General features: G+C 51.3%; 51 protein-coding genes and 1 tRNA gene (2 of these 52 running past the window's edge). 26 read left to right on the forward strand and 26 right to left on the reverse strand.

Annotated elements, in window-relative coordinates:
• The 17 genes from TSP01S_RS05810 to TSP01S_RS05895 all read left to right on the forward strand — a co-directional run.
• Positions 1 to 162 carry the final stretch of a hypothetical protein gene (locus tag TSP01S_RS05810; protein ID WP_041077195.1) on the forward strand. It extends 711 nt beyond the left edge of the window, so only the last 162 of its 873 coding nucleotides appear in the window; the start codon falls outside the window, past its left edge; it ends in the stop codon at positions 160 to 162.
• 4 nt (positions 163 to 166) lie between these two features.
• A complete protein-coding gene (locus TSP01S_RS05815) occupies positions 167 to 997 on the forward strand; it encodes a PSP1 domain-containing protein (RefSeq protein ID WP_041077196.1) in 831 nt (276 codons plus the stop codon).
• A complete protein-coding gene (locus tag TSP01S_RS05820; RefSeq protein ID WP_041077197.1) occupies positions 981 to 1,202 on the forward strand; it encodes a DUF2905 domain-containing protein in 222 nt (73 codons plus the stop codon). Before TSP01S_RS05815 ends, TSP01S_RS05820 begins: the two co-directional genes overlap by 17 nt.
• An 18-nt stretch (positions 1,203 to 1,220) precedes the next feature.
• Positions 1,221 to 3,110, forward strand: coding sequence for a transketolase (locus TSP01S_RS05825; protein ID WP_041077198.1), 1,890 nt, complete (start codon positions 1,221 to 1,223; stop codon positions 3,108 to 3,110).
• Positions 3,107 to 3,829, forward strand: a complete 723-nt coding sequence (gene rnc, locus TSP01S_RS05830) for a ribonuclease III (protein WP_041077199.1) — start codon at positions 3,107 to 3,109, stop codon at positions 3,827 to 3,829. The genes TSP01S_RS05825 and rnc overlap by 4 nt, the downstream gene beginning before the upstream one ends.
• A 5-nt stretch (positions 3,830 to 3,834) precedes the next feature.
• Complete coding sequence (locus TSP01S_RS05835) at positions 3,835 to 4,815, forward strand: elongator complex protein 3 (RefSeq protein ID WP_269450326.1); 981 nt, start codon at positions 3,835 to 3,837, stop codon at positions 4,813 to 4,815.
• On the forward strand, positions 4,800 to 5,804 hold the full coding sequence (pheS, locus tag TSP01S_RS05840; protein ID WP_041077201.1) for a phenylalanine--tRNA ligase subunit alpha: 1,005 nt from the start codon (positions 4,800 to 4,802) through the stop codon (positions 5,802 to 5,804). Before TSP01S_RS05835 ends, pheS begins: the two co-directional genes overlap by 16 nt.
• A 13-nt stretch (positions 5,805 to 5,817) precedes the next feature.
• Positions 5,818 to 8,184 carry a phenylalanine--tRNA ligase subunit beta gene (pheT, locus tag TSP01S_RS05845; RefSeq protein ID WP_041077202.1) on the forward strand — a complete coding sequence of 789 codons (2,367 nt, stop codon included), beginning with the start codon at positions 5,818 to 5,820 and terminating at the stop codon, positions 8,182 to 8,184.
• Position 8,185: 1 nt separating this feature from the next.
• Positions 8,186 to 9,100 carry an alpha/beta hydrolase gene (locus tag TSP01S_RS05850; RefSeq protein ID WP_144380641.1) on the forward strand — a complete coding sequence of 305 codons (915 nt, stop codon included), beginning with the start codon at positions 8,186 to 8,188 and terminating at the stop codon, positions 9,098 to 9,100.
• Positions 9,101 to 9,106: 6 nt separating this feature from the next.
• Entirely contained in the window at positions 9,107 to 10,198 is a 1,092-nt protein-coding gene (gene thiI / locus TSP01S_RS05855; RefSeq protein ID WP_041077203.1) for a tRNA uracil 4-sulfurtransferase ThiI, read from the forward strand.
• Between the two features lie 562 nt (positions 10,199 to 10,760).
• Complete coding sequence (locus tag TSP01S_RS05865) at positions 10,761 to 14,468, forward strand: hypothetical protein (protein ID WP_041077205.1); 3,708 nt, start codon at positions 10,761 to 10,763, stop codon at positions 14,466 to 14,468.
• A 135-nt stretch (positions 14,469 to 14,603) separates the two neighbouring features.
• Positions 14,604 to 17,729: a glycosyltransferase gene (locus tag TSP01S_RS05870; RefSeq protein WP_041077206.1), complete on the forward strand. Its 3,126-nt coding sequence runs from the start codon at positions 14,604 to 14,606 to the stop codon at positions 17,727 to 17,729.
• Positions 17,730 to 17,951: 222 nt separating this feature from the next.
• On the forward strand, positions 17,952 to 19,115 hold the full coding sequence (locus TSP01S_RS05875) for a flagellin (protein ID WP_041077207.1): 1,164 nt from the start codon (positions 17,952 to 17,954) through the stop codon (positions 19,113 to 19,115).
• Between the two features lie 87 nt (positions 19,116 to 19,202).
• Complete coding sequence (locus tag TSP01S_RS05880; RefSeq protein WP_041077208.1) at positions 19,203 to 19,964, forward strand: oxygen-binding di-iron domain-containing protein; 762 nt, start codon at positions 19,203 to 19,205, stop codon at positions 19,962 to 19,964.
• A gap of 5 nt (positions 19,965 to 19,969) precedes the next feature.
• Positions 19,970 to 20,803, forward strand: coding sequence for a methyl-accepting chemotaxis protein (locus tag TSP01S_RS05885; protein ID WP_052463520.1), 834 nt, complete (start codon positions 19,970 to 19,972; stop codon positions 20,801 to 20,803).
• Between the two features lie 170 nt (positions 20,804 to 20,973).
• A complete protein-coding gene (locus TSP01S_RS05890; RefSeq protein WP_041077210.1) occupies positions 20,974 to 22,062 on the forward strand; it encodes an AAA family ATPase in 1,089 nt (362 codons plus the stop codon).
• Positions 22,063 to 22,121: 59 nt separating this feature from the next.
• Positions 22,122 to 23,276, forward strand: coding sequence for a MalY/PatB family protein (locus TSP01S_RS05895; RefSeq protein ID WP_041077211.1), 1,155 nt, complete (start codon positions 22,122 to 22,124; stop codon positions 23,274 to 23,276).
• A 74-nt stretch (positions 23,277 to 23,350) separates the two neighbouring features.
• Here TSP01S_RS05895 and TSP01S_RS05900 read toward each other — a convergent pair.
• Both TSP01S_RS05900 and TSP01S_RS05905 read right to left on the reverse strand, forming a co-directional pair.
• Positions 23,351 to 23,441: transfer RNA gene (locus TSP01S_RS05900), tRNA-Leu, on the reverse strand.
• A gap of 45 nt (positions 23,442 to 23,486) precedes the next feature.
• Positions 23,487 to 24,398 (reverse strand): AEC family transporter, encoded by a 912-nt coding sequence (locus TSP01S_RS05905; protein WP_041077212.1) that lies wholly within the window; start codon positions 24,396 to 24,398, stop codon positions 23,487 to 23,489.
• Positions 24,399 to 24,490: 92 nt separating this feature from the next.
• Between TSP01S_RS05905 and TSP01S_RS05910 the strand changes: the two genes are divergently transcribed.
• The 5 genes from TSP01S_RS05910 to TSP01S_RS05930 are packed head-to-tail and all read left to right on the forward strand — an operon-like array spanning position 24,491 to position 31,909.
• Positions 24,491 to 25,531: a DUF362 domain-containing protein gene (locus tag TSP01S_RS05910; RefSeq protein WP_082021656.1), complete on the forward strand. Its 1,041-nt coding sequence runs from the start codon at positions 24,491 to 24,493 to the stop codon at positions 25,529 to 25,531.
• A gap of 15 nt (positions 25,532 to 25,546) precedes the next feature.
• A complete protein-coding gene (locus TSP01S_RS05915) occupies positions 25,547 to 26,752 on the forward strand; it encodes an adenosylhomocysteinase (protein ID WP_041077213.1) in 1,206 nt (401 codons plus the stop codon).
• A gap of 1 nt (position 26,753) precedes the next feature.
• Positions 26,754 to 28,769 (forward strand): alpha-amylase family glycosyl hydrolase, encoded by a 2,016-nt coding sequence (locus TSP01S_RS05920; RefSeq protein ID WP_231848526.1) that lies wholly within the window; start codon positions 26,754 to 26,756, stop codon positions 28,767 to 28,769.
• Complete coding sequence (locus TSP01S_RS05925) at positions 28,766 to 29,389, forward strand: hypothetical protein (protein WP_041077214.1); 624 nt, start codon at positions 28,766 to 28,768, stop codon at positions 29,387 to 29,389. The genes TSP01S_RS05920 and TSP01S_RS05925 overlap by 4 nt, the downstream gene beginning before the upstream one ends.
• A gap of 9 nt (positions 29,390 to 29,398) precedes the next feature.
• Entirely contained in the window at positions 29,399 to 31,909 is a 2,511-nt protein-coding gene (locus TSP01S_RS05930; RefSeq protein WP_041077215.1) for an ATP-binding protein, read from the forward strand.
• Here TSP01S_RS05930 and TSP01S_RS05935 read toward each other — a convergent pair.
• The 8 genes from TSP01S_RS05935 to rsmH all read right to left on the reverse strand — a co-directional run bounded on the left by TSP01S_RS05935 (position 31,906) and on the right by rsmH (position 39,743).
• Positions 31,906 to 33,504, reverse strand: coding sequence for a sensor domain-containing diguanylate cyclase (locus tag TSP01S_RS05935; RefSeq protein ID WP_144380642.1), 1,599 nt, complete (start codon positions 33,502 to 33,504; stop codon positions 31,906 to 31,908). The genes TSP01S_RS05930 and TSP01S_RS05935 overlap by 4 nt on opposite strands.
• A complete protein-coding gene (locus TSP01S_RS05940; RefSeq protein WP_041077217.1) occupies positions 33,501 to 34,577 on the reverse strand; it encodes a Gfo/Idh/MocA family protein in 1,077 nt (358 codons plus the stop codon). The genes TSP01S_RS05935 and TSP01S_RS05940 overlap by 4 nt, the downstream gene beginning before the upstream one ends.
• Positions 34,574 to 35,653: a non-hydrolyzing UDP-N-acetylglucosamine 2-epimerase gene (wecB, locus tag TSP01S_RS05945; RefSeq protein WP_041077218.1), complete on the reverse strand. Its 1,080-nt coding sequence runs from the start codon at positions 35,651 to 35,653 to the stop codon at positions 34,574 to 34,576. Before wecB ends, TSP01S_RS05940 begins: the two co-directional genes overlap by 4 nt.
• Positions 35,650 to 36,141, reverse strand: a complete 492-nt coding sequence (locus TSP01S_RS05950; RefSeq protein WP_041077219.1) for a fumarate hydratase C-terminal domain-containing protein — start codon at positions 36,139 to 36,141, stop codon at positions 35,650 to 35,652. The genes wecB and TSP01S_RS05950 overlap by 4 nt, the downstream gene beginning before the upstream one ends.
• Positions 36,142 to 36,156: 15 nt before the next feature.
• Positions 36,157 to 36,765, reverse strand: coding sequence for a site-2 protease family protein (locus TSP01S_RS05955; RefSeq protein WP_041077220.1), 609 nt, complete (start codon positions 36,763 to 36,765; stop codon positions 36,157 to 36,159).
• A gap of 34 nt (positions 36,766 to 36,799) precedes the next feature.
• The gene (locus tag TSP01S_RS05960) at positions 36,800 to 38,503 is read right to left on the reverse strand and encodes a penicillin-binding protein (protein WP_171816806.1); all 1,704 of its coding nucleotides are present in this window, start codon (positions 38,501 to 38,503) and stop codon (positions 36,800 to 36,802) included.
• 64 nt (positions 38,504 to 38,567) lie between these two features.
• Positions 38,568 to 38,855 carry a DUF5408 family protein gene (locus TSP01S_RS05965; RefSeq protein WP_041077221.1) on the reverse strand — a complete coding sequence of 96 codons (288 nt, stop codon included), beginning with the start codon at positions 38,853 to 38,855 and terminating at the stop codon, positions 38,568 to 38,570.
• Between the two features lie 15 nt (positions 38,856 to 38,870).
• Positions 38,871 to 39,743 (reverse strand): 16S rRNA (cytosine(1402)-N(4))-methyltransferase RsmH, encoded by an 873-nt coding sequence (gene rsmH / locus TSP01S_RS05970; protein ID WP_041077222.1) that lies wholly within the window; start codon positions 39,741 to 39,743, stop codon positions 38,871 to 38,873.
• Between the two features lie 255 nt (positions 39,744 to 39,998).
• Here rsmH and TSP01S_RS05975 point away from each other — a divergent pair, with 255 nt between their 5' ends.
• Positions 39,999 to 40,664, forward strand: a complete 666-nt coding sequence (locus TSP01S_RS05975) for an HAD family hydrolase (RefSeq protein WP_231848527.1) — start codon at positions 39,999 to 40,001, stop codon at positions 40,662 to 40,664.
• Positions 40,665 to 40,742: 78 nt separating this feature from the next.
• Here the strand turns inward: TSP01S_RS05975 and TSP01S_RS05980 are convergent, their stop codons facing one another.
• From TSP01S_RS05980 to TSP01S_RS06010, 7 genes are all read right to left on the reverse strand, one after another.
• Positions 40,743 to 41,243, reverse strand: coding sequence for a hypothetical protein (locus TSP01S_RS05980; protein WP_041077223.1), 501 nt, complete (start codon positions 41,241 to 41,243; stop codon positions 40,743 to 40,745).
• A gap of 87 nt (positions 41,244 to 41,330) precedes the next feature.
• Positions 41,331 to 42,305 (reverse strand): phosphoglycerate dehydrogenase, encoded by a 975-nt coding sequence (locus TSP01S_RS05985; RefSeq protein ID WP_041077224.1) that lies wholly within the window; start codon positions 42,303 to 42,305, stop codon positions 41,331 to 41,333.
• A 15-nt stretch (positions 42,306 to 42,320) separates the two neighbouring features.
• On the reverse strand, positions 42,321 to 43,163 hold the full coding sequence (locus TSP01S_RS05990; RefSeq protein ID WP_041077225.1) for a MurR/RpiR family transcriptional regulator: 843 nt from the start codon (positions 43,161 to 43,163) through the stop codon (positions 42,321 to 42,323).
• 17 nt (positions 43,164 to 43,180) lie between these two features.
• The gene (locus TSP01S_RS05995) at positions 43,181 to 43,942 is read right to left on the reverse strand and encodes an SDR family NAD(P)-dependent oxidoreductase (protein ID WP_041077226.1); all 762 of its coding nucleotides are present in this window, start codon (positions 43,940 to 43,942) and stop codon (positions 43,181 to 43,183) included.
• A gap of 13 nt (positions 43,943 to 43,955) precedes the next feature.
• Entirely contained in the window at positions 43,956 to 45,239 is a 1,284-nt protein-coding gene (locus tag TSP01S_RS06000) for a TRAP transporter large permease (protein WP_041077227.1), read from the reverse strand.
• A 1-nt stretch (position 45,240) separates the two neighbouring features.
• Positions 45,241 to 45,723, reverse strand: coding sequence for a TRAP transporter small permease (locus TSP01S_RS06005; protein WP_041077228.1), 483 nt, complete (start codon positions 45,721 to 45,723; stop codon positions 45,241 to 45,243).
• Between the two features lie 66 nt (positions 45,724 to 45,789).
• The gene (locus TSP01S_RS06010; RefSeq protein ID WP_231848625.1) at positions 45,790 to 46,776 is read right to left on the reverse strand and encodes a C4-dicarboxylate TRAP transporter substrate-binding protein; all 987 of its coding nucleotides are present in this window, start codon (positions 46,774 to 46,776) and stop codon (positions 45,790 to 45,792) included.
• 338 nt (positions 46,777 to 47,114) lie between these two features.
• On the opposite strand from TSP01S_RS06010, the gene TSP01S_RS06015 reads away from it, so the two are divergent.
• Together TSP01S_RS06015 and TSP01S_RS06020 are read left to right on the forward strand one after the other, a co-directional pair.
• Entirely contained in the window at positions 47,115 to 48,455 is a 1,341-nt protein-coding gene (locus TSP01S_RS06015; protein WP_041077230.1) for an ArsB/NhaD family transporter, read from the forward strand.
• 54 nt (positions 48,456 to 48,509) lie between these two features.
• Positions 48,510 to 49,952 (forward strand): gluconokinase, encoded by a 1,443-nt coding sequence (locus tag TSP01S_RS06020; RefSeq protein ID WP_041077231.1) that lies wholly within the window; start codon positions 48,510 to 48,512, stop codon positions 49,950 to 49,952.
• A 4-nt stretch (positions 49,953 to 49,956) separates the two neighbouring features.
• On the opposite strand, the gene TSP01S_RS06025 is transcribed toward TSP01S_RS06020, so the two are convergent.
• Genes TSP01S_RS06025 through TSP01S_RS06050 form a run of 6 tightly spaced genes read right to left on the reverse strand, consistent with a single transcriptional unit; the run spans position 49,957 to position 54,523 of the window.
• Positions 49,957 to 51,693: an ABC transporter ATP-binding protein gene (locus TSP01S_RS06025; protein WP_041077232.1), complete on the reverse strand. Its 1,737-nt coding sequence runs from the start codon at positions 51,691 to 51,693 to the stop codon at positions 49,957 to 49,959.
• A gap of 29 nt (positions 51,694 to 51,722) precedes the next feature.
• Complete coding sequence (gene prmC / locus TSP01S_RS06030; protein ID WP_041077233.1) at positions 51,723 to 52,541, reverse strand: peptide chain release factor N(5)-glutamine methyltransferase; 819 nt, start codon at positions 52,539 to 52,541, stop codon at positions 51,723 to 51,725.
• Positions 52,538 to 52,837, reverse strand: coding sequence for a metal-sulfur cluster assembly factor (locus TSP01S_RS06035; protein WP_041077234.1), 300 nt, complete (start codon positions 52,835 to 52,837; stop codon positions 52,538 to 52,540). The genes prmC and TSP01S_RS06035 overlap by 4 nt, the downstream gene beginning before the upstream one ends.
• Positions 52,838 to 52,852: 15 nt before the next feature.
• Positions 52,853 to 53,338, reverse strand: a complete 486-nt coding sequence (locus TSP01S_RS06040; protein WP_041077235.1) for a ferritin family protein — start codon at positions 53,336 to 53,338, stop codon at positions 52,853 to 52,855.
• Positions 53,339 to 53,343: 5 nt separating this feature from the next.
• A complete protein-coding gene (locus TSP01S_RS06045) occupies positions 53,344 to 53,832 on the reverse strand; it encodes a ferritin (RefSeq protein WP_041077236.1) in 489 nt (162 codons plus the stop codon).
• A 58-nt stretch (positions 53,833 to 53,890) separates the two neighbouring features.
• On the reverse strand, positions 53,891 to 54,523 hold the full coding sequence (locus TSP01S_RS06050) for a peroxiredoxin (RefSeq protein WP_041077237.1): 633 nt from the start codon (positions 54,521 to 54,523) through the stop codon (positions 53,891 to 53,893).
• Between the two features lie 348 nt (positions 54,524 to 54,871).
• Here TSP01S_RS06050 and TSP01S_RS10080 point away from each other — a divergent pair, with 348 nt between their 5' ends.
• A complete protein-coding gene (locus TSP01S_RS10080) occupies positions 54,872 to 55,111 on the forward strand; it encodes a hypothetical protein (protein ID WP_052463522.1) in 240 nt (79 codons plus the stop codon).
• Positions 55,112 to 55,394: 283 nt separating this feature from the next.
• Here TSP01S_RS10080 and TSP01S_RS06060 read toward each other — a convergent pair whose 3' ends face one another.
• The 3 genes in view from TSP01S_RS06060 to TSP01S_RS06070 are tightly spaced (at most 52 nt apart) and all read right to left on the reverse strand, a layout consistent with a single transcriptional unit that may run on beyond the window.
• A complete protein-coding gene (locus tag TSP01S_RS06060; RefSeq protein WP_041077238.1) occupies positions 55,395 to 56,195 on the reverse strand; it encodes a hypothetical protein in 801 nt (266 codons plus the stop codon).
• A 52-nt stretch (positions 56,196 to 56,247) separates the two neighbouring features.
• Positions 56,248 to 57,384 carry an ROK family transcriptional regulator gene (locus TSP01S_RS06065; protein WP_041077239.1) on the reverse strand — a complete coding sequence of 379 codons (1,137 nt, stop codon included), beginning with the start codon at positions 57,382 to 57,384 and terminating at the stop codon, positions 56,248 to 56,250.
• Positions 57,385 to 57,388: 4 nt separating this feature from the next.
• Positions 57,389 to 57,671, reverse strand: the 3' portion of a protein-coding gene (locus TSP01S_RS06070; RefSeq protein WP_041077240.1) for a glycosyltransferase. 950 nt of this gene lie beyond the right edge of the window; the window shows 283 of its 1,233 coding nt (coding positions 951-1,233); its start codon lies beyond the right edge, outside the window; the stop codon is at positions 57,389 to 57,391.

The raw sequence follows: 57,671 nt of genomic DNA on the forward strand, positions 1-57,671 counted from the left end.
CTCGCGATGCTCTGCGAGATCGTCCTTGAACATCGTGGCGTCAACGATCTGTCTGTTTATAGATGGTTCGACTCGATCCTCAAAAACAGGCTTCTGAATTTCAACACGCAGCTCACCTTTGCGAACCTGCTCGTCAAAATCAGACGCACCGCAAGGAGGTGAAACCATGGACATGATCGCTGTAGTTTACGGGGTAGAGTTGCTGCCGAAAGGAAAGATTCATTACTATGCGGAAAACGGTGAGGACATAAAACCCAACGATCTGGTGCTCGTCATGAGTGAGTTCGGACTCGACGTGGGGCGTGTCCTGTTCGGGCCGAGAGAACTCAGCATAGAACAGATCGGTAGCGAACTGAAGCCCATAATCAGGAAACTCACCGAGGAGGATCTGAAACAGCACCAGGAAAATTTGAAAGATGCGGCCGAGGCGCACGAGATATGCAAGCAGAAGATAAAGGAACACAATTTACCCATGAAGCTTCTCCACACGCGTTACATGTTCGATAGATCGAGGCTGGTGTTCTATTTCAGTTCAGAAACGCGAGTCGATTTCAGAGAACTCGTGAAAGATCTGGCGCGCATATTCAAAACCAGGATCGAGCTCAGACAAGTCGGTGTTCGTGACGAGCTGAAGTTCATGGGAGGCATAGGTCTGTGTGGCCTTCCGGTCTGCTGCAGCAAATTCCTGCGTGAGTTCGACAGCGTCACGTTGAAACACGCGAAGGCGCAGCAGCTCATGATCAACACCGCGAAGATCTCCGGAGCGTGCAGGCGGCTCCTCTGCTGTCTCACGTACGAGTACAATTTCTACAAAGAGATGCTCGAAGGCATACCCGATGAGGGTGACACCTTCGTTTACGAAGGTAAAACCTGTGTCGTTCAGTCCATAGACGTGTTCAAACAGAGAGTGCTCGCCGTCTCACAGGCTGAAGATGCCATGTTCTACGTGCCCTTCTCCTACTTCAGGGGAGGCGGTGAGAATGGTAGCGCTGGCTAAGTTCCTGATCTTCATAGGCGTGGTGCTCTTGGTAACTGGGACGGTTCTCTATCTCATAGGCAGGTTCACACCGCTTGGAAGGCTCCCGGGAGACATCGTGATAAAACGTGAGAGGTTCGTCTTCTACTTTCCGATCATGACGAGCCTGCTTTTGAGTTTGGTTTTGACGGCTCTGTTCTTCATCATCTCGAGGTTTGGAAGATGAGAAACGGGAGGGATACGCGTGAGGAACTTCGACAAAGAAGCGGTGAAAAGGCTCAAAGAGCTCGCTCGAATCTGTCGTGGTGATGTGCTCAAGATGACCTACGTCGCTGGTTCGGGGCATCCTGGAGGTTCCATGTCCTCCATCGAAATCTTTTTGAGCATCTACAGTTTTGCCAACATCGATCCGAAGAATCCTTTTGATCCGCTGAGAGATCGCGTTGTGATCAGTCACGGTCACACCTCTCCCGGCGTTTACGCCGTGCTCGGGAGACTGGGCTTCGTGGACATAGATCAGGTCATCGCAGGTTTCCGCCACCATTCGAGCATCTTCGAGGGTCATGTGACGCGCGGCATTCCGGGTATCGACTGGTCCACGGGAAACCTCGGTCAGGGTCTGGCGGCGGGAGTTGGGTTCGCGCTGGCCGCGAAGATGAAAGAACAGGATTACCACGTCTTCGTTGCCATGAGCGACGCTGAACAGGCCAAGGGACAGGTCGCCGAGGCTCGGAGAATCGCGAGGAAGTTCGGCTTGTCGAACATCACGGTCGTCATAGACTACAACGACGCCCAGATCTCCGGAAGGGCGCGCGACGTGATGCCTGTGAACATAAAAGAGAATTACCTTGCAGACGGCTGGAGAATCATCGAGGTCGACGGTCACGATATAGAACAGCTCCTGTTCGCACTGAAGGAAGCCGTTGAAGACAAGGTCAGTCCCGTTGCTATCCTGGCGCACACGGTGATGGGTAAGGGTGTCTCCTTCATGGAGAACGACGTGTCCTACCACGGAAAACCACTCACGAAAGAGCAACTTGAAAAAGCGCTCGCCGAGCTGGGCATCGAGAACGATGTTGAAAAATACTTGGAGATGAGAAAGAAACTGCCTCTTGCCAAACATGAGCCACTGAAAATTGAATACGAGGTCAAGTTGAACATCCCTGCGCCGAGGACGTACACGGACAAAACGGACAACAGGAGCGCCTTCGGCAGGGCCCTTCTGGACATCGTGAAGGCGAACAGAAACAGTGAAACGCCGGTGGCCGTCGTCGACTGCGACCTCGCATCCTCCGTCAGGACCGACATGGTGATGAAAGAAGTTCCAGAGAGGTTCGTTCAGATCGGTGTACAGGAGCACGCGGCCGCGACCGTTTCTGGCGCCATGTCTGCCGACGGGATCGTGACCTTCTTCGCCGACTTCGGCGTTTTCGGTGTGAGCGAGACTTACAACCAGCACAGGCTGAACGCGATAAACCACACGAACCTGAAGGTCGTCGTGACACACTGTGGCCTGAACGTTGGAGAAGACGGAAAGACTCACCACGGACTCGATTACGTTTCTGCGCCGGCGAACTGGCTGGGTTACAAGGTCATAGTGCCTGCCGATCCGAACCAGACGGACCGTGCTGTGAGGTACGTCGCCTCAGTCTACGGAAACTTTCTGATCGCCATGGGCAGAGCGAAGCAATCGATCATAAAGAGCGAAGATGGAAAACCCTTCTTCGGTGACGACTACGTTTTCGAGTACGGGAAAATCGACGTGCTCAGAGAAGGTGACGAAGTGACCCTCGTTGGTTGCGGTGCGATCGTGGAGAACCTGGTCGCGGCGGCGGACAGGTTCAAAGGCAGGGTCACCGTTCTCAACGTTTCGTGTCCGTTCGATCTGGACGAGGCCACGCTGAGAAGATACTGTGACAACAGAAAGGTGCTCGTCGTGGAAGACCACGCGGCTCCACTGGGTCTGGCAGCGTTGCTCGCGAAGTTCATGATGCAGCGAAAGATCTTCCCGTCCCACTTCGAACAGATCGCTGTTGAGGAGCACGCAGTTTCTGGTCCCTACGAGGCTCTGTACGAACTTTACGGTCTGAGCGCCGAGAGGATCGGCCAGAAGGTGGCCGCGCTTCTGTCATGAAAGAGGAAGAATTGAAAAGGCTGATCGAATTCATGGAAAAGTTGCAGTACCGTTTTCTCGAGCCGAAGTTGCTCTTCACCGCACTGTGCCACTCTTCGTACGCACACGAAGAGAGGCAGCGCGGCAGGAAGGACGTCGAATCTAACGAGAGGCTCGAATTTCTGGGAGACGCCGTCGTGGACTTTTTGATAGCGGAGCACCTATACACCAGTTATCCTGAAGCACCTGAAGGCACCATGTCCAAGATCAAGGCCGCGGCGGCGAGCGAGGATGCCCTCGCGCTGATCGCGAGAGATCTTGGTTTGAACGAATACATCTTTCTCGGACACGGAGAAGAGCTGAGCGGTGGACGCGAGAGAGAATCCATACTCTCGGGTGCTGTAGAGGCGCTGGCTGCGGCGCTGTATCTGGACGGGGGACTGAAGGTCACAAAATCGGTTCTGCTCTCTCACCTCGCACGTTACATCGAACAGATCGCCGAAGGAAGGATCGTCTTCGACCACAAGACCACGCTGCAGGAGATAGTTCAGGAAAGGTACAGAACGCTGCCCGAGTACGTCCTCGTTCGCGAGGAAGGCCCGGCACACATGAAAAAATTCTTCGTAGAAGTGAGGGTGAAGGGCCAGGCACTCGCGGTCGGCGAAGGCTCTTCGATAAAGGACGCCGAGAAGAACGCCGCGAAACTGGCCCTCGAAAGGCTGAGGGTGATGGACAGCTGAAGATCCTGCCCGTCTTTTTACCCCAGAGGGGCTGTAAGAACAGATGCATCTTCTGTTCCCAGCAGGCCATAACGGGCCTGGAAAAACCGTTGGGCTTTGAAGAGCTCGATGAGCTCGTGCAGAAGTACTCGAACACTGCGGGCAGGTTCGAGATCGCCTTCTACGGTGGAACCTTCACCGCGATGGACGAACATGAACAGGTGCGCTATCTCGAGTGGGCCAACCGGTACGTGAAGTCCGGCGTTTGTACCGGTATAAGATTGTCAACGAGGCCGGACGAGATCGACGAACCGAGGGTGAAGATTTTGAAAGAAAAGGGTGTGAGTTTCGTTGAACTCGGGGTGCAGTCCTTCGACGATGAAGTGTTGAAATTGAACCGACGTGGTTACACTTCCGCGGACGTGTACAGGGCGTGTGAAATCCTCAAAAAACACGGAATAGACTTCGGCGTTCATCTGATGGTAGGTCTGGTGGGAGACGAACCGTCCAAAGACGTATTCAGCGCCTGGCGAACGGTCGAGGTTGGCAGTGAAAGTTGTAGGATCCATCCGACGTTGGTGTTGAAGGATTCACCGCTCGAAGTTCTCTACAAGCTCGGTGAGTACACTCCCATGGATCTGGAAACGGCAATCGACGTGTGCAGTGACATGGTATCGATCCTCGAGGGCCACGGTGTTCGTGTCGTAAGGCTTGGACTCTACGTTCCGCCGGATCTGTTCAGAAACGTGGTTGCGGGACCATGCCATCCAAGGTTCGGGGAACTGGTCAGAACGAAGCTGGTTGAAAAAGTTTTCAACTTTCTGGACGCCAGCACCGTCGTTCACACACGCAGAGAATCGAGCTGGGTTTCGAGCCTGGACGTTCCAAAACTCGAAGGCGCAGAGTTTGGCTTCATCGTGAAAGAAAGTTTTGTTCCCTGGCAGTCATCGCTCAGGCTTTACGCTGAAAGCATCCTGCAAGGGGTGATTCAATGTTCGAAGAATTGAAGGAAAAGGCGCTCAGGGAGATCTCCGAGGCGCAGGACATCGCGCAACTGGAACGAATCAGGGTGAACTACCTTGGAAGAAAAGGGATTTTGACCGAACAGATGAGGAGCATCGGCAAGCTTCCACCACATGAGCGTCCCAGGGTGGGTCAGATGCTCAACGAGCTGAAACAGATCGTGGAACAGGCACTCGAAGAGAGAAAGAAGTTCCTCGAAGTCGAGGAAGAAAAGAGAAACCTTCAAAAGCTATGGATCGATGTCACCCTGCCCGGCGCGGTGAGGAAGGTCGGCCATCCGCATCCCATATCCAGGGTGCTCGAAGAGATAGAAACGATCTTCGTGTCCATGGGCTTCAAAGTCGTTGAGGGCCCGGAGATAGAAGACGCCTGGCACAACTTCGACGCTCTGAACACGCCCGAATGGCACCCCGCCAGAGACATGCACGATTCTTTCTACCTGGCGGACAAACTTTTGAGAACACATACTTCGCCGGTCCAGATAAGAACGATGCTTTCAGAGAAACCGCCCATCGCGATCGTTTCTCCCGGAAGAGTTTACAGGAGAGACTACGACGCGACGCATCTGCCCATGTTCACACAGGTGGAAGGATTGTACGTAGATGAAAACGTCAGCGTGGCGCATCTGAAGTACATGCTCGAAATCTTCGCCAAGCGGATGTTCGGTCCGGAAAGGAGGATCAGACTCAGACCCAGCTATTTTCCTTTCACCGAACCCAGCTTCGAGGTCGATGTTTCCTGCGGCATATGCAACGGCAAGGGCTGTCCGTCCTGCAAATACACGGGCTGGCTCGAAATCCTCGGAGCGGGGATGGTTCACCCGAACGTTTTCAGGAACGTTGGATACGATCCAGAGAAATACACAGGTTTTGCCTTCGGTATGGGTGTCGAACGCATCGCGATGTTGAAGTATCAGATCAAAGACATTCGCGACTTCGTGAGGAACGACGAAAGATTCCTCGAATGCTTCTGAAAGGGTGATCGAAGTGCAGGTGCCAGTGGAATGGCTCAAAGAGCTGGTCGACATCGATGTCTCTGTTGAAGAGCTTGCCCACAGACTCACGATGGCCGGTGTGAGTGTGGAGAGGATCTTCAATCCCTTCGCATCCGGAAAGATCGTCTCTGCTCGCGTCGTCGAGGTTCGTCCCCATCCGAACGCCGAAAAACTGAGAGTGTGCAGAGTCTTCGACGGATCGGGCTACCACACAACGATCACGTCGGACACGAACGTGAAAGAAAGCGACGTCGTGGTCATAGCGTTTCCAGGCTCCAGGTTCGCCGATGGCAGTGAAGTTCGACAGACGTCCATCAGGGGTGTGCTGTCAGAGGTGGTCATGTGCTCCCTCCAGGAGCTCGGTTTAGAGGAAAAATCGGACCACGTGTACATCGTGGAGGAAGACATCGATCCCGGTGTGGACATGATCAGGCACTGGCGGTTAGATGAGCCTGTGCTGGATCTGGACATCACGCCGAACAGGCCAGACTGTCTCGGGATCATCGGTCTTGCGAGGGAAGTGGCCGTTCTGCTCGGGAAAGAACTGAAACGACCCGAGCCAGAAACAGAGTGCTTCGATGAACCAGTGGAAAGATTCGTCTCGGTTCACATAGAGGACGTTGAAGGCTGTCCACGTTACTGCGCCGCCTACGTGCGGTCCGGCGGTGTGAAAGACAGTCCCGTGTGGATGAAGCGCCGTCTCATGGCCTGCGGTATCCGACCCATAAACAACGTTGTGGACGCGTCGAACTACGTGATGCTTTTGACGGGCCATCCGGTGCACGTGTTCGACTATTCGAAAGTGAAAGATGGGAAGATCGTGGTCAGGTGCGCGCGAAAGGGTGAGCGGGTCGTTCTCCTCGACGAAAGGCTCTACGAACTCACCGGCATAGAGACGCTCATAACCGATGGTGAGAACATCCTCGCGATCGGTGGCGTGATGGGTGGCCGCGATTCTGGCGTGACTTCAGAAACGAAAGAGCTGCTCCTCGAGGTCGCGTATTTCGATCCGGTCAGGATCAGGAGAACTTCGAGGGCGCTGAACGTAAGGAGCGACGCGTCTCACAGGTTCGAAAGAGGTGTGGATCCGAACGATGCCGAGTTCGTGATGAAGCTTTTGATACACACGATCCAGCAGGTCGCGGGTGGTTCGAGTGCGAGAGGTTTCGTCGATGTCTATCCACGCAGAATAGAGCGAAAGACTGTGAGACTGCGCAGAGAAAGGTTGAGAAGAGTTCTCGGCGCCGATGTTCCAGACGCCGAGGTTGTTCGCATTCTCGAATCGCTTGGCATGGAAGTGGGGAGCGATGGAGCCGGCTGGAACGTGCTCGTTCCGACCCACAGACCCGACATTTCCATCGAGGAAGACCTGATCGAAGAGGTCGGCAGGATCTTCGGTTACGAGAAGATCCAGGCGGAAGTGCCGCGGATACTCGCGCTCGCCGGAGGCTGGAACGATTATCAGAGGTTCAGGCGAAGGGTGAAACAGCTCGCACAGGCTTGCGGTTTCAACGAAGCCGTGAACCTGTCCTTCTGCAAGTCTGCCACGGTCAAGCAGTTGATCGGTCAGGAACCTTTGAAGTTGAACAATCCCATGATCGAGGACATGGACAGTCTCAGACCTTCGTTGCTCTTCGGTTTGATCGACTGTGTGGCGTACAACGTCAGGAGGCAGAACAGAGATCTCAAGTTCTTCGAAGTCGCGAAGATTTACGGCTTCGAGGACGGTTCCATGTTCGAACGCGAAAAACTCGGTTTGATCGCTTCCGGAAAGCTCGAGGAAGACGATTACACAGACACCAGGAACGTGTCCTTGCTCTGGCTCAAGGGCGTGATCGAGGAGATCGGAAGACATTTGAATCTGTTCTTCGAGTTCGAACCTGCCGACATCGACTGGCTCACGCCTGGCAGGCGCGCCGAGATCTACCTCAACGGTCAGAAGGTTGGTTACATGGGCATGCTGAGTCGGAAGTTCAACGAGCTGTACGACATCAAAACCGAGGTGTACTTCGCCGAACTGGACATGCAGACGATGTTTGAAAATTACAATCCTGTTCCTTCGATCCCGACGGTCGGTGCGTTCCCGTACGTTCGAAGAGACATTTCCCTGCTGCTTCCAGTCGGCAGCAGGGCGATCGAGATACTGAATTTTTTGAAGAATTCTCACAGCTTCGTCGAAAAAGTCGGTGTCAGTGACGTCTACACAGGCAAGGGTCTTCCTGAAAACACCGTCAGCGTCACGTTCTACGTCATCTACCGTGCTCCGGACAGATCGCTCACCGACGAAGAGGTCAACCAGCTGTTCGAAGAAACAATTCAAAAAGTCGAGCAGACCTTCAAAGTGAGGCGAAGGTTCTGATATGCTCCCGTTCGAGTACGATAAGAGCAAACCGTTCAACATCCAGAAGAAGTCTTTTCTGGACTTCAACCTCGTCTCTTTCGATGCCGTCTATGAACCCGATGTGGAGGAAAGCAGGCGCGTCTACGTGTACGAGTTCCTCGCGAACGAACCGAAGCTCGACCTCATCTTCGTGCACGGCATAGGCAACAGGAACATATCCTATCTGCTCTGGTTCGCCGAGAATTTCAAAAATCACGGGATCAACACTTACTTTCTCATTCTGCCGTACCACTGGTTCCGTGCCCCTTCATCCTGGCGGGGCGGGGAACCTTTCTTTTCAACCTCTCCGAAGCACTGTTCTGTCAAGTTCCACGAAGCCGTCAAGGACGTTCGAAGGACGCTCGATTACGTAGAGCAAAGCTCCAGCCTTCCCAAGACGATCATGGGCTTCAGCTTCGGTGGCATGATCGCCACCATGGCGCTCGCGATAGACGAGAGGTTCGAAAAAGGGATTTTATCGTTCACGGGTGGGGATTGGCGCTGGATCAACTGGTACGCGCCGCACACGGAACAGCTCAGAAAAGATTACATGCGCCTGAGCAACGAATACAACTGCCGGGACGAAGAAACCTGTGTTAAGAACCGTGCAGAGGCACTCAAAAAGCTGGACGGGCTTGAAAGCGTAGAGGATATATTCGACCTGCAGCCAGCCTGTTTCCACTACGATGCTATATCGTACGCGAAGTTCGTGCGAAAGCCGATCCTGTTCTTCAGAGGACTGTTCGACAGAGTCATCATCTCGAAGAGCTCGCGCGCCTTGATCGAGCGTCTCAAAGATGTCAGGCAAATCCTGCTTCCGTGTGGCCACAGATCGTCGTACTTCTTCAGAAGATTCATCCTGAAGCAGTCGTTGGAGTTCCTGCTTGAGGGGTGAACGTGATTGATCATCGTTCGATACGGTGAAATAGGATTGAAAGGAAAGAACAGAGGAATTTTCGAGAGAAAACTCGTTGAGAACATCAAAAAGGCCCTCGAGAGACACAACATTCACTGTCAGGTTCACACCACACAGGGCAGGCTCGTGGTGGACGCACCCCACGAGGCGGTGGACATCGTCAGGAAGGTTCCGGGCATCGTGTCCGTCTCACCTGCCTGGAAGATGGACTATGGAGATGTGCCCAGATTCCTTTCAGAGCATCTTGCCGGTATGAACCCATCCTCTTTCAGAGTTGAAGCGCGGAGGATCAACAAAGTCTTTCATAAAACCTCACAGCAGATAAACGAGGAAATCGGAGCCTTCGTCGTTCAGAACTTCGGCTGGAAGGTGGATTTGGAAAATCCAGAGCTGGTGATAGGCATCGAGATGATAGACAACGAAGCGTACGTGTTTTTTGAGACGAAGAAAGGAATCGGTGGCCTTCCATCGACAACGCAGGGAAAGCTCGTGCTGTTGTTGAGTCCCGGCATCGACTCGCCCGTTGCAGGTTTTCTGATGCTCAGAAGGGGTGCGAGCCTGGTCGCGCTCCACTTCGATCAGGGTCATTCCGAAACCGTCAAGCAGATGGTGAACGTTTTGAACGATTATTCTTCCGAACCCATAGAGTTGATCGTTGTCGATCATCATGAATTCTTTTCGCCTTACGTCATCGAGCTCGAAAGGATGCACAAAAGAGAATGGACCTGCGTCCTGTGCAAAGTTCTGATGCTCAAGAAGGCAGAACAGGTTGCGAAGCAGAAATCCGCCCTCGGCATCGTGACCGGTGACAATCTGGGCCAGGTCGCGTCGCAGACGCTCGAGAACCTTTTTCTTGAAAGCAGTGCGGTGAACGTTCCCATATACAGACCCCTCATAGGCATGGACAAAGATGAAACGGTGAAGATCGCGAAAGAGATCGGCACGTTCGACATCTTCCTGAAAGCTGCGAGACATTCCTGCCCGTTCAGACCTTTCTCCGTCGTGACGCGTGGTTCACCGTACGTGTTGAGAAGGATAATCGACACTTTCAAGGTCCAGGGCCTCTGGCAGGATTGAAGCCTTCGGGTTCCACATCGTTCCGTAACGGTGATGTTTCACATCCGCAATGGGCACCTCCCGTATCTAATTAATGGGAGCGCTCCAGAGAGAAACGTTCGAACGTACCGTTTCGTATCTGGCCCCATTCTAATTCGTTCAGACTGTGGGTATTTTCTGATCAAGAATGCTCTTTGAGAGCGCTCCTTTGAGGAAAAAACAATATGACGGTTTTTGATACCACGCTCAAAGAAACGATCAGAATTCTCTGAGGTGATGATCGAGGTTTCAGAAACACTTTTTCTGGATCGAAAGAAACTATAATCTCGATGTTGATCCAAAAGCCCCGAAAAGGGGCTTTTTTGTTTTTGCAGGTTCCCTCAACAACGATTTCTTGACTTCGATGTGTGTTCAAAAATCTATTCCACAGACTCAGAGATGCTCACCACTCTCAGTGCGATAAGTATGAAGCAACGTTGAGACCTGCCAAATTTCACCGCCTTTCCACTCAGTCAAAAGGGAAAACAGTGTTATACTAAGTCAACAAGGATTTCACCGGTGGTTCTTCCAAGGGGGGACCTGTGTGGGCAAGGAAAAACGCTTAATCCTGCTTGTAATGTGCATGCTGTTCTTCGTTGCTATCGCGCAGAGCGAAGAAGTCTTTCAGCAGTTCATACACCTTCGAAGCGCTACAGGCTCATTAGTGGACTTCGCAGTTTCTGATGATTTTGTAGTGTTGGTTCTGCAAGCACAGAACGGATACATCGTTCAGGCTTTCAAAGAACCTGAGGGTAACTTGCTCTGGCAAAAACCTTTTGATCAGGTGTACTCCAACATCAGCAGAGTAGCAGTCGTAGGTGGATGGTTGTGCCTCTACGGAAAAGAAAAACCTTCGGATTTTGAGAGGACATATGTGCTCAATTTGAACAGTGGCAAGGACGAGTTTTCGAACTTCAAAAGCGATTTTCTGCACAGGATGTATCCAATGGTAGGACATTTTGAGAACCGGCTCGTTTTGAGGAGGGCTTCTGACTTCTACATACTGGACGTGAAAGAGAAAAAATGGTTCAAAGACGATCTGACAAACGGCAAATCTTTCATAGCCATGGTCGGTGAAAGGGTTATATTCATGGATAAGAAAAACAGGCAACCTCTGTTTCTTTCTCTGAAAGATGGATCAGTTGGATGGACCAGCCGCAGGTTCACCGATAAAGAAATAGATTTTCTGTACAACGAACCACTCTACCTGAATGATTCTTTTACAGTCAAAAACTTCCCGGTTTTGCTCACTTCAAAAAAGGGATTGAAATCAACTCCAACGAGATTTTTCGTCCTGACCGAAACAGGACCTTGCAAGATCTACGAACCGCAGGATCTGATGATGACGGTTGAAAGATGGAAGATCGTCTATCAAGACACGGTAGGATCTGGCACGAACTCGGTGCTGGTGGCTGCGGTTCGTCCAGACACACCATCCATCGCTGACAGATTGATCTTACTCGCCTTCGATTCAAACGGCAATCTTTTAGCGCGTCGCGAGTTCGAATACGCCGATCTTCACTGCATAGGCTTGAATCAAACCAGCAGGTTGGTTCTGATCTACGGTGATTACCAGAGCGGCTTTCTTGTAAAAGGTTTTGATGTTCCTTCTTTGAATGTGTTCTTTGAAAAAGACTACGGTGAATCGCTACTGGCGAAAGGTTTCAGCTCACAGAAAGGTAAAGATCTTTACATCTGGACTTTTTGTAAGATGAGCGAAGACGATTCCGCGTTGCCTTCCATCGTTGGGCTTGATACGAACAATGGGCAGGTGACGGCCTTCTATCCGTTTTCAGAAACGCTCGGATTCATGCGTGAGGGTGCGGCGAATTCTTCGAGTCTCTTTGTTCCATTTGAAGGAGAATCTCAGCAGCTCACAATCTTGCGCATACCCTTCACAAACAGAGGCTGGTGGAACGCCACGTTGAAGGTCGCTGAACCGATCTATCCAAACTCGACGGTGCGTGTGGATCATTCGCCGATGATGGCTATCCTTTCAGCAAGTGCCGGTGTGATCTCACAGAACAATTTCTGGACAACTCCCGACAGACCAGGTAGATACACATTGACTCTCACCTTAGGAGAACTGAAGCAGGATTTCACCGTAACGGTTTCGGCGTACGAATTTTCATTGAATCTCCCAGAATTGGTTTACACAAACAGTACTGTTGAAATTTCCTACACACCAGCCGTTGCGAGCTTGACTGTGAGTGGAGGAAGCCTTGAGGGCAACATCTGGAAAACACCCCGTGAACCGGGTGTTTGCATACTGACGTTGACAACTGGAAGAGATGCTCGCCAGTTTCTGGTGAACGTTCTGCCAAAAGACACAGACAGAGATGGTGTGAGCGACTGGGACGAATATCTTCAGGGTACAGACATTGAGAATCCCTACACAGACTCAGACTCACTGCCTGACGGCGAAGACCTTTCACCGACCATAGATCCGTCGGAATCCATTTTTAAAGATCTTCAAGAACCAGGAATGGTGAGAATCGAGCAACCTGTCATCTTCTACGGACTGCACGGTTGGGTGGACGTCTACACGCTCGATGTCCCATCCTTCAATCTGGTCTTTCTGAGACGAACTGAATCGGACGGTGTCAGACACAGCAAGATGGATGAAACCAGCTACAAGAAAAATCTCGATCACGTGTTCAGTCAGGAAAAATTCACAGTGTACGATATGAAAAAGAGCGCAATTTATCAACCTTCGTGGTCGAACAAACCAGATTACGATTCCGAGTTCCAGTATTTCTTTCTCGCGGATAAACTCCATCCCAACGAGTACAGATTCTACTACGATTTTCTGCAAGATTTTCAAATTGTGTACATGAAGAACACTGAATCGATGAGATATCCAGACGTATTCAAATTCTATCGTTACATAATGTATCCGATCAGATTAGCCAGAGGGCACAGATCAAAAATCACCGTGCAGTTCACAGATGGTTCGATGTACAACGAGCTGAGCTACACCGACGACTCACACTACAAAATCCCAGGTTTTCTCTACTCTTTCTTCGCTTCGAATGACTTCAACGACGATAACAATCTACCTTACCACCAGGGTATAGCCGTGGCGTTCATCGAAAAAGCTGGGGTCTTTCGTTTCGTCATCGATGTGCCGAGCGATAAAGCCATCCGCGAACTGAGTTATCTGAAAGTCACACCGGTGTGGATAGAGAAGGATGGAGACTCAGTTTCGTACACTCCCATGACCGTGAGATGGGATGTAACGGCAATCGTACGCGAGACAATCTATTTGCAGGAAGACGTGGGAAACAGCAAAGTAGTCCGCGAAGAACTGAGCAGTTTCGATGCGTTGCGCAGTGCACCCATTTCAATTGTGAATTTCGCATCGTTCTCAGATGTCAAGAGCTCTTCAGATTGGTTCGGCATTCTGCAGAAAGATCAAGACTCTCGAGACATCACAGTCGTTGAAATGTCTCAGACTGTGCAAACTGTTGTCCTGGAAGGTCTTGAAATGGGTAAGAAGTTGTGCTCTCTGACAGAAGCGAGTGTCAAAACAGTTCGCAAGGTGGACGATCTTGATAAGTTACCCGATGGCCACTGGGCAAAGTCCGATGGCTTTTCGGGTGTAAAATCTGCTTTCGAGGTCGCTACCGGCATCGTGTCGATCGTCACGAACGGCCGTGAGGCGTGGCTCGCCTTCAAGCAGGGAGACTACGTGAATGTCAGCTATTACGCGCTCAAATCGGTTTCTTCAGTTGTGGCATCGGCTCCCGAGATGGTGAACCTCGCCAGGACGACGTTGGGTTACAGTGGTAAAGCGACCCAACTGGGAGTGATCGCTTCGAAAAAGGGACAGGTGGCGCTCGCCATAGCCACCGGCGTGATCGAGGTTGGCTACGATGTTTACAAGTACTCATCGACCGACGATCCCATACTCAAATCGGCCTACGGTGAAAAAATAGCGGCCGACACATTGGACACGGTGATTTCGGTGTTCAGCGAGCTCTATCCACCGGTGAAGGTCGTGCAGATAACCTGGGCCGTAGAGATGCAGATATATTCGTGGATCTTCGGGAAGGATCTGGCTTACAGGGTTTGTCAAAGCCCTGGGAGCGCGATAGTCTTCCTGTGGAAGTATTTCGTGACCGATATACCTTCGCAGTTCGCCGAGGAGGCGTACGATAACGCGGTGAGCAAATTGATGGAACTGATCAAGATCAGTAACGATGCGTTCAAAGGACAGTACATAGCAGTCTTTGTCGATCCACAGCTCTGACTGACAGCACTGATCGAGTAAGATGGATCGCCTTTTCACATTCTCCATGACTCGAACTTCGTAAGGTCTATCGCGAGGAATCTCCGCCTGGATGGAAGAACTAATTAACTGACAGATTCCAAAGAGGTGGGAAGCATGCTGGAGGAAATCGCCAAACTCATTCAGAAGGGCGAATTCGAAAAGGCGAAGCTGTACGCGGACAAGATCGAATCTGCTGTGGACAGACACAACGTGCTTGGAATCATCTTCTATCAGGAAGGCAAGCTGGACGAAGCGTTGAATCACTTCAAGAAAGCCTTAGACCTCGATCCGACTCACGACGATGTTCTGTTCAACTACGCGAAATTGCTCTACGAAAAACAAGACTACTTCGAGTCCTGGAGATATCTGACACGAATAAAACACAAAAGCTGGGAAGTGTTCGATCTTCTTGGAGACACCCAGCTCAGACAGAACAATCCAGCGATGGCACTGCATTACTACAAAAAGGCCTGCGGGTTCGATGCCCCCGAGCAGATGAAGCAGAAATTCGAAGAAGCCAGAAGATTGTTCAAAAGGAACGAAAGGATAGCCATCTTCTGTCTTCCCGGTCTGGACAATTTCATAAAGGATATAGCGCAGATTTTATCCAGCATCTACGATGTGAAACTCGTAGTCACCACCGAGGGCAGACAGATCCAGGAAGCCTACAGCTGGGCAGACATCGTCTGGCTCGAGTGGGCAAATGAAATGGCTGTGGAGATAACGAACAAACTGCCGAAGGCGGGAAAGAGAATTCTGTGCAGGTTGCACGGTTATGAATCACTTCGCACAGACTTCCTTAATAACATCAAGTGGGATAAGGTTGACCATGTTGTTTTCGTCGCAGAGAACGTTTTGAAAACCGCCCTTGAAAACTGTCCCAAGCTCAGATCTGTTCCCCGCTCTCTGGTCTGGAATGGCATAGACCTGACCAAGTTCACTTTCAAAATAAGAAAACCAGGTTTTAACATTGTTTTTGTAGGACACTTCAACTACAAGAAGAATCCTGTTCTTGCCGTTCAAATACTGAAGAAGCTGACAGATATCGATCCTAGATACAACTTGTCCTGGGCTGGCCAGATGCAGGATGAAAGGATGCAGAGGTACATCTGGTACATACTTGAAAGAATGGGAATACAAGATAAATTCGAGTTTGACGGGTTCATCACGAACGTCGAAGCCTATCTGGAAGACAAAAATGTTTTTCTCTCCACCAGCATACATGAAGGATACGGTGTGGCGATACTCGAAGCCATGAGCAAAGGAATAAAACCCGTGATTCACAACTTCTATGTGGCAGAAGAATTCTATCCTAAGGAGTACATCTTCCACACTGTCGACGAGGCGGTGGAGATGATAACATCACCTGACTACGACTCCGTGAAGTACCACGAGTTTGTAGAGCAAAGCTGCTCTCTTGAAAAGCAGATCGCCGCGATATCAGAAGTACTCCAAAACCATCGTAGAAACGATGCGCGAACTGAGGGACGCGTCAGTTCTAACGAAAAGCCACAAGTAGAGAATACCTTCGCGAAAATATGGCAGAAGTATCTTGAGCTCGATTCTTTCACGATTATGAATGACCTTTCTGGGAAGAGTCTGAGGTCGGAGTTTGTAAGTTTACTCGAGCGCTTTTTTGTGCTCAATCAATCACGCATTCTGGAAGTTGGAACTGGTACGGGAGCGTTTTCCATCGAACTTGCGTTGAGAGGAGCACACGTTGTTGGCATGGATATCGCTCCTTCGTCGGTTGAACTTGCATCCCGAATCAGTGCGGATTATCATATTGAAAACGTCAAGTTCACTGTTGGTGATGGTTTCCAGCTGCTCAAGATGTTCAAGCCGCAAGAATTTGATATTGCCTTCAATATAGGTGTGCTCGAGCATTTCGAAGATGAAGATATTGTCAGGATGCTGAAGCAAATGGGGGAAGTCGCAAAATTCGTAGTCGTGGGGGTGCCCTACAGCGGTTCACAGGCCTATAAACTGGCTAAAGACACTTCCCAGAAGCTTGGTACCTGGGAATACGGTTTCGAGAGAGACTTCTGGACCCTGGAGCCGTTGATCAAACGCGCGGGGTTGATACCGCTCTACGAAGAAGTCATTGGGGTGTTAGTGGAACCAAATTATCTGAGAAGAGTTAATCCATCAGAAGTACCTGTGAAGACAGCTGAAAACTTGCATCGATTCTTCCAGGGTGACAGGGTTGGATGCTGGTTAATTTGCATCGCAACAAAGTGGGAGAGCTGTGCGGATGATTTCGCAAAATTGGAGAATCGCGAAAGGATACGGTTTGAAGGAACTAAAACAAGCTTGGTAACTGTTCCGGAACCGCTGGTTTCGATTGTTATACCCGTTCTGAACGGGGCAGGTTACGTAAAGCGCACCGTAGAGAATCTAAAGGGAATCAAGTATGATAATCTTGAAATCGTGTTGGTTGACGATGGTTCAACGGATGGGACCGCGGAGTTTTTTGAAGGACTAATAAAAGCAGAACCTGCTTTGCGAGATAAGGTTTCGATAATCAAAAACGAGGAAAACATCGGAACTTTTCACTCGAGACTGGTCGGTACTCGTCATAGCAAAGGAGAATTCGTTTTCTTCCAAGACATTGACGATATCGTCCATCCTGAAGGGATAAGCAGACTGACTGTCGATTTCACTAACTTTCCGAAGAGTAAACCCCTTCTGACTGTCTCGTGCGCCTTGATGGAGAACGGGAGTTTTAACGGTGAAGTATGGGCTAGCAATTTTTACAGGACCATCGGGGAAATACTCGTTTCGGAAGTTGTGAGTCTTTCGGGTAAGGTATCGATAATAAACACGCTTATAGAGCGAGAGCGTCTTTTGAGTGTTTATCAAGAACTGGATAAAATTTTTAACAGTGTCGGTGTAAGGAGAATGACGATCGCTGAGGATTCTATTCTCTCTGATTATCTTTTGCTGAAAAGTGTTGTTAAGAGAAATATACCTGTGTTCTACACTTTTCTAGGGTACGAGCGCAGTAACGTGCATACCAGTTCCAAGAGAATATTGGGAAGGGTACAGCAGATTCCCATACACACAGCTTTCCTTATGATAATGATGGAAAGAGAAAGACTACTGGACAAAAACAGTCTCAACCAACTTGATGCCATCATCAAACAGAACGCCAGCAAAATCTATGGTCAGGAATTAGGTCGAAAGTTTTACGAGAACTATCTTGACTTCAAAGGCCGTTTCGCCGAGATTCTGCTGTGAATTCTGCTTTCCACATCCACGTTTGAACCCTCGTTTTAACCTTCCTACAGCCGCTGGTGCGGCTTTTTTATTGGATCGTTAACCTTTTTGTTTCGACGAGTCATGCTGAAACACCCTAAAGTGTTTCCTCCCTGTGCCGATATTGAAGATGAAGGCCCATGGGCCCGTGGGTGAAGAGAAACATCGCCAGGGAGGCGGTGTGAGGTACAGGGAGGTGCGTGTATGCGTATCAATCACAACATCAACGCACTGAACGCATGGAGGAGCATGAGCGAGACACAGTACGCGATGAGCAAAACGCTCGAGAAGCTCTCTTCAGGTTTGAGGATCAACAGGGCAGGAGACGACGCGGCAGGGCTTGCGATCAGCGAAAAGATGAGAGGTCAGATCAGGGGCTTGAACATGGCAGTGAAGAACGCACAGGACGCGATATCGCTGATACAGACGGCAGAAGGTGCACTGACAGAGGTACACTCGATCTTGCAGAGGATGAGAGAGCTTGCGGTACAGGCAGCATCCGACACGAACACGGACGTTGATAGGAACCAGATTCAGGCAGAGCTGGACCAGTTGAAGGAAGAGATAGACAGGATCGCAAGGACGACGGAGTTCAACACGATGAAACTTCTGGATGGAAAGATCGAAAGCTTCAGGGCATCTCCAGATGCGAAGGTGGTTACCGCTGGAAATATCAACTTGACGCTTGGAGAAGTTAGCTCTGCAGCAGTTGAAGGAACCTACGTTGTTGAAGTTGGGCAACTTGATGGTTCAGAGACAAGCGCGCTGGATGTTAAGATAACGCTCTTCACTGCGGGTGGTATGGACTCCACCATAGCGACACTTGGTGCAGGCAGTGCCGCGATTGGCAATATTACGTTCAAATGGGATTCAACTGTTTTCAAACTTGCCGATTTTGGCGGCGCTCTACCGCTGAATGAAGTTATCGACAGCGCCGTAGTCAGGGTGGAAGCACTTTACACGGCTGCAAAACAATTGATCTTCCAGATCGGTTCGAACGAAGGTCACAACATGATCGCGGGTATCGACGATATGAGAGCAGCCGCACTTGGGCTTACCACTGCATCACTGAAAGTCACCGATCAGAACAGTGCAGAAAGAACGATCATGGTTATAGACGCGGCGATACACAAGGTGAGCAGTGCGAGGGCAAGGCTTGGAGCAGTTCAGAACAGGCTGGAACACACGATAAGCAACCTTGGAGTTGCGGCGGAGAACCTGACAGCGGCGGAGTCTCGAATCAGGGATGCGGACATGGCGAAGGAGATGATGGAGTTCACGAAGCAGCAGATACTGATGCAGTCGAGCATGGCGATGCTGGCGCAGTCGAACGCGTTGCCGCAGACGGTGCTGCAGCTGTTGAGATGATCGATCGACTGAACACGAAGGCGGGCTTCACGCCCGCCTTTTATTTTTGTTTTCGTGGTTTAGAATAAAATCAAGGAGGTGCGGGGCTTGACACAGACTACCGTGCTTTTCGACAACGGCACTCACAAATTCTACTTCCTTGGATGGGAGGAGAAAGAGGAAGAGATCGTTCAGACGAACCAGTACCTGATCGTGGATGGGAACGAAGCGGTGCTGCTCGATCCAGGCGGAGCACACGTCTTTCCAAGGGTCTTGGCGAACGTGTCAGAGATAGTGGATCCATCGAAGATAACTCACATATTCTATACCCACCAGGATCCCGACGTGACCAGCGGAATAATCCTGTGGCTTTCCATAGCCGAAAACAGCAAGGTTTACATCTCGAACCTGTGGGTGCGCTTTCTGCCGCATTTCGGCGTTTTCGATCAGAGGAGGATCGTACCGATACCAGACCACGGAGACACGATCAGGTTCAAGAGCGGAAACGTTCTGGAGATCATACCGTCGCACTATCTGCACTCGACGGGAAACTTCACGCTCTACGATCCGACGGCGAAGATCCTCTTTTCCGGAGACATCGGAACGTGCGTCTTTCCCGCCGGTAGAAGGTACAGAGAGACCGAAGATTTCGAATCGCACGTGAAGAACATGGAGCTGTTCCACAGAAGGTACATGACCAGCAACGTTGCCTGCAGAAAGTGGGTCGATATCGTTTCGAAGAAGCAGATAGAGCAGATCGCACCACAGCACGGAGCGGTCATGAAGGGCGGCTGCGTTCAGAAGTTTTTCCAGTGGCTCAGGGAACTCAGGTGCGGAATTGATCTGATCGATCAGTTCTACGGGAAGTGATACCTGTGGACAGAAAAACGTTCGAAAAGATCTCTTCAGCGTTCTTCGCAGAGAATCTGATGACCAGCTTCATGAACCAGCTCGATGAGGCGCTCGTTTCGAGGGTGATCGATCTGCAGAAACAGATCGGCTCCGTTATGGAAAATTTTTCTAAGATGAGCCAAGAGCTTACGGAGCTTCAAGAACAGTTCTCCAGGGACAGCGAGGCGCTCTCTTTGGCCTTCGAATCCATCAAGAAAATGAACGACGAGATGCAATCACAGCTTTCAAGATCCGGTGCGAGCCTGGAACATGCGAGTGAAAGGTTCGACAGCGCCCTGGATCAGACGTCCAGAACGATCGAGAGCTTCAAAGAGACGCAGAACATGGTCGAGAAAATCAACAACATCGCGAAACAGACCAAGCTTTTGGCGCTGAACGCTTCCATAGAAGCCGCGCGGGCGGGTGAGCACGGACGCGGTTTCGCGGTGGTGGCTGCGGAGATACAGAAGCTCGCGGGGGAATCGAGCAGCGCGGCGCAGGAGATAACGAAGAAGGTGCAGCAGTTGAGCGAGATGATAGAGAAATCCCTGGAAGGTTTGAAGACCGTCGGGGAACTCTTCGAACTGTTCAGGGGCTCCACGGAACAGATGCTTTCTTTCCTGAAACAGAACGCGGAGCTCATCGTTCAGGCGAGGAGGACCTTCGAACAGGCAGAGGAAAATTTCGAAAGCCAGAAACGTTCGATAGAAGAAACGCACAGAGTTCTCAGCAGCGCCAACGAGAAGTTCGACGCGATGCTCAGAGTTATAAGGTCTGTGGTCAGGGCACAACAGAAGTTGAAGGATGTGAGGCTGTAGGTCTGGTAGATCCATCTTGTCACGAACCGGCCGAACGAGCCGTGAAGATGCTTTGCGAACGAACGAGTCTTTGGGAGCTTCGAAGATCGCAGGTTGGTTGAGATCGGTTGTGTTTCGTTTTTTGCTTTGATATACTATCAGTGGTGATAGTAACTATCAGGGGTGATAGTTTGCTGTTCGATCCACAACCGAAGAGCAACCGCGACGATCTCTACGATAGAGAAGAGGAACTGAAACAACTACAGCTCAGCGAAGAACCCATCGTACTGATACTGGCTCCCAGGAGGTTCGGGAAGACTTCCCTGTTGAAGGTGTTCTTATCCGAAACGGACAGGCCCAGCGTTTTCTTCGATTGCAGATCGATCTCCGTGAACACCGCGAAGGAAGACTTCCTCCTGAGCTTCGTTCGCCAGGTTGGGAAGTTGGTGGAAACCTACAGTTCCTTCATGAACTTTCTCAGGCGGATCAGGGGCTTGAAGGTGTTCGGTATGGAGATCGCGCTCGCCGACGAGAGGAAACCAGACCCTGTGGAGGTTTTGGAGAAACTCGACGACTGGGCCGAGCGTCAGGAAAAGAAGCTCGTTTTAGCTTTCGATGAAGTTCAGTTTCTGAGGTTCCTCAGGAAAGCCGGCGGGATCGATCTTCCTCGTTTGCTCGCTTACGCCTACGACAATCTCAAAAATCTGCAGTTCATCATGACGGGTTCCGAGGTGGGTATCCTTGAAGATTTTCTCGCTCTCGAAAATCCGAATTCACCACTCTACGGAAGGTACGTGAGAGAGATCCACGTCCCACGGCTCACGCCCGAACAGTCCAAGGACTTTCTCATCAAAGGGTTCGCCCAGTACGGGCTGAAAGTTCCAGAAGACGCGATCGAGGCCGCTGTGAGGAGGCTGGACGGAATAATAGGCTGGCTCGTTCACTTCGGCAAGCGGACCCTCGATTTGGGCGCGCCGAACGAAAGGATCCTGGAGCAGATCGTGCAAGAAGCGAAGCAAGCGGTGCTGCAGGAACTGGAGAAAATCTTCCAGCTGAGTGAGAGGTACAGGCACGTTCTCAGAGCCGTCGCGCTGGGCTTACACACATGGAATGATATCAAAGAGGCTGTGGAGATGAAAGAGAGGATGAAGCTGACCGACACATCGTTCAACAGGATCATCAGCAAGCTGGTCAAGATGGGTTACCTTGAAGTGGAACGCGGCGAAAAGAATCAATATTTCATCATCGATCCTGTGGTCAGAGAAGCTATGATAGATTGATTGAAAATTTAACCCGTCTGTGGCACAGCCACTCGCAAGCTGAGGAAGGAGGAAAACGCGTGTCGATCGAGTTCGTCGAGAGGGATGGTACGAACTGTGTCAAGTACGACGCAATAAGGGCAAGGTACGGCGATGACGTCATGCCTGCCTGGATCGCGGACATGGACGTTAAGGTGTGCGATCGCATGGTCGAGGCGTTCAAAAAGAGAGTTGAACACGCGGTCTTCGGTTACACGTTCAGACCGGAGGAATACTACGCGGCGATAGTTGACTGGTACGGAAAAAGGCACGGCGTTTCGATCCAGAAGGAATGGATCATCGATGGACCGGGCGTGATGCCGATGATGGCGTTGCTTGTGAATCTCCTCACCGAACCGGGCGATGGGATCGTCGTACAGCCACCGGTCTATCCACCATTTTTCAACGTCATCAGGAGGAACAAAAGAATCGTCGTGGAGAACAAGCTCAAAAAGTTGAACGAAAAGTACGTCATGGACCTTGAGGGATTAAAGAAGCTGTTGTCCCATCACAAGGTCAAACTGCTGATCCTTTCCAACCCGCACAATCCTGTTGGAAGGGCGTGGACGTACGGAGAGCTGAAAGAGCTGTCGGAAATTTGCTCGAAACACAACGTGACGATCATCAGCGATGAGATACACGCAGACATCGTGTACGAACCGTTCAGGTTCACTTCGATGCTGAAGGTGGGACTTCAGAACGTGATCGTTCTCAGCTCGGCGGGAAAGAGTTTCAACGTTCCGGGCCTGACGAACGGTTACGGGATCGTTCCAGACGAGAAGATCAGAAAGCTTTACAACGAAGCTCTCGAAGCCTTCGAACTCACGACACCGAACATCTTCGGAACGCTCGCCCTGCAGATCGCTTACACATCCTGCGAAGCGTGGTTCAAAAGCCTGCTGGAAAAACTTCGCGAAAACAGAGACTTCGCTTACCGCTTTGTGAAAGAGAAGATGCCGCTGATCGACGTCGTTTTACCCGAGGCGACGTTTCTGATGTGGCTCGATTGTTCCAAGCTGGGTTTAGAAAATCCGCACAGATTCTTCCTCGAAAAGGCGAGGGTGTATCTGAACAACGGCGCAGACTTCGGCGAGCCGATGGGTGTGAGGCTGAACTTCGCCTGCTCCATGGAGAACCTGAAAAGAATACTCGAAGCGATGAAGAAGGCTTACGATTCGATCGTGAACCGTACCTGACGACACGATGACACGCAACGTGTGAACGTGTGGCTCAGGAAGAAAAAAGCGAAAAACCCGCCACCTGGCGGGTCTGGTGCCGAGGGCGGGAGTCGAACCCGCACGAGGGGGTCAACCCTCAACTGATTTTGAGTCAGTCGCGTCTGCCAGTTCCGCCACCTCGGCGCTCACTGAAATTTTATCACACACACCTGTCCGGTTCAAGTGAATCTATCTGATGGTCAGCAGTATCAGAACCGGAAGGCTGATCATGGAGAGCGCCGTGGACAGCACAACGCCCTGGGCGGCGAGTTTGTAATCCCTGTTGAACATCTTCGCGAAAACGGCGGTGTTCACACCCGAAGGCATACCCGCCATCAGGATGGGTAGAGCCTTCACGATCTCTGGCAGATGGAAGTTTTCGATCAGAAGAAACACAAGCGCAGGTGTTGCGATCAATTTCAGAATCGATGCCAGATACAGGTCCATCTGGGCGACGAGATCCTTCAACTTAGCTTCGGCCAGGAACGCGCCGACCAGAAACATGGCGAGCGGGGTGGTCATCGAACCGACGCTGTCGAGCACAGATTTGATCAAGCCGGGCAACCTGAGCGGTGTGAGGAATATGAACAGGCCGAAGAGTGTCGAGAGCAGACCAGGGTTGATGAACATGTTTCGAACGTTGAGCCTGCCACGTGCCAAGATGCTCACACCGAGTGTCCAGGTCAGAACGTTGAACCAGATGTTGAACACCGCACTGTAGAAGATTCCGACATCCCCATAGATGGCGTTCATGATTGGATAACCCAGATAGCCAACGTTGCCGAAGATGATCATGTACATGTAGACGCCACGCTGGTGCTCTTCGAACCTTCTGAAACGGGCGAACAGAAAAGCCAGCAGGGTTGAACACGCGTACATGATGGCACCCATGAGGAATATTTGAAGCGATGTTCTGGCAACGTCCCTGGAGAATTCCCTGTCCATCGAACTTATTATCATCGCCGGCAGTGTGACGTAGATGATCAGATCGGAACTGCTCTTGGTGAATCCATCGCTGAGGAGATCGATTTTCTTCAGCGCGAACCCGAAAGCTGTCAGAAGGAAGATCGCTAAGACCTGGTTCAGCACAACGTTCGTCATCCGAATCCCTCAAAATGATGATAAACTAAGATCGAGCACAGAAAGCACTCTTTATTGGGAAAGAAACAACACTTTCACGATGGGAGGCCGTCATGAAAGTAAGTTTACTTCGCTGTGATTCTTACGAAGAAGCCACGCAGATCCTCAAGAACGCTCTGAAAAATTTCGCGGACCTTTTCAGACCAGGTGATACCGTGCTCGTCAAACCCAACATGCTTTCGGCTCGAAGACCGGAAGAAGCCGTGACAACGCATCCGGCGATCGTGAGAGCCGTTCTATCCTTCCTCAAGGAGATCAGATGCAACGCGATGGTGGCGGACAGCCCCGCTTCGGGTAACTTTCAAAGAATAGCTGAAAAGACGGGAATGAAGGACGTGTGTGAAGAATTCGACGTGCCCATTTTCGAGCTCGATCAACCGGTTCCGGTGAACGGAGAGGTCTACAAGAAGATAAACATCGACAGGAGGATCTTCGAGGTCGATAAGATCGTGAACGTGGCCAAACTGAAGACCCATTCTCAGATGGTGCTCACGCTCGCGGTCAAGAACACCTTCGGTTGCGTGCCGGGTCTGGAGAAGTCTGGATGGCACATGAGGTGTGGAACGAACGAGAATTTCGCCGCGCTGCTCGTCGACATTCACAAACTGGTCAAGCCCACATTGAACATCGTCGACGGTGTTGTCGGGATGGAGGGCAACGGCCCGGCGAACGGAAAGATAAAACGTTTCGGTGTGATTGCGCTCAGCACCGACGGGTTCACACTCGATTTTGTGCTGTGCAAGAGAATGAGCGTTGATCCACTGATCATCTACACCGTGCGTGAATCCCTCGAAAGGGGTCTGATCGTCGATCACGATGTTGAAGGAGACTGGACGTCCCGCATCGAACTTCCCGTCACCGCTCCCGTACTCCCGGTCCCGGAGGCGCTCAGATCGCTCGCGAGGCGTCTGGCCCGATCGCCCAGGATTTCCAGAACGAAGTGTGTTCGCTGTAGAATATGTGAAGAGAGATGCCCTGCGAAGGCGATAGACATAGACAGGTTGAAGATCGATTATGAAAAATGCATAAAGTGCTACGTGTGCCACGAGGTGTGTCCACAGGGAGCCATAAGTCTGGTGAGGCGCATCTTCTGAAAGGAGTGAACGAGTTTGAAATCGGGACACGTGAAGATCGAGTGGGTCTACAGGTTCATGCCGATACTGAGATCGATCGAGGAGGAATACGGACCGAAGAAACCTTTGAAGGGTCTGCGCATAGGCATGTCGATCCACCTCGAGGCGAAGACCGCGAGGTTTGCACTCCTGCTCAGAGACCTTGGCGCGGAAGTCATAGTGACCGGGAGCAATCCTTTGAGCACGCAGGACGACGTCGCGGAGGCGCTGAGAGAAAGAGGGTTAACGGTGTACGCCAAACGCACCGAGGATGAGCGAGTGTACGTGGAGAACTTGAAGAAGGTGTTGATGACCCAACCGCACCTGATCCTGGACGACGGTGCCGATCTGACGGTGATGGCACACACGGAACTCCAGGAAGCTTTGAAGAACCTGCGCGGAGTCACGGAGGAGACCACGACCGGTGTGAGAAGACTGCGCGCTCTGCACAGGAAAAACCTTTTGAAAGTTCCTGTGATCGCCGTGAACGATGCGTTCACCAAGCACCTGTTCGACAACCGCTACGGCACGGGACAGTCCACGTGGGACGGCATCATGAGGAACACGAACCTGACGATCGCCGGCAAGGTCGTCGTGGTGTGCGGTTACGGCTGGTGTGGCAAAGGCATCGCGATGCGCGCCAGGGGGCTTGGGGCGAGGGTCATCGTCACCGAAGTGGATCCGGTGAAGGCGCTTGAGGCGGTCATGGAAGGTTTTGAAGTGATGAAGATCTCTCAGGCTGCGAAGCTTGGAGATTTCTTCATCACGGCCACGGGGAACACGAAGGTGATAAGCGAAAAAGAATTCCTTCAGATGAAAGACGGTGCGATCTTGGCGAACGCGGGGCACTTCGACGTCGAGGTGGACGTGAGAGCGCTGGAGAGAATGTGCGTGGAGAAGTACGAGGCGAGGCCCAACGTTACAGCCTACAGGCTCGCAGATGGTAGAACGCTCTATCTACTCGCTCAGGGAAGGCTGGTGAACCTGGCGGCCGCGGACGGTCATCCCGCGGAGATAATGGATCTGTCCTTCGCGGTGCAGGCGCTGTCTTTGATCCATCTCGCGACGAACGAGCTGCCCGCTGGAGTGTACGCCGTGCCTGCTCACATCGACGAGAAGATAGCCAGGCTCAAGCTGGCGAGCATGGGTATCGAGATAGACACGCTCACCGAAGAGCAGAAGAACTATCTGGAAGAGTACTGAGGTGATCGGTGTGATCTTCGAAATGCTCTCGAGTGTGCGTTCGAGAGGAAAACTCGATTACTGCGTGCCTAACGTGTGGATCGAAGGTTGGTACGCAGGACCGCGCAGGATGGAGAACGACAGGGCGTTCGTCGATCCTGCGGTGCTCTTCTCAGAACTCAGAGAATGGCTCAAGCAGAACAAACTCGTCGATGCGGAAGCGGGAAAATCTCTGAGCCTGCAGGAGAACCAATCGGGCAGGAACTGGGTCAGAAGGGCAGTTCTCTATAGCAGTTTGGTGCGCACGAACAGCGCGTACAACCACAAAGGCTTCGGCAGGTTCGAGCAGGACGATGTGCTCGGATACAGAGAGAGTGGAACGTTTCTGAAGATGACGTTGCTGCTGCCACACCTCAAAAGGCTTGGAATCGACGTGCTCTACTTGCTACCGATCACGCAGTCGAGCGAGATGTTCAAGAAGGGAGAGATCGGTTCACCTTACGCGGTGAAGGACTTTTTGAAGATAGATGAAAGGTACCACGATCCTTTGCTCGACGGCTGGAAGGTTTCGGACGAGTTCGCAGCCTTCGTTCAGGCCTGCCACATGCTCAAAATCAGGGTGGTCCTCGATTTCATCCCGAGAACCGCCGCGCGCGATTGCAACCTCATCCTCGAACATCCAGACTGGTTCTACTGGGTCAAGCTCGAAGAACTGGCAGGTTACGCACCTCCCAAGATCGAGCATCTGGGTTTCTGCCAGCCGACCTTCGAGCAGATGAGGGAGCTGTACGATCTCGAAGTGGTTCGAACGCACCTGAAGAAGTTCTCGTTCGACCCTTCCAGGCTCGATCCACAGAAGTGGGAAAACTTCGTGAAGCATTGTGAGGAAGAGAATTTCATGTACCAGATCGCGAAAGAGTTCGGAGTCGTAACGGCGCCGGGCTTCTCCGACTGGGTCAACGATCCACAACCCACCTGGGACGACGTGACGTTCTTCAGGCTCTATCTGGACCATCCACTCACCGCGAAGGGAAAGGTCTCGAAAGACCAGCCACCGTACGTGCTCTTCGATGTCATCAAGGCGAGCCGCTTCCCTGGAGAGGTGAAGAACGCCCAGCTCTGGGAATACATAGCGTCCGTGCTGCCACAGTTCCAGAAGAAGTACGGAATCGACGGCGTGAGGCTGGACATGGGCCACGCGCTGCCGCAGGAACTCCAGAAGATGATCATGGACAACGCACGTTCTGTAGATCCTTCGTTCGTCTTCATCGCGGAAGAGCTCGAGCCGCACAGGGCAACCGAGGCGAAACAGGCCGGTTACGATGCGATCGTCGGAAACAGCTGGTGGATGCTCCCGAGGTTCCCCGACAAAACCTACGAATTCTTCCAGAACCTTTCTGGCAGCATACAGCTTCCGTTCCTGGCGGCTTGCGAAACTCCCGACACCCCCAGAACCGTCACGAGGAACGAGGGACAGAGGCTCAAATACCTTCTGCCGTTCCTGTGCGCGTTCGTGAGGAACGGCATCTTCGCGATCAACTGTGGGCAGGAAATAGAAGAAAGCCAGCCCATGAACCTCGGACTCGACAACGATGCGTGTGGCAGGTTCACTCTGAAGTGCGACGATGAATTCCAGGGAAAGCTTGCGTTCTTCGATCATTACGTTCTTCACTGGAAGAAGACGGAGCTCATCGATTTTCTCTCGGAGCTCTCCAGCACAAGGAACAGATTTCTGGACGTGTTGCTCGAAGGAGAGTACAGACCGGTTTATTTGAGCTGGCAGGATGGAACGGTCTGTAACGCGTCTTACTGGAAGGACGATCTCGCGCTGATCGTGCTGGCCAACTTGAAACTGAGTGAATGCAGCGTGGATGTGCTGTTGGAAAACACGCGTGGTCGAAAGGTCGAAGTACTCGAAGCCACAAGCTGGGATGGAAATCGCTGGAAGCAGGAGAAGGTCTCTGACGTGATAACGTGCCAGCTCGGACCGCTCGGTTTCAAACTCTACGTTCTGAAGCTCGGGGTGAAGGAAGGTTGAAGAGAGCGTACCTTTTGAATCTGAAGCTGTACGATTCTGCCGACGCGCGCTTTCCACTCGATTTTGACCAGGTACAGAAAAGGAAGAAGTCCATACTGGCCGAGTTTCTCAGCCTGGATGCGGATGAATTTTTCATGGTGAATCTGTTCGGAGATCTCGCGTTGCCGAAGCATGTTGCCGAGATTCTGTCCCTGCTGCCGTGGAAGGGAAAGTTCAGGCTGAAAGACGAGAACGTTCCGCTGGAACAATTTTCTCTCCCATCGCACGTTTCGCTGCTTGATGAGCTAACGATCGAATTCATGAGTTTCTCTTCCAATCCCGTCGAGGCGGAGCTTCCATCTTTTCTCATAGAAGAAGATGGACAACTGCTTTTGAAGAGGGCTTCAACGAAGGGTTGCAGGCCAATCCAGAAAGAGACGCTGTCTTTGCCGGAGGAGGGACAGATCGCTTACACGCTCGAACCGGTTCAGGAAGAAAGGCTCGAGCAGGTCTCTCAGCTGCAGATCCACGTGCTTGAGTCTTACCGGTCAGTGGAAAAGGAGACGGTGAGGAAGCTGTTCGAGAGGGCTCCGGAAAAGCTGAAGGCACTGCTTGTGGAAACCTTGAATCTGCAGGGGTGAAGTGAGACCGTGCACATCCGCAGGCTGTACATAAAAGGATTTGGAAAATTGAAGTCATTCGAACTCGAGCTGAAACCAGGTTTGAACGTCGTCTACGGTCCAAACGAGTCCGGCAAAACGACGCTGTACAATTTCATCAGATCGTGCATCTGCGGTCTGTCCGAAGAGGAATTGGAGAAGTATCGACCCTGGGATGGTTCCGAACTCGACGGCGGGATCGTTGTTCTTCATGGAGGAAAAGAGCTCAAATTGTTCAGCACCTTTGGTGAGAAGCCGTTCGAAAGAAACTTCGCAGACAGTCTGATCTTCCTGAGCGATGAAGAAGATCTGACACTCAGAAAGGCAGAGGATCACCTCATCGCACGGATGAAGAGCAACCTTCAGCGCGTGGAAGAAGCTCAGCTGATCGAGGATGCCCTGAAGAAGATTCCGCGCTACGCGGAAGAACTCCTCTCTCAAAGGAAACAGCTCGAGGAGCAACTGAACCGGCTCGACGAGCAGATCGAAGCATTCTACCGGGCGAGAAAACAGCAGTTTTCTAATTTCGTGGAAATTTCCAGGCTCAAGCAGGAGCTTTCGTTGCTTCAGGAAGAGAAGACCAAGTTGCAGGCTCAGATCGCGAGGCTGAACGAAAAGATCGAAGAATTCCTGAGACAACGACTCGAAGAACTCGATCGAAGATTGAGAGAAGTTCTTCAAACACTCGAAAGAGAGAAAAAGCTTACGATTTTGAACGGGGCGCAGTACGAGCAAATTTCGAACGTGAAAGCCCAGCTGGATCGACTGAACACGATCATCGAACAGCGTCGGAGCAGAGTCGAAGAAGTCTCAAAATTGCTCGAAGAAACGGTGAAACAGCGTGACGAACTCATGCACACGATCAGAAGTGAAGACGTCGAGACGTTCAAGTTGAAACTGAAGAACCTGCGTCTCACGTACAGGCTTCTGGAATCGAACTTCCAGAAGTTGAAGGAATTCGAATCCAGGTACGAAGCTTCCTGGAAAGCGTTCGAGGGACTCCGTGAAGATTTTCTGGAAGAAGTGATGAAAGAAACTGTGAATTTTCAAGAACAGGAAGAGGCGCGGTTGCAGAGCAGGTTGAAACTGCTCGAAGAGAACGTCTCTGAGAGTAGAAAGAAGATCAGCAGGTCTCGCATCATCGCGATCGTTTCCGCCTTAGCGGCTGTGGCTTCGACGATCCTCGGGTTCGTGGTGGCGAGCTGGTGGTTCTTCCTCACGGGAGGGCTCGGTGCGATCACTCTGATTTTCCTGACGAACGTGTGGAGGTTGGACAAGCAGCTGTCACGCGACGAAGAAGAGATGTTGAAGTACCAGCTGGAGCTGCGCGCGATAGAGAAAAGGAAAAGCTCAGCCACGCAGAGACTGCTCGCGAACTTTGGCGTCAAGGACGTATCGCAACTGAGACAGCTCTACCAGCGTTACAGAGACTGGCTCAGCGAAAAGGACAGGTTCGAAAGGTTGAAACAAGAACTCGAAATGGAAACGAAGAACATGCTGGAACAGCTCAGACCATACGGGGCAGAAGAACTGTCCGACGTCCCGAGTGTGATTCTCAGGCTCGAGGAAATCGTTTCTTCGATCGACGACAAGAGCCTGAAGATAGCACAGCTCAAGGAAGTTTCACAGCGTCTGCAGGATGAACTCTCAGATCTGCAGAGACAGAAACTGTCGCTGGAAGGCGAACTGAGAGAACTGCTCGAAAGGTTCGGTCTGGAAAGCTTCGAGGAGGTCAGTGGGGCGTACGAAAGGTACCGTCGCGTTGAGGAGTTCGAGGCCGAAAGATCGAAGTTGGAACGAACGAAGCAGTGCCTGCAAGAGCGCAACTTCGAATGTCTGTTGAGACAGTACCAGACCCTTTCGACCCTTTTGGACGAAAAGGCCGGGTTCGAAAACCTCTCGAAAGATGTGGACAGGCAGATCGAAAGTTTACAAACGCGTCTCAGCGAACTGGAGTCGACTCTGAACGAAGGGACGTTGCTCGAGAGAGTGGTCGAGCTGTTGAAGGAAAAATCGCTGATCGAACTGCGGAGCCGAATCGTTGAAATGAAGCTCGAAAGGTTACCATCACTTTCGCAATTTCTGCACTCCGAACTTGAGAGATTGACGGGATCTTATGTGAAGAAGTTTGCGAACCTTTTCGTGCCAACTTTCAGGATGTTCTCAAAGCTGGCAGAGAACGTGGTTGTGGATAAGGATCTCTCCGTGAGGATCGTGGCTGGGAACGATCTGCATCTTTCCACCGATGTGCTGAGCAGGGCGACGATCGACCAGTTGATCTTATCCTACAAGACGGCGCTTCACGATACGCTCGAGCTCTCTGAACCCCTCCCCCTGATCGTGGATAACTTCCTGATAAGGTTCGACGAAGAACGGCTGAAAGTGGCCGCGGAACTTCTGAAGGAAATTTCGCAGACGCGACAGGTACTGATAATGACGAGCGATCGAAGGCTGATAGATCTTCTGGGCGTGCAGCCCGTGGCTCGACTGAACGCGACTTAGAAGACCATGAGCCTGTCTTTTCCGGAAATCTTGGCGATCTGGAGCGCTTGAAGGGCTGCCTTTGTGAGCTCCTGTGAAGTCCTACCGTGGTCGGGAAACATGGCGATGCCTGCGCTCACCGACACCTTCGTCTGGAAATCGATCCTGCGAACTTCCTGAAGGAGTCTGTCGGTGATCTCGATCGCCTTGGACTTGGTCACGTTCCTCAGAAGCAGTGCGAACTCTTCGCCACCGAACCTTGCAGCCACGTCGGTTTTCCTCGTTTTCGTGCGCAGTATGTCCGCGATCTTTTCGAGTAGACGGTCTCCCGCTTCGTGTCCGAAGCGCTGGTTTATGAGAGACAGATCGTCCACGTCCAGGATCACGACGGCGAAACGGTTCCCCTTCGCGATCTCCGCATCGACGTAGCTGAGGAAAGCGGAGTGCGTCAGCAGGAGCGTGTGAGAATCGTAGGATTGTCTCGAGACGATGTCTCGATACAGTTCCGATCTTTCCAAGAGCTTGTATACCTGGTTCGCTACAAGTTCCATCAGCTGAACGTCTTCGATCCGCGGCCTTTTTCCACTCTCCGGCGCGTCCACGCTGATGTAACCGACCATCTCCCCGAGGGGACTGTATATTGGGACTATCAGAAAATCTTCGGGACGCCAGGCGTCAGGCTCGTCACCTGCTGCCCGGTCGATCAATACCGCGCTGTACTGCGACGGCACTTCGATCGTGCCTTCGGGTATGAAATAAGAGTTGCTCACCCTGAACCGCTCCTGTGTGAAACGCAGAAGATGTTCGATCGGTGGCGGGTTTTCTTTCAGCCTTGAGAATTCTTCCTCGCTCATCCCATGGTGCGCCACGCGCTGGATCACCCCGAGCTCTCTGTTCAGAACGCTGATCAACACGTATCTGAACCCTGTGATGTCGCTCACGACTTTGGCAAAATGTCTCAGAGTGTCGGCGATCGAGGCACTCGGAGGATGGTTCACCAGCTGTACCACCGTGGCGAGCTTCTTTCTGAAATCTGTGTAAGTCTGCTGGAACTTTTCCAGTTCCTTCACCTTGGATTTGTAGCCGAGTAGAAGGTTGTAAATCAGAAAGCTCAGCATGAAGGCCAGAACGATCCACAGGCTCTGAAGCTGCTGAGCGAACATATAAAGACACACCAGGCTGGTGACGAACAGAACATCTTCAATGAAGGACCAGCGTGACTTTTCAAGTTCTACGAGCACAGTCAGAAGGAAAGCGGTAGAGCTAAACAGAAGTGTTTTAAAGAAAACATTACCTGCCAAGCTGGACAAGAAGTGGGCCAGGGCGTAGATGCTGTATCGCTTCAGAAAATCGTGGAACCTGTTCGAGAAAGTACTCTTTTCAAAACGCAACGAAGATCCGAGCGCCACGATCAATGGCGTGAAGCTACCGTTACCGAACGCGGCGTGTGGCAGGGCAACGAAGAGACCAGTCGCAGCCGTTCGTCGATTTTTTTGAAGGTTGAAAACCGCGACGCTGTAGACGAGGAAGGCTGCATCGAGCAGGGTGAACCTGAAGGGTTTGAGCAAGTATGTGAGCAGAGCTGCGAGAGCGATCAGAAGCAGCGATTTTTTCAACCTCTCCACTCCTTCATCTCTGTGGTGGAAAAGTCGAACGGGAACTCGACCCACCTGTTTTCCAGAGAGGATTTGTAGATTGCCAGCACGATCTGTACAGCTTTAGAACCTGATTCTGCGTCGATGTACGGTTCTCTGTCCTCTACGATGGCCTTGCAGAAATCTTCGTACAGCGGCCCGTGGCCATGGCCGTACACCGTCTCTGGATCTGGCAGGCTCATGAAGGGATGTGAATCTTCGTTTGGAAATCTCCATACGAGTATCCTGTTGACGGCGAGTCCTCCTATCTTAACTGTGCCTCTCTCGCCGAAGATCGTCAGAACTTCCTCAAGGTTCCTGTCGAACACGTTCGACGTGGCCTCTACGATCCCCACACAACCAGATTCGAACTCGACTATGCCCGCAGCCAGATCTTCCACAGGGATGTAAGGATGGTTCAGATTCTTTATCAGTCCGAAGACGCGTTTGGGTTTCTCTCCCAGCATCCACTGCAGCAGATCGATCCCGTGGATCGACTGGTTCATGAGCACGCCCCCGTCCTGTTCCCAGGTTCCGCGCCAGGCGTCCTGTCTGTAGTACGATTCGTTCCTGTTCCAGCGCACGCTCACGACACCGTGAAACAGCTTACCGAAAGCTCCACTTTCTATTTTCTTGCGGAGCTCTTGAACTGGTGGGTTGAACCTGTTCTGGTGGCACACCCCAACCTTCAGTTTCTTCCGTTTGGACGTATCGACGATCTCTCTCAAATGTTTCGTGTCGAGGGCGAGAGGCTTTTCCACCAGCACGTGCTTGCCGAACTCCATCGCCTGCATCGTCATTTCGTGGTGCAAACCACTCGGTGTGGCGATGGAAACGAAGTCCACATCGGAGCGCCGCAGCACGTCAACGTAGTTCGTGTAAACTTCTGGTTTCACACCGAGCTTCTGTTCGAGAATGTCTGCGGTTCTCTGTGCCCTCTCTTCAACGATGTCACACACCGCGACTGGTTCCAGAAGATGACGATTTCGCTCGATGGCTTCCACGTGCTTCGAAGAGATCCTGCCGCAGCCGACCAGCGCCATCCTCAGTTTCACGTCCGAACACCCCTCATGATCTTCCAGATCCGCTCAGAAGTTTTCCCATCACCGAATGGATTCTCAGAAGGATCCAATCTTTTCTCGCTCGCGAGCACCATGGCACTGTAGACCGAATCCTTGTCAGTGCCAGCCAATGTTCCAAAACCAGATTCTATGAGTTCAGGTCTCTCCGTGGTCTTTCTCGCGACCACGACGAACTTGCCGAAAGACGGTGCCTCTTCCTGCACACCACCTGAGTCGGTCACAACGAACCAGCAACCTTCGAGCAACGCCAGAAAGGAAATATAATCGAGCGGTTCTATCAGGAAGAAATGCCGGTTGGATCCCACGGTGTCGAAAACGATCTTTCTGACGTTGGGATTCTTGTGGACGGGCAGAACCACTGGAACGTTCCTTTCTTCCGCGAATTTCGCGATCCCGGAGAGTATCGAAACCATCTTCTCACCTATGTTCTCTCGCCTGTGCAGAGTCAGAAGTACGTAAGTGTCGAAGGGCACGATCTGCGATCTTATTCGAGACAGTTCGAACCTGCTTCTTATCATGTTCAGCGCATCGACGACGCTGTTACCGACCACGTGGATGCGTTGTTCTTCGATGCCTTCCTTCAGCAGATTTTCCTTGGCCTTCGTCGTCGGTGCGAACAGATAAGTGCTGACGACGTCCACGACCCTTCTGTTCATCTCTTCGGGGAAAGGATCGTAAAGATCGTGACTCCTCAAGCCCGCCTCGATGTGGGCAACCTCGACTTTCGAATGGAATGCACAGATCGCGCAGGCCATCGCCGTGGTGGTATCACCCTGCACGAAGAGCACCTCCGGCTTTTCTCGTTGCAGGATGGGTGGCAGTTTCTGCATGATGCTGGCGACGACGCTGTCGAGAGTCTGATCGTGCGTCATGATGTTCAAATCGTGCTTCGCCTCTATGTTGAAAACGTTCATCATCATGTCCATCATTTCCCTGTGCTGTGCCGTCGCGACTATGAACGCCTCTTCGCCTTTCTCCACGAAGAATTTGTAGACGGGGGCAACCTTTATGACCTCCGGACGGGTGCCGAACACGAAACAGTACCTCACGATTGTTCGACCTCCAGCGACGTCCTGTTACCCTTGCTGTCTATGGCGACGCGCATGAACAACCTTTCCACCTCGATCTCGTACACTGCATCTTCGCCCAGGTCTGCGTAGGTGAGGATCCTCGTCGATGTGGGACGGACTTCGGACTCGACTACGAAGAGCACACGGGAAAACCTTTTGAAAGTGCTTTCATCCAGACTGGTGTCGAAGGCTATCACGGAAACCACACCGTACAGGAACGCCTTCTCAAGGAAATTTTCGAATTTCTTTGACGGGATCGGCTTCACAAAATTGTTTTCGATCCTTCCGAAGCATACGAGCTCGTTCTTGATGAAATCCGGTACCAGACCCTCGGCACGCTCGTAGTTGATGATCCTCTGGAAGGCCGTATCGCTCAGGAGAACGAACCTTCCAGTGAAAACGATGGAATCCGATACTTTCAGCTTTCTGACGACGTTCAGCGACACGGGATATTTCATGAACAGCATTTCGCACTGCTCCTTTCAACCTGTCAGAAGTATCGTCAATTTCTCTATGAAATGGATGAATGGGTTCATTATCAACGGCATGATCCAGAGGAACAGAAGTGCCAGCATGAAGAGCACCCCGTAAACTTCGTACTTCATGTACCACTCCGTGTAACCTTCGGGGAGCAGCGCTCCGAGGATGCGGGAACCGTCGAGGGGTGGTATGGGAAAGAGAGAAAAAAGGGCGTAGGTGAGACTGAACCTCGCAGCCTTGCTGAAAGTCTCGAAGGCGAGTTCGAAGTTGCTCAAAGAGCGTGCCAGAATTCCATAAAAAAGAAAGCAGACCATACCTGTCGCGGGACCAATCGACGAAACCAGAAGAAAGTGTTTCTTGCCTTTCTTCAAGTTCCAGGGCCTGATCGGAACGGGTCGAGACCAGCCGAAGTTCAGGAAGATGAAGGCAACCGTCCCGATCGGATCCAGGTGCACGAAGGGATTGAGGCTGGTTCGGCCGACCTTTTGAGGTGTTTGATCGCCGAGCCTGACCGCCAGCCGGGCCTTGAAATATTCGCGTGGCACAACTGTGAGAATTACAGCCACGAACCCTGTAACGATCTGTTCCAACAACGATGACAACGTCACCATGGCACCTCGCCTAAGATTCTATCATGTGAGGGTATCATTGTAGTTTCAGAAAGACCGTCTTGCCTTTGAAATCGATGGCACCGGGCTCTGGATACTGCTCGCTGACTTTCCCCACCCCTTCGATCCTCACGTCAGAGATTCCAAGTTGCTGGAGTATCAAGAGTGCATCGCGCAGGGTCAGTCCGCGAAGATCCGGCATCGCATGCGTCGTCACGCTCAGCGGATGCTCTTTTCGCAATTGAATCAACCTTTTCACTATCGACGCGAAGATCGGTGCGGCGACCTCTCCAGCGAGGTACGCCCCCGCCGACGGTTCGTCCACGTACACCATGATCGTGTAGAGGGGATCTTCAGAGGGGAAGTAGCCAACGAAGATCGAAAAATATCTATCCTTGCCATCGGCCAGCTTCTGCGCCGTTCCGGTCTTACCAGCGACGTTCACTCCCAGGACGTTCGCCTTTTTTCCCGTCCCCTGGCTCACGACTGCCTGCAGTGCTTCGCGTACGAACCTGCTCGTTTCTTCACTCAGAACGCGCTTTTCCACTGGTGTACTTTCTTCAACGATCGTCGGCCTGACGTATTTTCCAGAGTTGGCCAGCGTGTTGAATGCCGCCAGGAATTGCAGAGGAGGTGTTCCGATACCATGCCCGATGCTGATCATCGCGAAATCTATCTTCGACCATTGACTGGGTTTCCTCAGCACTCCGGATATTTCTCCTGCGATCTCCACACCCGTTTTCTCTCCAAAGCCGAACTTTTTCAACCACTCGTAGTAGGCTTCCTCTCCGATTTCTTCTTTGATCAGCCTGGCGATCATGATCGTCGCGCTGTTGCAGGAGTGAACGAGCGCTTCTTTCACATCCACGGTGCCGTGTGCGTCGATGTCCCTCACAGTTATGTCCAGTTCCGGAACGGGTTTTATCTGTCCTGTACATTGAAAGACTTCATTCCCTTTGAGAACGCCACTCTCGATGGCGATCGCGTACACTATGGGCTTCAAGGCCGAACCCGGTTCGATGTAACCCAGCACCGTGTCGTTCCAGTTCCTCGTGGTGACCATGGCCCTGATCTTGCCAGTCTTGGTTTCCATCACTATGGCTCCCGCGCCGACCGCGCGGTTCTGTTCTTTGGCTTTCACGATCTCCTCATAACATATGCGCTGTAAGTCGAGGTCTATGGTCAATCGAACATCTTTTCCGTCCACAGGATCTCTCAGAAATACGAGCTCTGGCAACAGGTTCACAAATCCAGAAAACTTTAGAAAGGCCTTCCCATCTCTTTTGCCTCTCAGCTGCGCGTCCAGCGCCTCTTCCACGCCACCAACTGCACGATCGGCGATTACCAGCCCCAAGATCTTATCCATGCCGAATTGGGTGAAGCGCTTCCTTCGTGCTTCGAGTTCTATGGAAACGAAAGGCAGCATCTCGGTGGGAACGAGCTTGAGGATATCATCTCTCGAAGGGCCTTCACCGAGTCTGAGGAACCTGTTTCTCGATGACAGGATCTCTTCGGCAGTTTTCTCGATTTTGAAGTTCCTCAGGAGAAGACCAAGGTACGGTTTGAGTCTGTCGGAATTGCTGTTTCTCACGTAGTCGAGATCGAGGTACGCCACGTTCACAAACTCGTCGTACGCGCAGAGTCTGCCCTGTGCGTCCAGGATCTTACCTCTCGAGGCGGGTATGCGGATCGTCCAGAGGGGTCCGACGGTCACGTTGAAGCTTCTCAGTGAGAGCAACACAATCGCGCCCACCGAGAAACACAGGAAGGCAAAAGTCAGGAATTTCAATCGGCTCGAGATCAGCTTACTGTTCATTAGAACCTGGGCTGATCACCTCTCGTGAGGACATCAACAGCGTTTGTTCCAACTTGAGCTGGCGAATCTGTTGCTCGAGCTCAACGATGCGCGTCTGCAGAACTTTGTTTTCTCTCGATAGGTTCGCCGTTGACTGCATCAACCTCACCAGTGGAAAGATGGATACTACCAGCACTGCGAGGAATACCATCACGAGGGCGATCCTCACGAGGAACAGCGAAAGAACCCGTTCAACCGAGTGACTCCTCCGCTTCGCTATGGACTTTACAGGGGTCAACCTTCCCCCCTCCTCTCACACCCGCTCCGCTACCCTCAATTTCGCGCTCCTGGCTCTCGGATTCAGTCTTATCTCGGCTTCCTCAGGTGTTATCGGCTTCTTCGTTAACTGCTTTAGTTCAGAACAGGTTCTGAAAAACTCCTTGACGATCCTGTCTTCCAGCGAATGGAACGATATGACTGCAATCCTGCCGCCCGGTCGCAACATCCCTGGAACCTGGGCGAGAAATTTTTTGAGATTTTCAAGTTCATTGTTGACCACGATCCTTATCGCTTGGAACACACGCGTTGCGAAATGTCTTTTTCGAGCGTATTTGTCCGGAATCGCTTTCGCCAGAACTTCCACCAGCTGCTTTGTGGTCTCTATGGGTCTGTTCCGAACTATGAACCTGGCGATACGCCGGGCGTACCTTTTCTCTTCACCGTATTCGAAGATTATTTTTCTGAGAGCCTCTTCGTCCCAGAAGTTCACTACATCGTACGCTGTCAGAGTCTGCTGCCTGTCCATTCTCATGTCGAGTGGACCGTCTCTGTTGAAAGAGAAACCTCGCTCCGCTTTCTCCAGTTGCATCGATGAAACTCCAAGATCCATCAAGATTGCATCGACTTGCGAGATTCCAAGTTCTTTCAGAACTCTGGCTGCGTCCACGTAGGAACTTTTCAACAGTTTGGCACGACCTTCTTCGATGAAACGTTCGAGCCTTTTCTTTGCAAAATCCAGAGCCTCATCGTCGATGTCCAGTCCTATTACGACGCTGTTGTCGATTCTGGTCAGAACGGCTTCGGCGTGTCCACCCAGTCCCACGGTACAGTCGAGAAACACACCGTGAATGTGTTTGAAAAACTCAACGATCTCGTTAACGAGTACAGGAACATGAACAACGTTCATCCGATTCGCTCCGCTGACTTTCTGCTGTATTATATGGCTAAAATCTTTAGAAAAGCAAACTGCATCGTTCGTTTTGAATAAAACGAAAAAGCTCTTTAGACGTTGAGTTCCTTAACCCACCGTAAAGGTAATCTCATGTTTACAATTTTCGATCGAAACCTGTGTACCTCTCACCAACCTGCCAGACTGTTAAAAAGAAACGGCCGCGGTTCTCGCACCAACAGGCACATGGACGTGAAAGGAGTAAAATAAACTGTGCGTTCTCGCAGAGCTCAACCGGAGGTCGAAACTGAGGACTGTTCTGCTGTGCATCGTTTCGAAGGGAAGAGAACCATGACCAAGTTGAAACTTTTCATCTTCGATGTTGGCGGAGTGCTGTGCGATGGAACGTCTGTGGCTAATGCGATCGCGGAGTATCTCAGTTTGAGCCGGGAAGAATTTCTGACGCTGGCACGACTCGCTGGTCTGAGAGAACTTCAGACTGGAAAGATCAACTCTGTGCAGTTCTGGTTGAATTTTTCGAAAATCTCTGGCAGGCGCATCGATGAAGATCTGTGGGTCAGGTTTTTCAGGCCCGTGCTCAGACATGAAGTGATCGATTTGATCAAGAGACTGAGAGCAAAATACAGAGTGGTTGCGGGTACGAACACGATAGAACCACACTATCAAATTCACATCGCACAGGGTCATTACAGCGTGTTTGATCAGGTGTATACGTCGCATCAGATAGGCTTTGTGAAACCAGACGTTGAGTTCTTCCTGTACATTCTCGAGAATGAAAGGGTGGAGCCTGAAGAAACGATCTTCGTGGATGACACGCCTGAGAACGTCGCGGCCGCACAACAGATTGGCATTCGCTCGGTTCTGTTCGTTAACGTTCAGGACCTTGCGGAAAGATTGTCATCGTTGAGTGAGGAATGATGCGAAAAGTACGCTTCAAAACGAAAGCCCCCGCGTGGGGGCTTCGAAGACCACGATGATAACTTTGAGCCTGTTGTCTTAGAAGGGAATGACCGGTGAAGGATAAGTTCTCGTATCTGACCCTTCGTAATACACAGCGAAGAGGAATCCCTTGTTTGCAACACCCTTCACTGTGATCATTGGCCAGGTAACGCAAATGGAAGTCGCCGACGTGCTGGCAACTATTTCGACCATGTACACCTTGTCGACGAAGTCGGGTTTGCCAGTTATCAAGTAAGGTAGCCACTTCGCATCGGTTGAATAGTCCGTCACAGCTTTAACGTTCAGAGTCGGTGTGGCAGTGTGAGCATAGGTCATGATTTCTCTGAGAACATCCACGATATCAGCTGCTTCGTCGATCAGATCAGTATCGGTCGCAGGCTTAACATAAACAAGTTCTGTGGCTGGAGCTGTGAAGAGTTTGGAAATCAGATCTTTGGCCATCGCTGTCGGAGAAGTTCCGAAGAGATCCGCACAGCCGGAGAGCGTGAGCACGATCAGGAGAGCAACCATGCTGAGCACGACGTACCTGTACTTCACAACTATCCCCCCCTTGGATTTGGTTCAGTTCATTATACAACACCTGCAAAAACTGAGTCAAGCGAGATCAGACTGAGAACGGTCAAGCTATTTCTTAAAACCCTTCTCGAGCAACCTTTCAATCACTTCACTGTTCACGACGTGTTTCGGTACCCTGCCGTTGAAAAAGTCGATGATCGATCCGGCAGCCATCATGTTCATGCGCAGGATCGCTTCGTAGGTGTGTGCGCCCACGTGCGGGGTCATTATCAAATTGGGACAGTCGAACAGGGGCGAGTCGGGTGGCAAGGGTTCGAGATCGAACACGTCCAGAGCGGCACCAGCGATCTGACCTCTCTTGAGGGCTTCAACGAGAGCGTTTTCGTCCACAACCCCTCCACGGGCCGTGTTTATGAGATAGGCGGTCTTTCTCATCAGTGAGAGTTTCTCACGATCGATCAAATGCCTCGTCTTCTCATTCAAAGGCACGTGCAGGCTCACAAAATCGCTGCGTTTCAGCAGTTCATCCAGTTCTACACCTTCCACCCCGAACTCTTTCAGAGCGTTCGCTTCAACGTACGGATCGTGAACCAGAACGTGCATACCGAGACAGATCGCTCTCCTTGCAACTTCCTTTCCGATCGAGCCGAAACCGACGATGCCGAGCGTCTTACCGAAAAGCTCGACCCCGACACTCGAAACGAACTGACGCTTCTCGTAAAGGGTCCTGTGCAGCTCGACAAGTTTTTTGGACAGGGCGAAGATAAAAGTCATCGTGAGTTCCGCTACAGAAACGGCGTTCGCGTTCGGTGTTATCGTTACGGGGATTCCAAATTCAGTCGCCGCGTCGAGGTCTATGTTGTCAACCCCAACGCCGTGCTTTGCTATGATTTTTACGTTAGAATTCTCCAGCATTTCACGTGTGATCTTCTGTAGCCCCACGATCACCGCGTCGAAATGCTTCAGATCGTTTGGCTCTATCTTTTCCTTCCTTTCAATTTCAAAGCCGTTTTCCTGCAAAAGCCTCACAGGTTCGTCGGAGTACTTTCCAAAGGTCCTTGCCAAGATCAGGATCTTTTTCACCGGATCGCCCCCGTTTCAGTATTTCAACTCGGATATGGCCAACCTGCTCTTCTTCAGATTCTCTATGGCCTGTGGATCCTTCACGGCCAGCAACGTGTATATCGTGTCCAGTATCACCAGCTGGACTATTCGGGACGTCATCGCATCGGTTCTGATCTTCGTTTCCTTGGTGTTCGTCACGAGCACGACCGTGGCGAGTTTCGCAAGGCTCGACTTGCTGTTTCCCGTTATTGCAACGACTGGTATTCCCATCTCGATGGCTTTTTTCGAGAGTGCGACGATCGATTTGGTTTCACCCGTGTGCGAGATGGCGACGACGAGATCGTCTTTACTCGCGTTCGCGAGCAGTGTGACCATGATGTGCTCGTCGTTAGAAAAGAGGCAGTGCTTTCCGAGACGGGTGAACTTGTGAAAGGCATCGAAGGCGACGGCTGCCGAAGCTGCAAAGCCAAAGAAAAGAATTCTCTTTGCCTTCAGAAAAAGATCGGCGGCTTTTTCCAAACCTGCCACGTCAACCGTGTCGAGCGTGTCGAGGATCGCACGCACCGTTGCCTTGAAAATCTTCTGAGCTATCGTTTTTGTATCATCGCCTTCGCTGATGTCTTCGTAGACTATCTCGAGGGGAGCCTGCGAGAGTTCCTGAGCCAGCAGCACCTTGAACTGTTGAAAGCTCGTAAGACCTATTTTCCTGTAAAACTTCACGATGGACGCTTCGCTCTTGACCCCAGAAATCTGGCTCAAATCACTTATCGAACACTCAAGGACAGTCCTGGGATTTTGGAGCACTGTGTCCGCTATCTTTCGTTCTGCTTTTGTGAAAGTCCTGTAATTCTCTCTTATCGCCTGAAGGACGCTCATGGACCGTCCCCCCAACGTCAGGCTGTCGTTGCACCTCCGTCTATCACAACGTAGCTTCCTGTCATGAACGCTGCTTCATCGCACGCTGCAAATAGTATAGCAAAAGCGATCTCTTCCTCCTTTGCGAGTCGTCCTACGGGTTGTCTCGCCATCATCTCTGCAAGCACCGCGTCAGGATCTTTGGATGCTCTGACCCTTTCCGCGAGGCCCTGAGAGTAAGTCGTGCCGGGACAGACCGCGTTCACCCTTATGTTGTCCTTGACGTAGTCGATCGCGAGCGACTTCGTCAAGCCCAGCAGTGCTGCCTTGGAGACGCTGTAGACGCACCTGTTGGGTATTCCTTTCAGCGCCGCCACCGACGAAACGTTCACTATGACGCCCCCACCCACCTTCTTCATCTCCGCCACGGCATACTTTGCCAAGAACATGGGACCTTTGACGTTGACAGCCATGGTTCTTTCGAAGTCTTCTTCGGTGAGGTCTTCTATCTTTCCAGAAGGCACGATGCCCGCGTTGTTCACCAGTATATCCAAGCGACCGAACGCTTCAACGGTCTGTTTGACTATTTTCTCGGTTTCGGGAACTTTTGAGACATCGCCGTGCACAAAGACGGCGGTTCCTCCATTCTTTCTGATCATCTCCACGGTTTCGTTTCCTTTCTCGGCAGATATATCATTAACAGCGACTTTGGCACCCCTTTCTGCGAACATGATTGCCGCTTTCCTTCCTATGCCGGAACCAGCTCCGGTGATCAAAACGACTTTACCCTGAAAGTTCATCCTTCACCCCTCCTCAACCAAAGATGAGTTTTGGTATCAAGAGCGACAACTGCGGGAAGAAGATGACCAGAAGGATCACGATGATGGTCGCTATCAGGAACGGCCAGGATGCCTTCACGTATTCCTCCAGAGTCGCTCCAAGAACGCTACAACCTGCGTACATCGAAGCTCCAACTGGCGGCGTCTGGTTACCCATCGCCGCGGAGAGAATGAATACGAGTCCGAAGTGTACAGGATCGATTCCGAGCCTCCTCGCCACCGGCAGAAGCACCGCCGTCGTCATCAGAATGAGTGCGGTCGCATCGATGAACAAGCCCGCGAAAACGAGAAATATCATTATGATGATCATGAGTACATACGGATTGTTCGATATGCCGAGCAGGAAATTCGCCAGAGTCTCAGGTACCCTTTCCCACACCATGCCGTAACTGAAGATGTTCGACATCGCGAGGATCGCTAAAACTGCTCCAATATCTCCCAGAGCGTTTTCCAGGGTCTCAGAAAAGAATTGTTTCAGGCTCATCTCTCTGTGTATCAGAAATCCTACGATCAAACCGTAGATCACGGCGAAGGAACCAACCTCGGACGGTGTGAAGATGCCCGTCCTCAAACCCAGTATGAGCAACACCGGGAATATCAACGCCCAGATACTCTTCGACAACGCATGTGCTATCTCTCTGCCCGAAGCGCGCCTTTCTCTCTCGGGCCGAAGACCCAGTCGCCTCGCGACGAAGTATATGACGAACATGTACGCAACCATCAGTAGCAGTCCTGGAATGATACCGGCAGCGAACAGTCTCCCGATGGAAACCTGGCCGATGGTACCGTAGAGAATGAAGGCTATACCGGGTGGTATTATTGGCACGATCAGGCTCGTCCACACGTTCACTGCTACAGCGAAACCTCTCGGGTAACCTCTCCTGAGCATCTCTGGGCCGAGCATCCTGGTTTCCATAGCCGCGTCGGCGATGCTCGAACCCGAAACGCCTCCCATCAGTGTTGAAAGAACCGCCGAGACCTGACCGAGCCCCCCGCGCATGTGGCCGACAAGTGACGATGCGAAATCTAACAACCTTTGAGTGACACCGGCGGAGTTCATCACGCTGCCGGCTATGATGAACATGGGTATCGCGAGGAGCGTGAAATTGATGATCTGTGACAGAGCCTGCTGGATGGGTATCGTGATCGGTAAATACGGATGCTGCAAAAACCAGATGAAGCCCGCTATACCTATGGCGAAAGCAACCGGCATACCCAGAAGCATGAAGACAACGAAACTCACGAGCATCCAGAACATGTCATTTTGCCTCCCCGGCTGGTCTATTTTTGAACTCGCTCAATATTTTTTGCAAGGTCGATCTTCCCAGAAGAGCCGCTCCGACAGGAACAGCGAGTGTCACCCAGGCGTAGCTGAAGTTCGGCATTCCCTGAAATTTTCTGAACCTCTGTGTCCATGTCAGTTGGGCGCCCCAGACAACCATGTAGATGCAGAAGGCCAGAATTATGAGCAACACGATCACTCTGATCACTTTCTGAACTTTGACAGGTAACCTTTTCACGAAAAGATCCACGGACATCATCTTGTTTTCACGCCAGGCAACGTCCATTGCGAAGAAACACGCCCAGGCAAACAGGAAAGAACTGAAATCGACGGCCCAGTTCATGGGATTCTTCAAAAACCTTGCCACACCAGAAGCAAACACCATGACTATCATCGCCACCAAAAGCCATTTCGCCGCAACCTTTTCGAATTTCACAAGGTATTCATCGAGCTTCTTCACCGTCTATCACCTCAGTAATAGTTATAGAAAAACCCAGTCCCCCATTCCGAGGGACTGGGTTTGAGTTCACTGACCTCTGACTTCCTTGATCAGCTGTTCGAGTGCATCCATGATTCCAAGTTTTATGTAAGCTTGCTTGGCAGCTTCCATGAACGCGGCCTTGTCAACGTCGCTGATCACGGTAATACCTTTTTCGATGCATTTCTTTTTGTACTCTTCGCTGAGCTCCTTCATGATCTTCAGGGAAACTTCAATACCGGCTTTGTCGCATTCTTCCTCGATAATCTTTTGATATTCAGGTGGCAAGCTTCTGAACCATTTCGAACTGACGACTTCGAAGTTGATCAGAAGTATGTGCCCCGTCTCAGATGCGTACTTGACGACTTCGTACAGAGAACCGTTGTAGACGTTAGCGTAAGTCAACTCTGCCCCATCACACGCTTTCGTTTGAATCGCTGTGTAGATCTCACCGAAGGCGATAGCAACGGGTTGTGCACCGAGTGCCCTGATGGATTCCTGCCAAGCGGGCGATGGAGGTGTTCTGATCCTCAAACCACTCAGATCGGCAGGTTTCCTGACGGGTTTGTTCGTGAAGAAATGTCTGTAACCCTGGACCCAGAAGAAGGACAGGACCTTGAAGCCGTACTTGTTTTCGAGTTCGTCGAGCCATTTCTTCATGGACGGCGATTGTTTAACTTTCTGAAGAGCTTCGATGACCTCTTCCGGAGTCTTCGCACCCATGAAGTCGATGAAGTAGGCAATGTTCATGACACCGATCGGTGGAACGTACATACCCATTCGCGCGGAGTCTGTGTTCTGGCCGATTGGTGCGCCAGCTCTGATCTGCTCTAGGATGTCCTCTTCTACACCGAGTTGAGCACTGTGGAACACTTCGATTTTAACATCCCCGTTCGTTCTCTCCTCGACCGCTTTCGCCCACTTCAAGAACGCTTGGTGGTACGGTTCTGTGGCTGCGAGAACGTGGTTGAATCTGAGCACATACTTCGGCGCGGCGAACAACGTTGCAAGGGCAACGGCAACAAACGCAAGCACGAGGAACTTCCTCACGGTTACTCCCTCCCTTTTGGAAAAATATTTTCACACATCTCACACGTTCGTGTGGGTTGTCAAAAAAATTATATACGATGGATTCGTCAAAGTGTCAACGAGAAAATGACGGCCCATTCAAAAAGCTGGAACGTTGATTTCCACGCGTCAGGTGTGAGTTTCAAGCCTGGCCTTGACATCGCATGAGCCGCTGTCAAGGTATGTTAACATTGCAGGATTGTTTCTGACGTCGTAGTGAAAGCGATGTGAAACGCGGCGCAAATTAGCATTCCAGAAACTTGTTCCTGGTAAGATCGTGATGCGAGTCGTGAAGAGGATGACCTATGGTTGATCTCGTAATCACTCTGAACATCTTTTTCGCCACGGTGTATGCAACGATAAAGGAGCCGAAGATAAAGATAAAGAACGCAGTCATTTCGCTCGATCAAGCGAAATCTTCGTTGCTTGCCCTCATTCTCCTGATCGCCACAGGTGTGGTTCCACTCACCTTGATCAGAACCTCCCTCATGAAGCAGCTGAACATCGTGCCGTGGCAGATACTCGTGATCTTCTTTGGTTCAGCGTACATCTGTACCAGCCTGGACGCGTCTGGCCTGCTGAAAGTGATCGCTTACAAGTTTTTGTCGCTCAGCAAAGGTGATGGCAAGAAACTCTTCTTCAACACGATTCTGCTCGCAGGGATCATGACGATGTTCACATCCAACGACATAGTGACGTTGACGCTCACACCCATCATCGTCTACATGTCGCAGTATTCTGGTATGGACCCAATACCGTTGCTGATCAGTGTTTTCTTCACCTCGAACACGTGGAGCATGTTCTTCTACATAGGAAATCCAACGAACGTGATCGTTGCTCAGGCTTATTCGTTCAGCTTTTTTGAGTACGCCAGACTCATGTTCATCCCCACCATCGCGGCCATAGCAGCTTCACTGGTAGGCTTCTATGTTCAGTACAGAAAGAAGATCCCACAGCGTGTGGAAGCCAGACTCGAGCTCGATATAGACGAGGCTCTGAAAAGCAAGCTGTACGCCTGGCTTTCTGGTTTGACCTTCTGTGCTTTCTTCGTGACCGTGTCCATAGGAGATTTCATAGGTTTACCTCTGTGGAAGGCTGTCGTTCTGTACTGCGCGATCTACGCGCTGTTGAACCTCGCTTTTTCGGGCAAGATGTCGAAGGCGAATTTCGAAGACAGTCACAGCCTTTCTTTCTTCATCGATGTTTTCAAGAGAGTTCCTTGGAAGATTCTCCCCATGATCATAACTTTCTTCGTCTTCGTGCAGACCTTCTCCATGTACGGTCTCACAGATCTTGTTGGTAAGCTGTTCAATTTCAGGAACGACCTTCTCGTTTCTTTCTTCACCACGTACGTTACGGCTTTCGCCGCGAACATCATGATAAACCAGCCCATGACGATCTTCTTCGCTCACGCGCTCTGGCAGAAACCGATCAGCTACGCGTTGAGTTTGGTGGTCGGTTCGAACATCGGTGGGAACATAACTCTCATCGGAGCACTCGCCGGCATGATGTGGTCACGCATTCTCAAAAACTATGGTATAGAGATGAACAACGTCAGGTTTATCAAGAACACCTTCTTCGTCGCGATGCTGACGCTGATTGCGTCCAGCTTCGGAATCTGGATCTCCGTGAGGTTCCTTCACTGAGTCGCTGGTATCTCGTCTCAGTTGATGTAACATAAACCTGTGGAGGTGTCGCGAGTGGGACTGCACGTGGGAGTGGATATAGGCACGACGGCTGTGAAGGTCATCGTTTACGATTCTGACGCGTTGAGAGTTCTGCTCGATGTGAGCGAATCTTACGATGTCTTCTCCGTTGGGCCTTCAATGTTCGAACAGGATCCTGTACAGATCGAAAATGCGGTGTTCGAAGCGTTGAAAAAGGTTGGGGAGAAGTTCCCCCGCGTGGACAGCATCGTGCTCGACAGCATGTTGCATTCTCTTCTATTCCTCGATGAGGATTATCGGCCCGCCAGCAACGTCGTTCCCTGGGTGGACGAAAGATCGATACCTCAGGTTCTTCAAGTGAAGAAGGACAGACAGCTCGTGAGGACCCTGCAGAACAGGGCGGGTTGTGCCGCCAACTTTGCCTATCCCATTTTCAAACTCATGTGGTTCGCACAGAATGAGCCTGAGAGGCTCAAAAAGGCTCACAAGATCGTCTCGATAAAAGACTACATGTTCTACAGATTGACCGGCACGCTGGCCAGCGACATCTCGGTGGCCTCCGGCACAGGGTTCATGGACATACGCACCAAGACGTGGATGGCGGACTTGCTGAAAGAGCTGACAGGCGTGGGCGAAGACAAGTTAGTTGAACTCGTCCCGCCAACGTTCGCGAAGAAATTGACGAAAGAAGCAGGCGAAAGAACTAACCTTGCCAGTGGGACCGATGTGTTCATAGGCATCTCGGATGCAGCGGCCTCGAGCATAGGTTCAGGCGCGGGTATCGACGATTCGATAACGATCTCCTCGAGCAGCAGCGCGGCGATCAGATCGATCGTGAGTGAGCCGCCAGAGCAGTACCCTTCACCCGGTGTGTGGTGCTACGTTGTGGACGAGAATTACTACATCGCCGGAGTTGCAACGAGTAACGGTGGTATCGTGTTCGACTGGTACGTGAAGCTCTTCTCAAAGTACGATCACGCCCAGATCATAAAATTGATCGAAGAGAATTTCTACAACGTGGACGCTTCGCGAGCCGTGCTCTTTTATCCTTTCGTTTTCAGTGAGAGATTCCCTGAGCTGGATCCAAGCCTGAGCGCGAGGTTTCTGAACCTCCGCGGCGATACCACCGACTGGATGGTGGCACGAAGCGTTTTGGAGGGCATCATCTTCAACTTGAAGAGGATCTTCGATGTGGTGAAAGTTGTACCCAGAAAACTCGAAAACGTCTATTCGACGGGTGGACTGACGAGGGCGGACGTGTGGACGAAGATGCTTTCCAGCGTTATCAACGAAAAGATCATCGTACAGAGTAAGAGACAAGGTACAGCTCTGGGAACGGTATGGCACCATCTTGGAGAAGATCACAGAAAGAGAGCCATGGAAGCTTTGAAAAACGAACTTGAAGTTTACGAACCCGATCAGAGGTTGGTACCCTATTATCAGAAACTGTACGAAGCCTGGCTGGAGAAGCTCTGAAGAATCATGAAGCGAACTGAATCTGATACAGCTGGTAGTACACTCCCTGTTTCGCCAAAAGCTGGGCGTGTTTTCCCTCTTCGACTATCCTGCCGTTGTGCACTACCAGTATTCTGTCGGCGTTCTTCACGGTCGAGAGCCTGTGGGCGATCATGATCATCGTCTTTTCCTTCGCGAGTTCTCTTATGGCTGTCTCGATCCGCGTTTCCGTTTCGACATCTATGTTGCTGGTAGCCTCGTCGAGGATCAGTATCTTCGCATCGAACAGCACCGCACGAGCAAGGGCTATGAGCTGTCTCTCGCCGGCAGAGAGCGTGTAACCTCGCTCCACGATCTTGGTGTAGATTCCATCACTCAGGCGGGACACTATGTCGTACGCGTGGACTTTCTTCAGCGCTTCGATCACCTGCTCCTCGGTGTAGGTTTCGTCGAACAGTCTCACGTTGTCGAGGATTGTTCCTGTGAAGAGTATCACGTCCTGTGGGACTGCAGCTATCTGTTTTCTGATCTTCATCAGATCGTATTCGAACATGTCCTTACCGTCTATGAGGATCCGACCCTTCTGGGGTACGTACAGACCGTTGATGAGGTTCATCAGAGACGTTTTTCCTGCCCCGGTCTCGCCCACGATGGCGGTCAGCTCTCCAGGTCTGAAAACGACGTTGATGCCTTTCAGCACCCACCTGTCGGAATCGTAGCTGAACCACACGTCTTCGAACCTCAGTTCGCCTTTCTCGATCTTGAGCTGGCTGTTCGTTTTTCCAGCCGGTTCGGGCTTTTCATCCATGAGCGAGAAGATCTTCTCGCACGAAGCAACCGTGTTCTGTACGATGTCGTACTTCTCTGAGATGTCTTCCAGAGGCCTCATGAACGTGTCTATGTAAGCTATGAATGCGTACAGCTCTCCAAACTTTATGGTCTCCTGCAGTATCATTCTGGCGCCGAAGTAGATGATCACGCTCGTGGCCAGGTGCCTTACGAAGCTTATGAACGGTCTGAAGATTCCGAACACGTACATCTGTTTGATCTGCGATCTGTATAGCTCTGAACTCACCGAGTCGAACTCTTTTCTCTTGTAGTCTTCGGCGAGGAAGAGTTTTATCACACCCATTCCACTGATGTGTTCCGCAAGGTAGGCGTTCACTTTGGCCAGGTTGGTACGAACCTCTCTGTAGACCTTCAGATCGAAGTATCTGAACAGGACCATCGCGGCCGCTATGATGGGAAAAACGAAGCTGGTCGTGGCGAAAAGTTTCGGGCTCAGTCGAATCAAGAAATATATCGTACCAGCCAGGAGGAACACGTCCTTCACCATCGCCGTTATGACGCTGGTGAAGAACTCCTGGATGTTCTGCGTGTCGTTCACGATCCTCGTCGTGATCCTTCCTGAGGGATTTCTGTCGAAGAACGACATGGGAAGACTTAAAACTTTTCTGAAGAGCTCCGTGCGCACATCGTGGACGATCCTGTTGCCCAGATACGACGTGATGAAAGTGCTGAGATAACCGAAGAGGAACTGCGCTGCGAAGACGGCAAGCACTACCAGACTGAATCTGTAGATTCCGTTCAACCGTTCAGCAACTGGTAAGGTTTCGTTGTTCAAATAACTGTCTATGATCGTTCTGATCAGCTGTGGTGGCAAAAGGTCCACTATGGCCGAAGCCAGGACGATCAGTATCGCCAGGACGAAGAACAGGGTATACGGTTTGGCGTATTTGAGCAATCTGTTCAAGGTGACCACCCCAAAAGTTAGTTCCACGAATTATTTTATCACTCCATCTCGAGTTTGAAAAACCTGGTTCTGTTGAACTGATCTTTAAAAAAGCTGAGCTTTCCAAGGTTCTGAAGCAATTCTCTCAGACCACTTTCCTGTTCCGGTGACATCTCCATGATTATGGTCTTTCCTCTGAGCAGAGAAGGAACGGAGAAAAAGTTTCTGTAGAAATCGAGACCGTCCTCGCCCGCGAAGAGTGCCTCCGAGGGTTCTTTCTGAACATCGGCGGGAAGTTGCGCGAGGGAGGAAACGTACGGTGGGTTGGAGACGATCAACTGCACACGGTCCAGAAAATGTAAGAGTGGCTCGAGGTACGGACCTTTCAGAAGCCCTATCTGAACTTGGTACTTCTCGGCGTTCTTTTTTGCAACCTGGAGAGCTTTTTCACTGATGTCGGTTGCGAAGACCTCACACTGCGAATTCAGAGCGATTGCTATAGCGATGCAGCCGGTTCCGGTGCCGACGTCTGCAACCAGCTCGATATTCTTTTCCTCGATCACTTGCAAAGATAAGTCCACCAGAACCTCTGTCTCCATTCTCGGAATGAATACTCCTTCACACACGTACAGTTCCAGACCGTAGAAATAGCATTTTTCCGTGATGTACTGAAGAGGATAGCCACTCGCACGTTTTCGCGCCAGCGAAACGGCGAGCTGACACTGCGCTTCGGAAACTTCTTCTTCGAAATCCATCAACAGGCCTTCACGACTTCTGCCTGTAACTTTGCTCAATATAGAAAGAGCCTCCGAACCGCTCGATTCGGAGGCTTCCTTGAGAATATCTTTGATCTTTGTGTAGAGATCTCTGAGCTTCATATGCCGAACTTTTTCCTTACTTCCTCACTCATCCTGTCTGGCGTCCAGGGTGGATCGAAGGTGAGGTTGATCTTCACGTCCTTGACGCCTTCGATCTGTCTGACCTTGTCCTCCGCGTCCTGAAGTATGAGTCCCGCGAGCGGGCACGCCGGGGTAGTCATCGTCATCGTTATTGTGACGTTGTTCTCCTCGTCGACAACCACATCGTACACGAGCCCCAGGCTGACCACGTCCAGACCTATTTCGAAGTCTATGACTTCCTTCAGGGCTTCAAGAACCTTTTCCTTGGTGATCATTCAAAACACTTCCTTTCACGAGAGCTTTTCGAGCATGTCGCTGAGCAACGCAACGTGAGACATCTCTTCGCGAACTATGAGGTCGATCTTGTCTTTGCCGAGTCCCTGTGGGATCATCTCTTTGAGACCGAGGTAGAAAATTATCGAATCCTTTTCCACGTCTATCGCTATTCTTATAACTTCTGAAACGGACCTCACCTGTTTGAACCTCGTCGTGGGATCGAGTTTCGGATCGAACACCTTGCCACTCACCATCGCCCTCAGGTACGCTGCGGCTTCACCTTGAGGGTCGAGGAACTGCGAGATCTCGCGTTCTTTTCCGGCAAGTTCAAGCCTCATTTGGTGGAATCTCTTTTCATGTTCTTTTTCCATTTCTGCAAGCTTCAGAAAGACCGATTTCTTCGTGTACTCCGGGAACATTTCCGCCGCTCTGTTGTAGAAAGCGACTCCGTTTCTTTCGATCTGCTCTGCCATTTCAAAAACCTCATCGATGTTGAACATAACGCTCACTCCCTCTTCCCAAGTTCCGAATCAAGCATGATTATACCAGCGAAGTTGTCCCCGATGCGTTCCAGTAACGACATTATTTTCTGCGCGTTGGCTTCTTCTTCGATCTGTTCGTTCACGAACCAGTTCAGAAAGACGAGTGCCGCGTTATCGTTCAACTTTCGTGCCAGCTCGACCAGCGCGTTTATGCTCGCCGTGACCTTCTGCTCGTGCTCGTACGTGTGTTTGAACACCTCGAATGGGGAAGACCAATCCTTCCTCGGTTCGGCAAGGGCGAAGAGTTCCACCCTCCCTCCACGTTCGTTGATGTGCTCGAAGAACTTCATCGCATGATTCACTTCTTCCTGTGCTTGTTTCTTCATCCAGTGCGCCATTCCTGCAAGATTCTCGTGTTCAAAGTAAGCGGCCATGGAAAGATACAGGTAAGCCGATTCGAGTTCCTTTTTGATCTGCTCGTTGAACGCCCTCTCGAGCTCCTTTGGTATCATCGTGTAACACCTCCTGAATCGAATTATACGAAAAACGCCCCCAGCGGGGGCGTCGGTTTCAGACCTTCTTGTGGCAGAACCACCAGTCGTAACACTTGTACTGCTCTTTTCTCTTCTTCGCTTCCTCTATGCTCGTCGCGGGTGGAACGATGACTTCGTCGCCTATCAGTTCGTTGTTGGGCCAGTTTGCGGGTATCGCAACTTTGTGTTCGTCGGCCACTTTGAAGGCTTTCGCCATTCGCAGTATCTCGTCCAGGTTCCTTCCAACTTCCTGCGGATAGTACAGTATCGCGCGTATGATACCGTTCGGATCGACGAAGAACACCGCCCTGACCGTGTTGCTACCCTTCGCAGGATGGATCATTCCGAGCATCTCAGCGACTTTGCCCGTGTCGGCGATGATGGGAAATTCGATCTGTACACCCGTGTTTTCCTTGATCCACTCAACCCATTTGATGTGCGAGAAAACCTGATCCACGCTGAGACCGATCAGCTCAAATCCGAGTTCCCGGAACTGGTCGTATCTCTTCTGGAACGCGACGAACTCGGTCGTACACACAGGTGTGAAATCGGCCGGATGGCTGAACAGAACGAACCACTTACCCTTGAAAGCCTCTGGCAGCTTCATCTTACCGTGAGTCGTCATCACCTCGACCTCTGGAAACCTTTCACCTATCAGTGGAATACCCATAAGAACACCTCCCTCAGGTTCACTTTCAGGTTCACTTTTGCGTTCCAATTATAGTTTATCATATGCTATGGAGTGGTTTCATATTGTAACATCAACATTCTCATACTTTTTCATACTGTGCTTGGACCGTCACCAACGATCCCTGCCGAGAAAGCCTACCCTGAGACAAGACAACGCAGAGAAACCCGAAGACCTGTTGTGTAAAGGTTGAAGTTCCGGAACCTTTCCAAAAGGAAATCCGAGTTGCTCGAGAAAGCATTTCTGGAAGCGAAGTGACTGTACAACTGGCTGGTATCGGATACGGAACGGCTGGCTATACTGCTAACAAGTTAAGCGTGGTAAGTCGATGTGAGGGACGCTTATGAGAAAAGGGAACTGACCGTCCAAACTGAAAGAAAACGCTACAAAGTTTTTGGATTGAAGCACGAAAGGCTCGGCCACACGATACCGCTCCAGCAGTACGGCGTGATGTACAGCTTAGACTTTGCCCGGAACAGAGTGACGATACAGAAACTTGGAAAGTTCCGTGCTGGGCCTGCAACAGATACCTGCCGAGGCAGAGACAGCGAACGCCGTGCTTGTACGTAAGTCAAAAGGATCGGTTACTTCATAATAGCGTTTCTGAAGATGCACCGGAAGGCGGTATTTCAGAACGACTGCGTTAAGGAATGATCGACGCTTTTTCGGCAGACAAGTTTACTCTGTAAGTTTCCCCGGTGAAAGAAAAAGCCCACCCCTTTAGTGGAGGAAGTCACGGACGAACCTTTCCCACGCGGTCTTTGCGCCGAAGGCGTTACAACAGCGAACCTTTTCGTTCGAAGAAGAAGGGAATGAAACCGTGCAACGATGCAGGGTGGTGGGTTGATCTGCTTCACTGTTTCAGTTCGTTCAAGTATTTCTCTTCAGGGTTAACGACAGCGCCCGAACCAAATATGGCGGACACGAACGCGTTGGAAGCCAGCATTCGCTGGTGTTCTTGCATCGATAGTCCCCTGACACCCGCGTACGGTTTTGTCCTCCTGGCGAGAAGGTTGGCATCCTTCAAATAATGCACGAACAGGCCCAGCCACATGCCTGCTATGGCTGCGTCGTGATGTTTTTTGGCAAAGTCCAGCACGGCTCTCAGAAATTCGGATCTCGGTGTGTATCCACGCTTTTCGGATTCTGTTACGAGTGCTACGAGGAACCTCACGATGAACTCGAGAGTCAGACCGAGAAGCACAGTGTGGGTGAAGATGTTTCTGTGCTTTCCCACTCCAAAGGTGAGATCCGTATCGGGTAGGCCACCTTCGAAATCGAGACCTCCGCCGACCAGGAAAAGGGTGAGAACGATTATCACGAAATCGATCAGCGTGTCCACCCTCTGCTCCGGGCTCATCTGTTCCCAAACGGTTTCGATCTGCTCGAGCTTTTTCTTAAAACTCTCCTTCGTATCCTTCCACCATGTACGCGGTGCATTCCATCCTTCCTGCTTTATGGTTCTGTACAGATAGCTTACGAGCCTGGAGGAGCCTACGACCACGAACTTCACAAAGTTAAAGATGTCCCTGATTTTCATCTGGAACGTTATTCTTGCCGCTTCCTTAAGGGCGCTCAGTGCGATGTCACTTATTTCTCTGTCGGAGATGGTCTTGCGCAGCCCTGTCAGATCTTGTTTCAATTCTTCCAGCACTTTCTCTATCTCCCCACCACTTTCAATTTATCATACAGCGTGTCGAAAATCTTCACCGTGGGGATGAAAGCAAAAGCTTTGGAAGAAACTTGCGTACCGCGGCGAGCGCCACGCCTTCTTCCCATTCCGCGACCGCTCTCTGGAAGGTGGTATCACCGATGAATTCCGAATTGAACCTTTCTTTCACAAGTGTCTGAAGCATTTGCACCATATCGTCGTTCACAATACCCTCGCCGAGGAAGAACACGTTGCGTGGTTTGAGCACCATGATCAGGTTACCGAGAACGAGTGAGAATCTTCTGAACGGTTCAAAATAATACGTCTTCACCGAGTCAAAGTTCGATCGAGCACAGCTTCTGATCTCTTCCACGACTGGCCTGTACTTTTCTTCTTCGTTCATCACGAAATCTTCAAAGTCCACGTCTTTTTGAAGATACCGTTTGAGCACGGCGTACTCCGACGAATGGTACTCAAGACACCCAGTCTGTCCACAGTAACATCTTCCCTCGCCCGCAACGATCGAATGGCCTATTTCGAAATGCCTGGCATGTCCCCCGCTCCAGAAGCTGGCCCCGATACCAGTTCCGTAGCTGATCACCAGGAACTCTTCTCTTCGACGGTTCGAAAGAGAGTATGCGAGTGCATCGACGTCGTTCATGAGCAGAACGCGGTTGATTCCAAGATTCTGCCCCAAAATTTTCTGAATGTCGAGCTGTCGAACGTTCATGAGGTGCGATACTACGACCTTTTCCTCGGACACTATTCCGGAAGAGCACACGCCGATGCCGAGCAACTTCTCAGTTTTCAACGTTTCAACGACGTTCAGCAACGCGAACGTGTAACCTTCGTTGCTACGCATGTGCGAGAGGATTCGAACAGACCGTTTCTTCACCGGGCGCATCTTTGCGTCGAACAGAACCCCGCGAACTTCTTCACGACCCATCTTCACTCCGATGACGTACCAGGCGTTTGGATCGATGCTCAACAGCTGTGAGGGTCTACCTCTGCCTGGCTCGGTTTCGGTCACGTCGATGAGCCCTTCTGTTGAGAGTTCCCGCACGATGTAACTCAGAGTGCTCAGCGAAAGCTCTGTCAGGTTTGAAAGCTGTACTCTGGACATGGGACCGTGTTCGAACAGGCATTTCAAGACGCGTAGTTTGTTTTCTCTCCTCAACGCTGGTGCCGGCAATTTCTCACCCCAGAACCTGGAGGAAAGTTCTGAGATAGTTCATCAAATTCACAGTGGAAATGAACTTCTCCAGAACGGTTTTTCTTCCAAGCTCTCCCATCCGTTTTCTCAAGCTTTCGTTCCTCACCAGTTCGAGTATATACTCCGCGAGCGCTTCTTTCTCCCACGCCAGATAACCATTCTCGCCGTGCTGAATCTGGATCTTGACGCCACCAACGGGCCTGGCCACGACGGGCACTCTTTTGTACAGAGCTTCGCTGATCACCAGTCCGAAACCTTCCCTCGTG

Origin of the sequence: Thermotoga caldifontis AZM44c09 (assembly GCF_000828655.1) — a bacterium.
Classification (GTDB): Bacteria; Thermotogota; Thermotogae; order Thermotogales; family DSM-5069; genus Pseudothermotoga_A; species Pseudothermotoga_A caldifontis.

Coding starts and splice junctions, on each gene's coding strand:
- TSP01S_RS05820 (WP_041077197.1), top strand. CDS start 981: ATGGTAGCGCTGGCTAAGTTCCTGATCTTCATAGGCGTGGTGCTCTTG.
- TSP01S_RS06015 (WP_041077230.1), top strand. CDS start 47,115: ATGGTTGATCTCGTAATCACTCTGAACATCTTTTTCGCCACGGTGTAT.
- TSP01S_RS05875 (WP_041077207.1), top strand. CDS start 17,952: ATGCGTATCAATCACAACATCAACGCACTGAACGCATGGAGGAGCATG.
- rnc (WP_041077199.1), top strand. CDS start 3,107: ATGAAAGAGGAAGAATTGAAAAGGCTGATCGAATTCATGGAAAAGTTG.
- TSP01S_RS06000 (WP_041077227.1), bottom strand. CDS start 45,239: ATGTTCTGGATGCTCGTGAGTTTCGTTGTCTTCATGCTTCTGGGTATG.
- TSP01S_RS05950 (WP_041077219.1), bottom strand. CDS start 36,141: ATGCTGTTCATGAAATATCCCGTGTCGCTGAACGTCGTCAGAAAGCTG.
- TSP01S_RS05990 (WP_041077225.1), bottom strand. CDS start 43,163: ATGAGCGTCCTTCAGGCGATAAGAGAGAATTACAGGACTTTCACAAAA.
- TSP01S_RS05905 (WP_041077212.1), bottom strand. CDS start 24,398: ATGACGAACGTTGTGCTGAACCAGGTCTTAGCGATCTTCCTTCTGACA.
- TSP01S_RS05815 (WP_041077196.1), top strand. CDS start 167: ATGGACATGATCGCTGTAGTTTACGGGGTAGAGTTGCTGCCGAAAGGA.
- TSP01S_RS05870 (WP_041077206.1), top strand. CDS start 14,604: ATGCTGGAGGAAATCGCCAAACTCATTCAGAAGGGCGAATTCGAAAAG.
- prmC (WP_041077233.1), bottom strand. CDS start 52,541: ATGAAGCTCAGAGATCTCTACACAAAGATCAAAGATATTCTCAAGGAA.
- TSP01S_RS05850 (WP_144380641.1), top strand. CDS start 8,186: ATGCTCCCGTTCGAGTACGATAAGAGCAAACCGTTCAACATCCAGAAG.
- TSP01S_RS05955 (WP_041077220.1), bottom strand. CDS start 36,765: ATGGTGACGTTGTCATCGTTGTTGGAACAGATCGTTACAGGGTTCGTG.
- rsmH (WP_041077222.1), bottom strand. CDS start 39,743: ATGAACGTTGTTCATGTTCCTGTACTCGTTAACGAGATCGTTGAGTTT.
- TSP01S_RS05995 (WP_041077226.1), bottom strand. CDS start 43,942: ATGAACTTTCAGGGTAAAGTCGTTTTGATCACCGGAGCTGGTTCCGGC.
- TSP01S_RS06040 (WP_041077235.1), bottom strand. CDS start 53,338: ATGTTCAACATCGATGAGGTTTTTGAAATGGCAGAGCAGATCGAAAGA.
- pheS (WP_041077201.1), top strand. CDS start 4,800: ATGTTCGAAGAATTGAAGGAAAAGGCGCTCAGGGAGATCTCCGAGGCG.
- TSP01S_RS05910 (WP_082021656.1), top strand. CDS start 24,491: ATGAAAGTAAGTTTACTTCGCTGTGATTCTTACGAAGAAGCCACGCAG.
- TSP01S_RS06050 (WP_041077237.1), bottom strand. CDS start 54,523: ATGGGTATTCCACTGATAGGTGAAAGGTTTCCAGAGGTCGAGGTGATG.
- TSP01S_RS06045 (WP_041077236.1), bottom strand. CDS start 53,832: ATGATACCAAAGGAGCTCGAGAGGGCGTTCAACGAGCAGATCAAAAAG.
- TSP01S_RS06035 (WP_041077234.1), bottom strand. CDS start 52,837: ATGATCACCAAGGAAAAGGTTCTTGAAGCCCTGAAGGAAGTCATAGAC.